Here is a 55,003-nt window from a genome sequence, read left to right as displayed (position 1 = left end):
GTACTCGAAGCTGAAGTCGCACATTGCCGAGATCCTCCAGGCCGAGGGCTACATCTCCGGCTGGAGCGTCGAGGACGCGACGGTGGGCAAGAACCTCACCATCCAGCTCAAGTTCGGCCCGAACCGTGAGCGCAGCCTCGCCGGCGTGCGCCGCGTGTCGAAGCCCGGCCTGCGCAAGTACGTCAAGTCCACCGAGCTGCCGAAGGTTCTCGGCGGCCTGGGCGTGGCGATCCTGTCCACGTCCTCCGGTCTGCTCACCGACAAGCAGGCCGCCACGAAGGGCGTGGGCGGCGAAGTCCTCGCCTACGTCTGGTAACCCGGAAAGGAGATACGCCATGTCTCGAATCGGCAAGATCCCCGTTCCGGTTCCCGCCGGAGTGGACGTCACCATCAGCGGCGCGCTCGTGACCGTGAAGGGCCCCAAGGGCTCGCTCGAGCACCACGTGCCCGCCCCCATCCAGGTCGCTCAGGAGGACGGCACCCTCGTGGTGTCGCGCCCGAACGACGAGCGCGAGTCCCGCGCGCTGCACGGCCTGACCCGCACCCTCCTGGCGAACCTCGTCCAGGGCGTGACGCAGGGCTACGAGAAGAAGCTCGAGATCGTCGGCACCGGTTACCGCGTGACGGCCAAGGGCTCGGACCTCGAGTTCGCCCTCGGCTTCAGCCACCCGGTCGTCGTGACCCCGCCCGCGGGCATCACGTTCGCGGTCGAGAGCCCGACGAAGTTCTCGGTCTCCGGCATCGACAAGCAGCAGGTCGGCGAGATCGCAGCGAACATCCGCAAGATCCGCAAGCCCGAGCCGTACAAGGGCAAGGGTGTGCGTTACGCCGGCGAGGTCGTCCGCCGCAAGGCTGGAAAGGCTGGTAAGTAACGATGGCTCTGAAGGTTCTCGGCAAGGGCAAGGCCGTCGCGCGTCAGCGCCGGCACCTGCGCCTGCGCAAGAAGATCAAGGGGACCGCCGGTCGTCCGCGCCTCGTGGTGACGCGTTCCACGCGTCACATCACGGCTCAGGTCGTGGACGACACGATCGGTCAGACGCTCGCGTCGGCCTCGTCGCTCGAGGCGGACCTGCGTGCGCTCGACGGCGACAAGAGCGCCAAGGCCCGCAAGGTCGGCGAGCTCGTCGCCGAGCGTGCGAAGGCCAAGGGCGTCGACTCCGTCGTCTTCGACCGTGGTGGCAACAAGTACCACGGTCGGGTCGCTGCGGTCGCCGACGGCGCTCGCGAGGGCGGTCTGTCCCTGTGACGACGCCGACCATCCCCACACGGAAGCAAAGGATTCTCTGATGGCTGCAGGGCAGCGCAGCAACACCGGCGCCCCCACGGGTGCCGCCAACGAGTCGAGCGACCAGAACGCGCGCGGGGGGCGCCGCGACGACCGTCGCGGTGACCGTCGCGACGGTCGCCGTGGCGACGCAGCCGAGAAGAACGCCTTCGTCGAGCGCGTCGTCACCATCAACCGCGTCTCCAAGGTCGTCAAGGGCGGCCGCCGCTTCAGCTTCACCGCGCTCGTCGTGGTGGGCGACGGCGACGGCACCGTCGGCGTCGGCTACGGCAAGGCGAAGGAGGTGCCCGCGGCGATCGCCAAGGGTGTCGAGGAGGCCAAGAAGAACTTCTTCAAGGTCCCGCGCATCCAGGGCACCATCCCGCACCCCATCCAGGGTGAGGCCGCCGCCGGCGTCGTGTTCCTCCGTCCGGCCGCTCCGGGTACCGGTGTGATCGCCGGTGGTCCGGTGCGCGCCGTGCTGGAGTGCGCGGGCATCCACGACGTGCTGAGCAAGTCGCTCGGCTCGTCCAACGCGATCAACATCGTGCACGCGACCGTCGAGGCCCTGCGCAACCTGGAGCAGCCTGAGGCTGTCGCCGCGCGCCGTGGTCTCCCGCTCGAGGACGTGGCCCCGGCCGCGCTCCTGCGTGCCCGTGCTGCGGGGGTGAACGCCTGATGGCCAGGCTCAAGGTGACCCAGACGAAGTCCGCCATCGGCGGCAAGCAGAACCAGCGCGACACGCTGCGCACTCTGGGCCTCAAGCGGATCGGCGACACCGCCGTGAAGGAGGACCGCCCGGAGATCCGCGGCATGGTCGCGACGGTGGCGCACCTCGTCACCGTTGAGGAGGTCGAGTGACCATGGCTGAGAAGGCCACCAAGGAGACCGCCGAGGCTCCGAAGAAGAAGACCGCTGCGAAGGCGTCGGCTCCGGCGAAGGCCGAGCAGACCCCCGCGCAGACCGAGGGTGCCGGCGGCACGCTCAAGGTCCACCACCTGCGTCCGGCTCCCGGCGCCAAGAAGGCCAAGACCCGCGTGGGTCGTGGTGAGGCGTCGAAGGGTAAGACGGCGGGCCGCGGTACCAAGGGTACGAAGGCTCGTTACCAGGTTCCCGAGCGCTTCGAGGGTGGGCAGATGCCTCTGCACATGCGCCTCCCGAAGCTGCGCGGCTTCAAGAACCCGTTCCGCACCGAGTACCAGGTCGTGAACCTGGACAAGCTCGCGGCGCTGTACCCCGAGGGTGGCCAGGTCACCGTCGAGGACCTCGTCGCGAAGGGCGCGGTCCGCAAGGGCCAGCTCGTGAAGGTGCTCGGCACGGGTGAGATCACCGTCAAGCTCGAGGTCGCGGTCGACGCCCTCTCGGGCGCGGCTCGCGAGAAGATCCTCGCGGCCGGCGGTTCGGTCTCGGAGGACTGACACCCCTGGACAGGGCCGGTGGCGCGTACGCGCCGTCGGCCCTGTCCGCGTCTGAGGGTGCCTCCCTGCACGACCCGTGGTCCGTCCGGCAGCGCACCACGGTCTAGACTCTCCGACGGCTGTCTCCCCGCACCCCGGGGGTGACCGCCGTCACTCCCAGGTCCACGGCCGGCCCGTCCGGTGATCGGGACCGACTTGCCGTTCGACGCGGCGCTACGGCTAGGGTGCCTCTTGGCGCCCGTGCCGTGCGTCACACCTCGCCGGGCCTCCCGGCGACACGACATCCCGCCTCGGCGGGCCAGGAGGATAGGTGCTCAGCGCATTCGCCCGGGCTTTCCGGACGCCCGACCTGCGGCGCAAGCTGCTGTTCACGATCGCGATCATGGCGATCTTCCGGGTGGGGTCGTTCATCCCCACGCCCGGCGTGGACTACCCCAACGTGCAGCAGTGCATCGCGGAGACCGCCGACGGCAACGACCTGCTCAGCCTGGTCAACCTCTTCAGCGGCGGCGCGCTGCTCCAGCTGTCGATCTTCGCGCTCGGCATCATGCCGTACATCACCGCGAGCATCATCGTCCAGCTGCTGCGCGTCGTGATCCCTCGCTTCGAGGCGCTCCACAAGGAGGGCCAGTCGGGCCAGGCGAAGCTCACGCAGTACACGCGCTACCTGACGATCGCGCTCGCCATCCTCCAGTCGACGACCGTCATCACGACGGCGCGCAACGGCCTGCTCTTCCAGGGCTGCTCCGTCGACGTCATCCCGGACGCCAGCTTCGTCACGATGGCCCTCATGGTCATCACGATGACCGCGGGCACCGGCCTCATCATGTGGCTCGGCGAGCTCATCACGGAGCGCGGCGTCGGCAACGGCATGTCGCTGCTCATCTTCACGTCCATCGCCGCGAGCTTCCCGACCGCCCTGTGGTCGATCGCCGGCGGCGCGAACGGCGCGACGAACTTCATCATCATGATCGCGGTCATCGTGCTCGTCATCGGGCTGGTCGTGTTCGTCGAGCAGTCGCAGCGCCGCGTGCCGGTGCAGTACGCCAAGCGCATGGTCGGTCGCCGCATGTACGGCGGCTCGAGCACCTACATCCCGATCAAGATCAACATGGCGGGCGTCATCCCGGTGATCTTCGCGGCCTCGCTGCTCGCGGTCCCGGGCCTCATCGCGCAGTTCGGCGACCAGAGCGCCGACTGGGTGATCTGGATCAGCACCAACCTGGCCGACCCGTCCGCGCCGCTGCACATCCTGCTGTACGTGCTGATGATCCTGTTCTTCTGCTTCTTCTACACGTCGATCACGTTCAACCCGGACGAGGTCGCAGACAACATGAAGAAGTACGGCGGCTTCATCCCGGGCATCCGTGCCGGCCGGCCCACCGCCGAGTACCTCGACTACGTCATCACCCGCATCACCTCCGCGGGTGCCATCTACCTCGCGCTCGTCGCACTGCTGCCGACGCTGGTCCTCATCGGGCTCGGCGTGAGCACGAACATCCCGTTCGGTGGCTCCTCGATCATCATCGTCGTCGGCGTCGGCCTGGAGACGGTCAAGCAGATCAACTCCCAGCTGCAGCAGCGCCACTACGAAGGGTTCCTCCGTTGAGCAACGCCACCGACGGCCAGTCCGCCGCGCGCCCCGCGCGCCTCGTCATCATGGGCCCGCAGGGCGCGGGCAAGGGGACGCAGGCCGCCCGGCTCGCCGAGCAGCTGTCCATCCCGGCGATCTCGACCGGCGACATCTTCCGGGCGAACATCAAGGGCGGCACGGAGCTCGGCCGCCTCGCGCAGGAGTACACCGCGAAGGGCGACCTCGTCCCCGACTCGGTGACGAACGCGATGGTCCGCGACCGTCTCGCGCAGGACGACGCCGCGCAGGGGTTCATCCTCGACGGCTACCCGCGCAACGCGGCCCAGGTCGTCGAGCTCGACGCGATCCTCGCCGACCTGGGCGTCGCGCTGGACGGCGTCGTGGAGCTCACCGCCGACCGCGACGAGCTGCTCGCGCGCCTCGCGAAGCGCGCGGAGATCGAGGGCCGCGAGGACGACACGGAGGAGGCCATCGCGCGCCGCCTCGACATCTACGCGGAGCAGACGGCGCCGCTCACCTCCGCCTACGCGGACCGCGGCCTGCTGGTGCGCGTCGACGGGATCGGCGACATCGACGAGGTCACCGGCCGCATCGTGTCGGCGCTGACCGCGCTCGTCGGCTGAGCGCCCGCACGTCTTTCCGTCGGTTCTGAGGAGCAGCAGGGTGTTCGGTCGCGAGCGCATCGAGTACAAGACGCACGACCAGGTCCGGTCCATGCGCAGCGCCGGCCTCGTCGTGGCGCGCGCGCTCGGGACGGTGCGCGACGCCGTCCGACCGGGCATGACGACCGCCGACCTCGACGCGCTCGCCGCCGCGGTCATCGCCGACGCCGGGGCGACGCCGTCGTTCCTCGGGTACGAGGGCTACCCGGCGTCGCTCTGCGTGTCGGTGAACGACGAGGTCGTCCACGGCATCCCCGGGCCGCGCGAGCTGCGCCCGGGCGACGTCGTCTCCGTCGACTGCGGGGCCGTCGTCGACGGCTGGCACGGCGACTCGGCGGTCTCGTTCGTGCTCGGCGAGGGCGACCCGCAGGACGAGGCGCTCGTCGAGGCGACGCGCCGCGCCATGTGGGCCGGGATCGCCGCCCTCGCGACGAGCGAGCGGCTGTGCGACGTCGGGGCCGCCATCGAGGACTCGGTGCGTGTCTCGGGGGAGTCGGACGGCGTGACCTACGGCATCGTCGAGGACTACGTCGGCCACGGGATCGGGTCCGCGATGCACCAGCCCCCGGACGTCCCGAACTACCGCACGCGTGAGAAGGGCCCGCGGCTGCGCCCGGGCATGTGCCTCGCGATCGAGCCGATGCTCACGCGGGGCGAGCGGTTCACCGAGGTGTGCGAGGACGACTGGACGGTCGTGACCGACGACGGCACCCGTGCCGCGCACTGGGAGCACAGCGTCGCGATCCTCGACGAGGGCATCTGGGTCCTCACCGCGCCCGACGGCGGCGCCGCGGAGCTCGCGGAGCTCGGCGTGCGCGTCGCACCGCTCGCGGCCTGACCGCGCACCGGCCTGTCGCGGGCCGCCTCGCTCCCGTCCGGCAGCGCCCGACGGCACCCCGCACGACGGGGGAGTGACGCGTCGCACCGCGCGCACGACCCGCCACGGTTTCCCGTCCCTTGCCGGATGCCGTAGGATGGTCCGTCGGGTGTAGTCCGTGCACGTCGTTCATCCGGCCCCCGTCCCTCGGGACCCGGGCGACCGACCACCGCACGCGGCTCCACGCACCTCCCACGATCGGACGACCCTCGGGTCGGGCGTGCGCGGGAGTCCTAGCAGTTCAGACGAGAGTTAGCGGAGGACATGGCAAAGAAGGACGGTGTCATCGAGATCGAGGGCAGCGTGGTCGAGGCCCTGCCGAACGCGATGTTCCGCGTGGAGCTGGCCAACGGGCACAAGGTTCTCGCGCACATCTCGGGCAAGATGCGCCAGCACTACATCCGGATCCTCCCCGAGGACCGGGTCGTGGTCGAGCTGAGCCCGTACGACCTGTCCCGCGGCCGGATCGTCTACCGCTACAAGTAGTCGTCACGCGTCCACCCACTCACCCGCCTCGCACCCGGGACCACCGGGGCCGCTCGTCGGTCGCGCCCGGAGCGGGGCACCACTGAGGGAACGAAGATGAAGGTCAAGCCCAGCGTCAAGAAGATCTGCGACAAGTGCAAGGTGATCCGCCGGCACGGTCGCGTCATGGTGATCTGCGAGAACCTGCGGCACAAGCAGCGCCAGGGCTGAGCCCTCACCTGCGCCACGGGTGACGGTCCTCCGGGACCGCGGTCACCAGGCCGCCCGTCACGACGACGGCCGGCCACCAGCGCACCACCACGAACCTGCTCGGCACCCCGGACGCGAGTCCGGGAGGAGAACGCCACAGGCAGGGGAACCCCCGGCTCGGAGGCCGGGGCCCACGGAGCTCCCCGTGGGAGGGCGGTGCGACAGACCTCCGACGAAGCACGAGGAGCCGAAAGGCACATGGCACGTCTCATCGGCGTCGACCTCCCCCGCGACAAGCGGCTCGAGGTCGCGCTCACCTACATCTACGGCGTCGGCCGTACCCGCGCCCAGCAGACGCTGGCCGCCACCGGCATCAGCCCGGACGCCCGCGTGAAGGACCTCGGCGACGCCGAGCTCGTCGCGCTCCGCGACTACCTCGAGGGCAACTACAAGCTCGAGGGTGACCTTCGTCGTGAGGTGGCCGCCGACATCCGCCGCAAGGTCGAGATCGGCACCTACCAGGGCCTGCGTCACCGCCGCGGCCTGCCCGTGCGCGGCCAGCGCACGAAGACCAACGCGCGTACGCGCAAGGGACCGAAGCGCACCGTGGCCGGCAAGAAGAAGGCCCGCTGAGCCAGTCCGCAGGGCGGGCCCTGCTCGCGCACTGACGCGGACCTCACGGTCCGTCCCGTGCCGGGTGGAGATCCCCGCGGTCAGACCACCTCAGACCAGGAGAGAAGAAGGACATGCCTCCCAAGACTCGCGCCGCCGCTGGGCGCAAGCCTCGTCGCAAGGACAAGAAGAACGTCCCCGCCGGCCAGGCGCACATCAAGAGCACGTTCAACAACACGATCGTGTCGATCACGGACCCGTCGGGCGCCGTGATCGCGTGGGCCTCCGGCGGCGACGTCGGCTTCAAGGGCTCCCGCAAGTCGACCCCCTTCGCCGCCGGCCTCGCGGCCGAGGCCGCTGCCCGCAAGGCGCAGGAGCACGGCATGAAGAAGGTCGACGTCTTCGTCAAGGGCCCGGGCTCGGGTCGCGAGACTGCGATCCGCTCGCTGCAGTCGGCCGGCCTCGAGGTCGGCTCGATCCAGGACGTGACGCCGCAGGCGCACAACGGGTGCCGGCCGCCCAAGCGTCGTCGCGTCTGACCCTCGTCGTCGGCGTGCCGTCGCCGGGCCGCCCGGTCACCGACCGGCCGAGCCCGTCGACGGCGCCCGTCACGGGGCAGCCGCCTCCTGACGGGGTCGACGCACCCTTCCCGGCCGGGTGGACAGAGTCCCGGCCGGGGCCGCGTGCCGCAGGCACGCACCTCGCCTTGAACCGTGCAGCGTCATATGGCGGACGCTCACCGAAAGGAAACCACCAGTGCTGATCGCACAGCGCCCCACCTTGACCGAAGAGGTCATCTCGGAGAACCGTTCGCGCTTCTCCATCGAGCCGCTGGAGCCCGGCTTCGGCTACACGCTCGGCAACTCGCTGCGTCGCACGCTGCTGTCGTCCATCCCGGGCGCGGCGGTCACCTCCATCCGCATCGACGGTGTGCTCCACGAGTTCACCACCGTGCCGGGTGTGAAGGAGGACGTGACCGAGGTCATCCTCAACATCAAGAACCTCGTCGTCTCCTCGGAGAACGACGAGCCAGTCGTGATGTACCTGCGCAAGCAGGGTGCTGGTGCGGTCACCGCGGCGGACATCGTCCCGCCCGCGGGTGTGGAGGTCCACAACCCCGAGCTGCACATCGCCACGCTCAACGACAAGGGCAAGCTCGAGATCGAGCTGACCGTCGAGCGCGGCCGTGGCTACGTCTCGGCCTCGCAGAACAAGTCGTTCGACGCCGAGATCGGCCGGATCCCGGTCGACTCGATCTACTCGCCGGTCCTCAAGGTGACCTACAAGGTCGAGGCGACGCGTGTCGAGCAGCGCACGGACTTCGACAAGCTGGTCGTGGACGTCGAGACGAAGCCGGCGATCTCGCCGCGCGACGCGCTCGCGTCGGCCGGCAAGACGCTGGTGGAGCTCTTCGGCCTCGCCCGCGAGCTCAACGTCGAGGCCGAGGGCATCGAGATCGGTCCGTCGCCGACGGACGCGGCCCTGGCCGCGGACCTGGCGCTGCCGATCGAGGAGCTCAACCTCACGATCCGCTCGTACAACTGCCTCAAGCGCGAGGGCATCCACCAGGTGGGCGAGCTCGTCGCACGCAGCGAGGCGGACCTGCTGGACATCCGCAACTTCGGTGCGAAGTCCATCAACGAGGTGAAGGAGAAGCTCGCCGAGCTCGGCCTGTCCCTCAAGGACTCGCCGCTCGACTTCGACCCGTCGGCCGCCGCGTACTACGACGGCGACGACGACGAGGCGACGTTCTCGGACACCGAGCAGCAGTACTGAGCCTGCGGCTCTAGACACCTCAGCGCGTCCGGGTCCGCACCTGCGGCGCGATCACTTCCCAAGGAGCACATCCCATGCCTACCCCCGCCAAGGGCCCCCGGCTCGGCAGCGGACCGGCTCACGAGCGCCTGATGCTCGCGAACCTGTCCACCCAGCTCTTCGAGCACGGCCGCATCACGACCACCGAGACCAAGGCGAAGCGCCTGCGCCCGGTGGCCGAGCGCCTCATCACGTTCGCCAAGCGCGGCGACCTGCACGCGCGCCGTCGCGTCCTGCGCGTCGTCCGCGACAAGTCCGTGGTGCACACGCTGTTCACCGAGATCGCCCCGCAGATGGCGGAGCGTGAGGGTGGCTACACGCGCATCACGAAGGTCGGCACGCGCAAGGGCGACAACGCGCCCCTCGCGGTGATCGAGCTCGTGACCGAGCCCGTCAGCCCGAAGCAGGCCGTCGTCCGCGAGGCGGAGAAGGCTGCCGAGAAGGCGAGCAAGAAGAAGGCCGACAAGCCGTCCAAGAAGGCCGACAAGGTCGAGGACGCTCCCGTCGAGGACGCCGCCGTCGAGGACGCTCCCGCCGAGGACGTCCAGGACGCGCCCGTCGAGGACGCCACGGAGGAGAAGAAGGAGGCCTGAGCCTCCTCTTCCCGCCTGAGCCCTCCGGGGCTCGTCGCGCAGGGCCCGGGACCGTACGGTCCCGGGCCCTGCGGCGTCCCCGGCCTGGCGAGTCTCCGGCCCTGTCCCGTTCCCCCGGTCGATCTCGCGTGGAGCAGGGCCTACGGTCGAGACGTGACCTCCACCGACGCGTCGCCCGGGACCGGGAGCGGGACGTGGCCGCCCGTCGTCCTCGTGCACGGGTCGCGCACGTCGCGGTCGATGTGGCGCGACCAGCTCGCGGCGCTGGGCCGCGCCGGAGTGCGGGCCGTCGCGGTCGACCTGCCGGGCCACGGGGTGCGGCGCGGCGAGGCGTTCACGCTCGACGGCGCGGTCGGGGCGGTCGCGGCAGGGATCGACGCGGTCGGCGGCCGCGCGCTCGTCGTCGGGCTGTCGCTCGGGGGCTACGTCGCGATCGAGACGCGCGCGCGGCACCCCGAGCGCGTCGTGGGGCTCGTCGCCGCCGCGTGCTCGACGCCGCCGTCGACGCGCCTGCGCGGCGGCTGGCTCGTCCTCGCGCGCGGCATCGAGCGGCTCCCGGACGGGGGAGCCGGGCTGAACCAGGCGCTCGTCGACCGGGCGATGACGGCCCAGGCCGCCGCCGACCTCGCGGCCGGCGGGTTCGCCCTCGACGTCATGAGCGCGATCCTGCGCGAGGTGGGGTCGGTCGACCCGGTCCAGGCCCTCGCGGCGGCGGACTCGCCGGTCTGGCTCGTCAACGGGCGCTGGGACCACTTCCGGCTCGGGGAGCGCGGGTTCCTCGCCGCGGCGCGCGCGGGCGGGGCCCCGGCCCGGCTCGTCGTCGTCCCGGGCGCGCGGCACCTGGTGAGCCTGGACGCGCCCGTGGCGTTCAACCGCGTCCTGCTCGACGCGCACGGCGCGCTCGCCGCGGGCGTGCCTCCGGGAGGCGGGGACGAGGGCGCGCTGCCGGGCCTCCTCGAGCCCGCCGCGGCCGCGCCCAGGCAGCGCACCGCGGACGGGGAGCCGGACCGCGGCGCGGCCGGTCGCTGAGGCGTCAGGCCGGCGGGAGGTCCCACGCGCGGGCGCCCCCGACGAGGGCCGCCGAGTTCGGCACCACGACGACGTCGTCGCCGAGCCGGTCGAGGACGTTCGGGGTGATCCGGCGCGAGTTGCCGCCGCCCAGGTAGAGGCGGTCCCACCAGAACACGGGCCGCAGCCCCTCGACGACCGCGAGGACGCGGCGCGACCAGAGCCCGTCGCCGAGGCGGCGGCGCTCGGGCTCGCCGACGTACTCGTCGTACGTGGTGCCGCGCCGCACCGGGGCGCGCGACCACTCGAGGTGCGGCGCGAGCCGGCCCCCGTGGAACAGCGCGGAGCCGAGCCCCGTCCCCAGCGTCAGCACCAGCTCGAGGCCGGACGCCGCGACGACGCCGGCGCCGTGCACCTCGGCGTCGTTGAGCACGAGCGCCGGGACGCCGAGCCGGCGCTCGACGGCCGCGCGGACGTCGAAGCTCGTCCAGGCCTCGACGAGCGCGGGGTCCACGCGCGACCGGGGCCCGCTGCGCGTCACGTAGTGGGGCGTGTGCACGACGACGCCGCGCCGGATCATCCCGGGCATGCCCACCGTGACGCGGTCGGCGGGAGGCAGCGTGGCCGCGATGCCCGCGACCGTCTCGACGAGGAGGTCGGGCGGGAGGGGGTAGGGCGTGGGGACGCGCACGGCCGCGGCGTGCGCGGTGCCCGACGCGTCGAGCACGTTCGCCTTGATGCCGCCCCCGCCGCAGTCGACGGCGAGGGTGCGGACGTCGTGCGGGTCGCCGGTCATGGGCGGCAGCGTAGGCACGGCGGCGCGCGCGGCGCACGGGCGGGCGACTACGGTGAACTCCCGTGACAGCCGTCCCGCTCCCCGCCCTCCCGGACCCCGACGCCCCGCGACCCGAGGTGCTGGACGACGTCGTGCGCGTGCGCCTGGACCTCGCCTACCAGGGGACGGCGTTCGCCGGCTGGGCCCGGCAGCCGACGCTGCGCACGGTGCAGGGCACGCTCGAGGACGGGCTCGCGACGATCCTGCGGGGCGCGGCGCCGCGGCTCACGGTGGCGGGGCGCACGGACGCGGGCGTGCACGCGCGGGGGCAGGTCGCGCACGTCGACCTCGCGCGGGCGCAGTGGGAGGCGCTGCCCGGCCGGTCCGACCGCGCGCCGGGGGACGCGCTCGTCGCGCGGCTGGGCGGCGTGCTGCCGGGGGACGTCGTCGTGCACCGTGCGGCGCAGGCGCCGGCCGGGTTCGACGCCCGCTTCTCCGCGCTGCACCGCGCGTACACCTACCGCGTCGCGGACGACCCGGCGCAGCGCGACCCGCTGCGCCGGGAGTGGGTGCTGTGGAACCGGCGGCCGCTCGACGTCGCGGCGATGGACGCCGCCGTGCGGCCCCTGCTCGGGGTGCGGGACTTCGCGGCGTTCTGCAAGCCGCGACCCGGCGCCACGACGATCCGGGAGCTGCAGCACCTGTCGTGGTCGCGCCCGACGGACGGGCCCGACGCGGGGCTCGTGGTCGCGCACGTCCGCGCGGACGCGTTCTGCCACAACATGGTGCGCGCGCTCGTCGGCGCGTCGCTCGCCGTGGGGGAGGGGCGCCGCGACGTCGGGTGGCCCGCGGGGCTCCTCGCGAGCCGGCGCCGGGACGCGGGGGCGGGCGTCGTGCCGGCGCACGGGCTCGTGCTCGAGGAGGTCACCTACCCGCCCGACGCGGAGCTCGCGGCGCGTGCCGACCGCATCCGCGCCGTGCGGAACGAGGAGGACGTCTGGGAGGACGCGCCGCCCCGCGAGCCGGCCTGAGCCGGCCGCGGGCGGGCGCTCGTCCTCAGGGCTTCCTCAGGGCTTCTCAGGGCTCCTCGACGACGTGGACGGCGGCCTCCTCGGCGCCCGCGGCGCCCCCGGAGATCCCCTCGTCGTCGGCGTACGTGTCGTTCTGGCGCCCGTCGAGGGCGTCGGGGTCCGCGACGAGGCGGCCCGCGCGGGTCTCGTCGGGCCGCTCGGCCGGGTCGCGCTCCCACTCCTCCGGCTCCTCCTCGGCCAGGCGCTGGTCGAGCGTCTCGCCGTGCACCTCTTCCCACGGCGTCTCGCCGAAGTGGTTCGAGCGGGGGCGCTCGGGCGGGGAGTAGCCCTCGTCGAGCACGTCGTCCACGCCGCGGTCGAGGAGCGTCTCCTCGGGCTGGAGCTGGTCGGTGTCGCCCTCGGCGCCCGTCTCCGGGTCGGGGCTCGTGGCGGTGGTGTCTTCGCTCATGCGTCCCACCCTGGCACCTCGCAGGGCCGGACGCAGCCCCGGACGCGAGTGCCTGCGAGGACGCCCGGCCGGGACTACGGTGGGGCCGCACCGCGCCCCGGTGCGCACCCGCTGGAGCACCCCTGAACCGGAGGACGACCCCATGGCCGGCATCGACGACATCCTGTCCACCGTCCCGCTCGACCAGCTCGCCGGTCGGCTCGGCGTCGATGAGGCGACGGCGCAGCGCGCGGTGGGCGCGGCGCTGCCCGCGCTGCTGGGCGGGCTGCGCGCCAACGCGCAGGACCCGGCGGGCGCGGCGTCGCTCGGCGAGGCCCTCGCGCAGCACGACCCGGCGCTCGTGGAGGGCGGCGTCGACCTCGACGACGTCGACACCGACGACGGCCGCAAGATCGTCGGGCACGTGTTCGGGCAGAACGAGCAGGCGGTCGTCGCGCAGCTCGCCCAGTCGACGGGCACCGGCAAGGACCTGCTCGCGAAGGTGCTGCCCGCGCTCGCGCCGATCGCGCTGGCCTTCCTCGCGAAGCAGCTCGGCGGCGCCGGGTCGTCGGGCGGCGCCACGACCGGCACCTCGGGCGGCACGGCGGGCGGCACTTCGGGCGGCACCGCGGCGGGGAAGGGCGCGGGCGAGCGGCCGGGCACCTCGCAGACCGGCGGGGGCGGCCTGGGCGACGTCCTCGGCGGGCTCCTGGGCGGCGGGTCGGGCTCCGGCGGCGGTCTCGGCGACCTCCTGGGCGGGCTGGGCGGCCTCCTCGGCGGCGGCCGGCGCTGAGTCGTCCCGCCGTCCCGCCATCCCGCCGTCCCGCCACCCGCCATCCGCCATCCCGCCACCCGGCGGGTGGCGCCGGCCCGGCCGAGGTGCCGGACGCCGGGGTCCGGAAAGCGCGTGACCGCGCGGCCGACGTCGGGGACCATGACGGGGTGGGACACCTCGACCTCAGCGACGTCACGTATCACCTGCCCGACGGGCGCACCCTGCTCGACGGCGTCGACCTGCGGGTCGCGGACGGCGCGCGCGTCGCGCTCGTGGGGCCCAACGGCGTCGGGAAGTCGACGCTGCTGCGCATCGTCACCGGCGAGGTCGCGCCGCACGGGGGCGCCGTCGTGCGCAGCGGCGGGCTCGGGGTCATGCGCCAGGACGTCGGCCGCATCGACGACGACCGCACGGTGCGCGACCTGCTCGTCGGGCTCGCGCCGACCGCCGTCCGGGAGGCGGCGCTCGAGCTCGCGGCCGCCGAGCACGACATCATGACGGTCGACGACGAGCCCGCCCAGCTCCGCTACGCCCAGGCCCTCGTGGACTGGGCCGACGTGGGCGGCTACGACGCCGAGGCCGGGTGGGACGAGGTGACCGACGAGGTGCTGTCGGTCCCGTTCGAGAAGGCGCAGTGGCGCGACGTGCGGTCGCTGTCCGGGGGCGAGCAGAAGCGGCTCGCGCTCACGGCGCTGCTGCGCGGGCCGGAGGAGGTCCTGCTGCTCGACGAGCCGGACAACCACCTCGACGTGCCGACGAAGCGCTGGCTCGAGGAGCGGCTCGTCGCGTCGTCCAAGACGGTCCTCTTCGTGTCCCACGACCGCGAGCTGCTGTCGCGCACCGCGACCCAGGTGGCGACGCTCGAGCCGACGCCGGGCGGCGGCACGGTGTGGGTGCACGGCGGCGGCTTCGCGACGTACGCCCAGGCCCGCGCGGACCGCCGCGAGCGGCTCGCCGAGCTCGCGCGCCGCTGGGACGAGGAGCACGCCAAGCTCCAGGAGCTCGTGCGGACGCTCAAGACGAAGGCCGCGTTCAACGACGGCCTCGCGAGCCGGTACCAGGCCGCGCGCACGCGCCTGCGCAAGTTCGAGGAGGCGGGGCGCCCCGAGGTGGTCGCTCGCGACCAGAACGTGACCGTGCGGCTCACGGGCGGGCGGACGGCCAAGCGCGCGGTGACGTGCGAGCGGCTCGAGCTCACGGGGCTCATGAAGCCGTTCGACGTCGAGGTGTTCTTCGGCGAGCGCGTCGCGGTGCTCGGCTCGAACGGCTCCGGGAAGTCGCACTTCCTGCGCCTCCTCGCCGCGGGCGGGAGCGACCCCGAGCCGGGCACCGTGCCCGACGACGTGGCCGGCGGCCCGGCGGCACCCGCTCCCGTGGCGCACACGGGCCGGGCCGTGCTCGGGTCGCGGGTGCGGCCGGGCTGGTTCGCGCAGAACCACGACCACCCGGAGCTGCGCGGGCGCACGCTGCTGGAGATCCTCCACCGCGGCGAGGGGCACCGGGCGGGCATGGGGCGCGAGGGCGCGAGCCGGGCGCTCGACCGGTACGAGCTCGTGGGCCAGGCCGAGCAGCGCTTCGAGACGCTCTCCGGTGGCCAGCAGGCGCGCTTCCAGATCCTGCTCCTCGAGCTCGACGGCGCGACGCTCCTCCTGCTCGACGAGCCGACGGACAACCTCGACCTGCACTCGGCGGAGGCGCTCGAGGCGGGGCTCGCGGCCTTCCAGGGCACCGTGCTCGCGGTGACGCACGACCGGTGGTTCGCGCGCGGATTCGACCGGTTCCTCGTGTTCCGCGAGGACGGCGAGGTCGTCGAGGCGCCGGAGCCGGTCTGGGACGTCGAGCGCGTCCGTCGGGCGCGCTAGCCCTCCCTATCCTGGTGGGCATGGCCGTCCACAAGATCGTGCTCTTCTACGCCTTCACGCCGCTGCCGGACCCGCGTGCCGTGCAGCTCTGGCAGCAGGCGCTGGGGGAGCGGTGGCACCTCACGGGTCGCGTGATCGTGTCGGAGCACGGGATCAACGCGACCCTCGGCGGGACGGTCGAGGACCTCAAGCAGTACGTGAAGACCACCCGCCGGTACCCGGGCTTCGAGGGCGTCGACGTCAAGTGGTCCGACGGCACGGGCCGCGACTTCCCGCGCCTGTCCGTCAAGGTGCGCCCCGAGCTCGTCGCGTTCGGCGTGCCGGACGAGGTCCGGGTCGACGAGCGCGGCGTCGTCGGCGGCGGGGAGCGGCTGAGCCCGCAGGCCCTGCACGACCTCGTCGAGGAGCGCGGCGACGACGTCGTGATGCTCGACGGCCGCAACGCGTTCGAGGCGGCGATCGGCCGCTTCCGCGGGGCCGTCGTGCCCGACGTCGCGACCACGAGGGACTTCGTCGCCGAGATCGACTCGGGCCGCTACGACGACCTCAAGGGCCGACCCGTCGTCACGTACTGCACGGGGGGCGTGCGGTGCGAGGTGCTGTCGGCGCTGCTGCGCGCCCGCGGGTTCGAGGAGGTCTACCAGCTCGACGGCGGCGTCGTGCGCTACGGCGAGGTGTTCGGCTCGCAGGGGCTGTGGGAGGGGTCGCTCTACGTGTTCGACGAGCGCATGCACGTCGAGCTCGGCCCGGGCTCGACGCCGCTCGGCGCGTGCACGGCGTGCGGGGCGCCGACGGCGAAGTACGAGAACTGCGCCGACCCGAGCTGCCGGACCCTGCGCCTGTGCTGCCCCGGCTGCGTCCACGAGGCCCGCTCGACGCGCTGCGAGACGTGCGTCCGGGAGCGCCCGGCCGCTTTGACCGGCGGCCTGCCTCGCGGGTAGTCTGGTGAGTCGTTGTGCTCATCTCACGACACCCGTGTCGCTAGCGCGCCCACTCGCTGCCGGCCAAGGAGCGGGTGTCGACCGAGCCCGCCGCGCAACGACCTGCCCTCTCGGCCGCACGCTTCAGCGGTCGAAGAAGACATCCTGAGACAGAAACGAAGGCTACGACCGTGCGTACGTACACCCCGAAGCCCGGCGACGTCCAGCGCGACTGGTACGTCATCGACGCGACCGACGTCGTCCTGGGCCGCCTGGCCACCCACGTGGCCACCCTGCTGCGCGGCAAGCACAAGCCGACCTTCGCTCCGCACGTCGACGGCGGTGACTTCGTCATCGTCATCAACGCCGGCAAGGTCGCCCTGAGCGGCAACAAGCGCGAGCAGAAGATGGCCTACAACCACTCCGGTTACCCGGGTGGTCTGCGTGCCGTCGCCTACGGCGACCTGCTCGACAAGCACCCCGAGCGTGCCGTCGAGAAGGCCGTCCGGGGCATGCTCCCCAAGACGACCCTCGGTCGCGCCCAGTTCGGCAAGCTGAAGGTCTACGCGGGTGCCGAGCACCCGCACGCCGCTCAGCAGCCGAAGCCGTTCGAGATCACCCAGGTCGCGCAGTAATCGCCGCCCAGGCGTAGCGCACAGAGAGACGCGAGGACACCACCCGTGGCCGAGACCACCGTCGACACCGACACCCTGGGCGACGAGACGCCCAGCACCTACACCTCCGAGTCCGCCGCCCCCACGGGCCGCGGCCAGAGCATCACCGCCCCCGGCCAGGCCCTGGGCCGCCGCAAGGAGGCCGTGGCGCGCGTGCGCCTCGTCCCCGGCACCGGCACCTGGAAGGTCAACGGGCGCACGCTCGAGGACTACTTCCCGAACAAGGTCCACCAGCAGCTCGTCAACTCCCCGCTGAAGCTGGTCGACGTCGAGGGTCGCTTCGACGTCGTCGCCCGCATCACGGGCGGCGGCTCCTCGGGCCAGGCCGGCGCGCTGCGCCTGGCGATCGCGCGCGCGCTCAACGCGATCGACGCCGAGCACAACCGCCCCGCGCTGAAGAAGGCCGGCTTCCTCACTCGCGACGCCCGCGTCGTCGAGCGCAAGAAGGCCGGTCTCAAGAAGGCCCGCAAGGCACCGCAGTACTCCAAGCGCTGATCCTGCGCTGTGCGCTCGTCGGCCCCGGTGGACCTGGTCCACCGGGGCCGACGGCGTTTGTGAGGAGCGGTGACCAAGACCCGTCGACGGCGGGCAGCGGCTGACGGTCGTACGGTCGGCGTACGGCCGGTACGAGGGGAAGGACTTCCATGGGACGGCTTTTCGGCACCGACGGGGTGCGCGGTCTCGCGAACGGCAACGTGACGGCGGAGCTCGCGCTGGACCTCGGCGTCGCCGCGGCCCGTGTGCTCGCGAGCGGTCAGGAGGAGGGGCACCGCCCGCGCGCGGTCGTCGGGCGCGACACGCGCGTGTCCGGGGAGTTCCTCGGCGCGGCGCTCATCGCGGGGCTCGCGAGCGCGGGCGTCGACGTGAAGGACGTCGGGGTCCTGCCGACCCCGGCCGTCGCCTACCTGACGAGCACCATGGACGTCGACTTCGGCGTCGTCATCTCGGCGTCGCACAACCCGATGCAGGACAACGGGATCAAGTTCCTCGCGCGCGGCGGCGTGAAGCTCGACGACGCGGTCGAGGACCGCATCGAGAGCCTGCTGGGCCAGGAGTGGGAGCGCCCGACGCACGGCGTCGTCGGCCGCATCTCCCCGGACTCGGGTCGCGCGGGCGGCGCGTACGTCGAGCACCTCATGTCGAGCATCGGCGCCGACGAGGATCACAAGCCGCTGGCCGGCCTGCGGATCGCGGTCGACTGCGCGAACGGCGCGGCGAGCGACGTCGGGCCCGCGGCGCTGCGTGCGGCCGGGGCGGACGTCGTCGTCATCAACGCGAGCCCCGACGGCCGCAACATCAACGCGGCGTGCGGCTCGAACCACCCGGAGCAGCTTCAGGCCGTCGTCGTCGCGTCCGAGGCCGACTTCGGCGTCGCGTTCGACGGCGACGCGGACCGCTGCATCGCGGTCGACCACGGGGGCACCGTCGTCGACGGCGACCAGATCATGGGCGTCCTCGCACTCGCGCTCAAGGACGAGGGCGCGCTCCCGCACGACACGCTCGTCGTGACGGTCATGAGCAACCTCGGGCTGCTGCTCGCGATGCGCGCGGCGGGGATCAGCACCGTCCAGACGGCGGTCGGCGACCGGTACGTGCTCGAGGAGATGCGCGCCCACGGCTACGGCCTGGGCGGCGAGCAGTCGGGCCACATCGTCATGTCGCGCTACGCGACGACGGGCGACGGCGTGCTCACGGCCCTCCAGCTCGCGGCGCGCGTCCGCGCGACGGGCCAGAAGCTCGCGGACCTCGCGGGCGTCGTGCAGCGGCTCCCGCAGACCCTCCTCAACGTCCCCGGCGTGGACAAGGCGCGCGCGTCGACCGACGAGGCGCTGCTGGCCGCGGTCGCCGGTGCGGAGCGCTCGCTGGGCGAGACGGGGCGGGTGCTCCTGCGGCCGTCGGGCACCGAGCCGCTCGTCCGGGTCATGGTCGAGGCGGCGACGCAGCAGCAGGCCGACGCGGTCGCCGGGCAGCTCGCCGGCGTCGTGCGCGAGCGGCTCGCCCTGTGAGCGCGTCCGGACGGCCGACGGGACGCGAGGCGGGCACGAGCGTGCGGCAGGGGGTCGACGAGGCGCTGCGCGAGCACGTGCTCGCGCTCCTTGCCGCGTACCCGGACGGCGTCCTGCCGATCGTGCAGGCCGGCCACCCCGTGCTGCGCACGCCGGCCGTGCCGTACGCGGGCCAGCTCGGCGACGCGCTGCCGCGCTTCCTCGACGCGATGCGCACGACCATGCGCGCGGCGCCCGGCGTGGGGCTCGCCGCGCCGCAGGTCGGCATCGGCCTCGCGGTGGCCGTGGTCGAGGACCCGGGTGCACCGGACGTCGGCGACGACCGGGAGCGGAGTTCCCTGGAGTACCGGGTGCTCGTGAACCCGCGCTACGAGGTCGTCGGCGAGGAGACCCGCACGTTCTTCGAGGGCTGCCTCTCCGTGCACGGCTGGCAGGCCGAGCGGACGCGCGCCCACGCCGTCCGGCTCACGGGCCAGGACGAGGCCGGCGAGCCGTTCGACGACGTGCTGACCGGGTGGCCCGCGCGCATCGTCCAGCACGAGACGGACCACCTGCGGGGCGAGCTCTACCTCGACGCCGCCGACCTGCGCACGCTGTCCTCGACCCTCGGGGTCGCGCGGCTCCCGGGCGCCGGGAGCTAGCCCACCGGGCGTCCGCGGGCCCCTGGTCCTCACGACGTACGGGCCCGCCGCGGGAAGTCGTCCGCCGGGATGACGAACTGCCGCGGCGGGCACGGCAGAATCGTCACGGGCGCGGCGCCGTCGCGCCCGGGGTCCTCAGGGGTGAACCGGGGGTCTCCCTGATGGTCGTCGTCCTCGCGCTCCGTAGGCTTGTCCTGGTGCAGGACGACCGACCTGCCGCCACCGCCCGCCTGGCCTCCCCGCCAGCAGACGAACGAGGACGCCGTTGCCCGACGCCGTGTCGATCTTCCTGGAGAATCTCGAGCACTGGATTCTCGCCCTCGCGGCGTCCGCGTGGATCTATCCCGCCCTGTTCGGCTTCGCGACGATCGACGGGTTCTTCCCGCCGGTCCCCAGCGAGTCGGTCGTCATCACGCTCGCGGTCTCCGCGCACGCGACCGGCGAGCCCAACCTCGTCCTCGTGCTCCTCGTCGCGGCCCTGGGCGCCTGGACCGGGGACCAGATCGCGTTCGCCATCGGTCGTGCCGTCGGCACGGAGCGCCTGCGCATCCTGCGCACGCCCCGCGGGCGGCGCGCCGTGGGGTGGGCCGAGCGCGCCCTCGCGCACCGCGGCGCGTCGTTCATCCTCGCGGCGCGCTACATCCCCGTGGGCCGCGTCGCGGTGAACATGACGGCCGGCGCCGTCGGGTACCCGCGGCGCCGCTTCATGGCGTTCTCCGCCGTCGCGGCGGTGACGTGGGCCGTCTACTCGGTGCTCATCGGGCTCGTCGCCGCCCGGTGGCTGGGCCACGAGCCGCTGCTCGCGATGGTCGTGGGCATCGTGCTGGGCGTCGGGAGCGGGTTCGTCATCGACCGCGTGCTCATGATGCGGGCGCGCCAGCGCGGCGAGCTGCCGCCGACGCCGCAGGCGCCGGCCGCGGAGGGTGCGACCGACCCGGCCGAGACCGCGCCGACGACCGGCGGGACGCCGGGCGCGACCTCGCCCGGCGGGGGCGCGACGGCCGACGGGCGCACGGTGACCGGCCCGGTGACCGGCGATCCCGTGCCCGGTCCGCGCGCGGCGGACGCCTCCGGGACGGTGCCGCCCGGGTCGTCGGGGGCGACGTCGTCGGGCACGCCGCCCCGCGCGACCTGACCTTCCGCCCGTGGGCCGAGCGGGCCGCCTCAGAGCTTGCGCAGGCGGACGCGCTGGACCGAGTGGTCCGAGCCCTTCGTGAGGACGAGGGTCGCGCGGCCGCGCGTCGGCAGGATGTTCTGCTCGAGGTTCGGCGCGTTGATCGCGTCCCAGATCGACTTCGCCCGCTCCACCGCCTGCTCGTCCGTGAGGTCGGCGTAGCGGCGGAAGTACGACTCGGGGCGCGCGAACGCGGTGCGGCGCAGCGCGAGGAACCGGTCGACGTACCACTGGCGGATGTTGCGCGTGCGGGCGTCCACGTAGATCGAGAAGTCGAAGAAGTCCGACACGGCGACGGTCGACTCGTCGTGCGCGCTCGGGCGCGCCGGCTGGAGCACGTTGAGGCCCTCGACGACGAGGACGTCGGGCTTGCGGACGACGGCCTCGGCCCCCGGCACGATGTCGTACGTGAGGTGGTCGTAGACGGGGGCCCGCACCTCGGCGTGGCCGGCCTTGACCTTGGACAGGAACCGGATGAGCGCGCGACGGTCGTAGGACTCGGGGAAGCCCTTGCGGTCCATGAGGCCCCGGCGCGCGAGCTCCGCGTTGGGGTAGAGGAAGCCGTCGGTCGTGATGAGCTCGACGCGCGGCGTCTCCGGCCAGCGGGCCAGCATCTCGCGCAGCACGCGCGCCGTCGTCGACTTCCCGACGGCCACCGAGCCGGCCACGCCGATGACGTACGGCGTGTTGCCGGTCTCCTCGCGCAGGAACGTCGACGTCGCCTCGTGCAGGCCGGACGTCGCGGTGACGTAGAGGTTGAGCAGGCGCGAGAGCGGCCGGTAGACGGCGTCGACCTCGGCGAGGTCGATCGGGTCACCGAGGCCGCGCAGGCGCGCGACGTCGTCGTCGGTCAGCGGCAGCGGCGTCGACTCCGACAGCCGGCTCCACACGGCCCGGTCGAGATCGACGTACGGCGAGGACGACGGCGCGGCCAGGTGGGCCCGCAGGAGGTCGGACGGGTCGTCGGCGGGGGAGGACACCCGCCCGATTCTGCCGGATGCGCGCCCGTGCCGGTGCACGGGGCGGCTTCGCGTCCCGACGAGGGCACCGCGAGGCCGCCCTCCGCGGGTCGTCTCAGCGGGCGTCGTCCGCCCCGCGCGCGGCCCGACGACGGCGCGGCGCCGGCTCGACGGCGGGCCCCGGGCCGGGGAGCGCGAGGTCGGGCAGGCGGGCCATGAGGGCGAGCGCGTCGGCCGGGGCGTGGGCGTCCACGTCGTTGTCGAAGTAGACCTCGACGTCGTGGCCCGCGGCGTGCCAGGCGCGCACGCGCTCGGCCCACGCGTCGAGCACGTGCGGCCGGTAGCCGCTGCGGTAGAGCTCCTGGTCCCCGTGCAGGCGCACGTACACGAGCGGGCTCGTGACCGCTTCGACGAGCGGCCACCGGCCCGCGCCGTCCGACACGGCGAACGCCACCCCGTGCCGGCGCAGGAGGTCGAGCGCCTCCGGCGTGGCGAACGACGCGTGCCGCGGCTCGAGCGCGTGCACGATCGGGCGGTCCGCGTCGGTCTCCGTCCAGGCGGGCGCGCGCAGGCGGTCGTCGTGCTCGTGCGCGAGCCTCGCCGCCTCGCCGGTGGTGCGCGGCAGGAGCGTGAGGAACGCGTCGAGCAGGTCGTGGTCGAAGGTGGTGCGCGCGGGGAGCTGCCACAGGACGGGCCCGAGCCTGCTGCCGAGCGCGAGGACGCCGCTCGCGAGGAAGTTGGCGACCGGCGTCCGCACGTCCCGCAGCCGCTTCATGTGGGTGACGAAGCGCGGTCCCTTGACCGCGAACGTGAAGCCCTCGGGAGTCTGGTCGCGCCACGCGACGAACGACGACGGCCGCTGCAACGAGTAGAACGACCCGTTGAGCTCGACGGCGGGGAAGAGCGAGGCGACGTGCTCGAGCTCGCGGCGCTGGGGGAGCCCCGCGGGGTAGAACGGTCCGCGCCAGTCGGCGTACCGCCACCCCGAGAGACCGATCCGGACGGTGGGCACGAGCACCAGCCTCGCGGTGCCGCGCGTCCCACGCCCGGCGAACGCGCCACGGACCGGGACACGACGAGGCCGCGGGCGCGAGGACGGCTCGCGCGCCGCGGGGGCCCCGATTAGGCAGCGGACCTCACGAAGAACCGCGGGATCGCGCGGCCCCGAAGCGCCGCGGGTCCGTGGCTAGACTCGATCACCATGTGCGGAATCGTGGGCTACGTAGGCCCTGGAACCATGGTCGGAGAGGCCTCGGGGCGACCCCTCGACGTCGCTCTCGAAGGACTCGGACGGCTCGAGTACCGCGGCTACGACTCGGCCGGGGTCGCGCTCGTCGCGCCCGGCGTCGACGCCGTCGCGTTCGCGAAGAAGTCCGGCAAGCTCGCGAACCTCGTGCAGGAGATCGAGACGCACCCGCTGCCCGCGGCGACCGCGTCGATCGGGCACACGCGGTGGGCGACGCACGGCGGCCCGACGGACACCAACGCGCACCCCCACCTCGCGGACGACGACCGCCTCGCCGTGATCCACAACGGCATCGTCGAGAACTTCGCGACCCTCAAGGCCGAGCTCCTCGCCGAGGGCGTGACGTTCCGGTCCGAGACCGACACCGAGGTCGCGGCGCAGCTCCTCGCGCGGGCGTACCGCGACACGAAGGACCTCACGCTCGCGATGGGGCAGGTGGCGCGGCGGCTCGAGGGCACCTTCACGCTCCTCGCCGTGCACGCCGACGCCCCCGACACGGTCGTGGGTGCGCGGCACGACTCGCCGCTCGTCGTCGGGCTGGGCGAGGGCGAGAACTTCCTGGGCTCCGACGTCGCGGCGTTCATCTCCCACACCAAGGAGGCGCTCGAGCTCGGGCAGGACCAGATCGTCACGATCACCCCGACGTCGGTCGAGGTGACCGACTTCGACGGCAACCCGGCCGAGGCGAAGCGCTACACGGTCGACTGGGACGCGGCCGCCGCGGAGAAGGGCGGCTTCTCGTCCTTCATGGACAAGGAGATCCACGACCAGCCGCACGCCGTCGCCGACACCCTGCTCGGCCGCACCGACCCGTCGGGCAAGCTCGTGCTCGACGACCTGCGCATCGACGAGGCCGTGCTGCGCTCGGTCGACAAGATCATCGTCGTCGCGTGCGGCACGGCGGCCTACTCGGGCCACGTCGCGAAGTACGCGATCGAGCACTGGTGCCGCATCCCGGTCGAGGTCGAGCTCGCGCACGAGTTCCGCTACCGCGACCCGATCGTCGACGAGAAGACGCTCGTCGTCGCCGTGACCCAGTCCGGCGAGACCATGGACACGCTCATGGCCGTGCGCCACGCGCGCGAGCAGGGCGCGAAGGTCATCTCGATCGTCAACACGCACGGGTCGACGATCCCGCGCGAGTCCGACGCCGTGCTCTACACGCACGCCGGCCCGGAGATCGCCGTCGCCTCGACGAAGGCCTTCCTGTCGCAGATCACCGCCGCGTACCTCCTGGGCCTCTACCTCGCGCAGCTGCGCGGGAACAAGTTCCCCGACGAGATCGCGGCGATCCTCGAGGACCTGCGCGAGATGCCGCGCAAGATCCAGACCGTCATCGAGCGCGGCGAGTACGTGCGCGCGACCGCCCGGTCGATGAAGGACGCCTCGTCCGTGCTGTTCCTCGGGCGCCACGTCGGGTTCCCCGTCGCGCTCGAGGGCGCGCTCAAGCTCAAGGAGCTGGCGTACATCCACGCGGAGGGCTTCGCGGCCGGCGAGCTCAAGCACGGCCCGATCGCGCTGATCGACGAGGGCCAGCCGGTGTTCGTCGTCGTGCCGTCGCCCAAGGGCCGTGAGGGCCTGCACTCCAAGGTCATCTCGAACATCCAGGAGATCCGGGCGCGCGGCGCACGCACGCTCGTCATCGCCGAGGACGGGGACGACGCCGTGCGTCCCTACGCGGACGAGATCTTCTGGATCCCCGAGTCCCCGACGCTGCTCTCGCCGCTGCTGGCCGTCGTGCCGCTGCAGATCTTCGCGATGGCGCTCGCGACGGCGAAGGGACTCGACGTCGACCAGCCCCGCAACCTCGCGAAGTCGGTCACGGTCGAGTAGCCCTCCCGGCCCCGGCCCCGCCCACGCGCCGACCAGGTGGTCCTGGTTCGTCCGGTCTCCCGGACGAACAGGACCACCTGCTCGTGGAGGCGGGGAGGCCTGGTCGCCACCGTAGGGTGGACGCATGATCAAGGGCGTGGGGATCGACGTCGTGGACGTCGCGCGGTTCATGGAGACCCTGGAGCGCACGCCCCGGCTCCGCGAGAAGCTGTTCACCGAGGCCGAGCGGGACCTGCCGCCCGCGTCGCTCGCCGCGCGGTTCGCGGCGAAGGAAGCCATCGCCAAGGCGCTGGGCGCCCCCGCGGGCATGCGCTGGCACGACGCGACGGTGCACCGCGTCGTCGGTGGCCCGCCGGAGGTCGAGATCACCGGCACGGTCGCGGCACGCGCGGACGCGCTCGGCATCACGGCCTGGCACCTGAGCATCTCCCACGACGCCGGCATCGCCTCGGCGATGGTCGTCGCAGAGGGCTGACCCCCGCCCCCGCCCGCCCCGCCCCCACCCGCTGCCGCCGAGCAGGTGGTGCTGGCTCGTCCTACGACGTGGACGCGCCAGGACCACCTGTTCGGCCGACGGGGATCGCCTGCTCGACTCGCGAGAAGTGCTGCGCGAGGTTGTGGTCGACCGTGGCGTGCCGCCGTCGGGCGGTGAGGTGCCCGTCAGGCGGCGAGGTGCCGGCGCACGGTTGCGGCGACCCGGCCGAGGTCGCGTGACGTGAAGCGCAGGAGGTCCACGGTGCCCGAGCCGGTGAGGACGTTCTGGCGACGACGGTCCGCGAAGACCGCGACGGGGGTGTCGTGGTGCTCCCGGCCGTCGAGCTCGGCGACGAGCCAGCGACCGCCGCGACGCCGCCATCCCATGTCACCTCGAGCGACCACGGCGCCCGTCTCGTCGCGCACGGGGAGCTGCAGGGTGTCCGGCGGCACCTCCTCCTCGATGCACTCCAGACGGGCGAACGACTCCAGCGGGGACTCCGCTCGGCCGTCCGACAGCTCCCAGAGGTCGTGCCGGGTGGCGATGTCTCGCCGTCCGCGAGCGAGGTCGTGCGCGCGGGCGAGCTCGTCGGGCGCCAGGAGCCGGAGGCGCTGGACCGCGTCGAGGACGGCGAGCCCGTGAGGGCGGGGAAGCTCCGGGACGGCCTGGGCGAGAGCCCAGTCGAGCGTCGCGACCCGGAACCCGTCGATCGTCGTCGTGCGCATCCCGTCGTCGAACTGGCGCAGGCGGACGCCGTCGCGATGCCGCCGGCGCGACGCCTCGTCGAGGGCGACCTGAGGGGTGAGCCGGTGCGGTAGACCCTCCACGCCGTGCAGCACCAGGGCGCAGGCGCCCACGGCGACCGCGTCCGCGCCGTAGGCGAGCAGTCCGAGGAGCGCTGCGCGACGTCGTCGGTCGTCGAGGCTCGTCACGGCAGACGACCGGACCTCGTAGACGTTCATCGCGGCGCGGCGCCACTCTCGCCGGTCGACGAGCCCGCGGACCGCGCCTCGCGACAGTCCTGCCGCACCGGCCTGCGCGGTCGTGACCAGCTCTGCCTGCCGGGACGCGATCCGGAGGAGCTCGGCGGGGACGGCGGTTCGTGCGTGCATGACGCGATCTCAGCGGGTCGCGTGCCGCCACCGCAGCCTCGTCGTCGCGGCCTGTGGACGACACCCCACGCCGCCCACCCTGTGGTCGGCGTCGACCAGGCGATCCACGACGGACGAGCAGGCGGTCCTGGTTCGTCCCGTCGACGGGACGAACCAAGACCACCTGCTCGCGCGGGGAGGGGGGCGGAAGGGTGGAGGGGGAGGGGGGTCAGGATTGCAGGGCCGGGATGACCTGGCGCTGGAAGAGCTCGAGCTGGTCGCGGTCGGTCGCGGCGAAGGGGAAGTAGCCGATCGCGTAGCCGAGGCCCTGGGCGCGCAGCGCCGTGAGGGTCTCGACGATCTGCTCCGGTGTTCCCACGAGGGGGCCGTTCCGCCACGACGCGATGCTGTCGTCCGCCTTCTCGGGGAAGTACCGGCGCGCGTGCTCCTCGACCCGGGCAAGGCGGTCCGCGACGTCCCGCTCGGTCTCGCCGATGACGACGTTGTAGTTGGCCGACCGCGTGATCTCCCCGAAGTCGCGGCCCAGGTCGCGGCAGTGCTGCTCGAGCACGGCGGACTTGTGGGCGAAGCCCTCCGGCGAGCCGTCGAAGTTCGTGTACTGGGCGTGCTGCGCCGCGATGCGCAGCGTCTTCTTCTCGCCGCCGCCCGCGATCCACAGGGGGATGCTCGGCACGGCACCCTCGCCGTCGACCGCCACGCACTGCAGCGGCTGCGGGTAGCACAGCGCGCCGTCCACCTGGTAGCGCCGGCCCTCGAACGTGCCCGACGACCCCGTGCGCCACATGCGGGCCATGATCTGCACGCCCTCGTCGAGCGCGCGCAGGCGCTCGACCGCGCTGGGGAAGCCGTACCCGTAGGCGCGCCACTCGTGCTCGTACCAGCCCGCGCCGATGCCCATCTCGAGACGGCCGCCCGAGACGTGGTCGACCGTCGCGGCGACCTTCGCGAGGTAGGTCGGCTCGCGGTACGCCATGCACGTGCACATCTGGCCCAGGCGCACGCGCTGCGACGCCGCGGCGAACGCCGCCATGAGCGTCCACGCCTCGTGGGTCGCCTCGGTGCTCGGGGTCGGGGTCGTGTGGAAGTGGTCGTAGACCCAGACGCCGTCCCACGCGAACTCGCCGCCGGGCAGGGGCTCGCCCGCCGCCGCGTTGTCGGCGTAGTGGAGCAGGGAGAGCATGGTCTTCCAGTGGTCCTCGGGCGCGACGTCGACGAGGTCGTAGCGCCAGCCCTGCGGGATGAAGAGTCCGAATCGCATGCTCGTCACCCTATGCGGGTACGCGCGGCCCGCAGCGCGCCCGCGGGGACCGTCTCAGCCCTCGGCCGTCCGGCGGTCGTCGCCCCGGCCGGCCCGGCGCGGGCGCCGCGCAGGCGGCCCCGGCGCCCGGTGGGCAGGATGAGGTCATGATCGAAGCCTGGTCCGTCGCCGACGTCCGCGCCGCCGAGAAGCCCCTGCTCACCGCGGGCGTCCCGCTCATGGAGCGGGCGTCGTTCGCGCTCGCCACCGTCGTCGCGCGCGACCTCGCCCGGCGCCGGTCGATCGCCCTGCCCGACGGCGGCCGTCGCGACGGGCGCGTCACCGGCGCCCGGGCGGTCCTGCTCGTCGGCTCGGGCAACAACGGCGGGGACACGCTGCACGCGGGCGCGTACCTCGCGCGCCGCGGCGTCGAGGTGCTGGCTGTGCTCACGGGCGAGCACGCGCACGCCGGCGGTCTCGCGGCGCTCCGGGACGCGGGCGGGCGCGTCGAGGTGCTCGTCGGCAGCCCCGACGGCGCGGCGCACGGCGACGGTCACGACGACCGCCACCACGACCACCTCGACCCGCACGTCGCCGACCGCGTCGCCGCCCAGGCGGCGCGCGCCGACGTCGTGCTCGACGGTCTCGTCGGGATCGGCGCCCGCGGGGCGCTGCGCGGGGTCGCGGCGGACCTCGTGGAGCGGCTGACCGCGGTGCTCGACTGCGGCCCCGCGCACGGTCCCGAAGGCCTCGGTCGGCCGTGGGTCGTCGCGGTGGACGCGCCGAGCGGCATCGGTGTCGACGACGGCACGGTGCCGGGCCCGGTGCTGCGCGCCGACCGCACGGTGACGTTCGGTGCCGCCAAGCCGGGGCTGCTCCTGCCGCCCGCGACGCACCTCGCGGGGCACGGCGCGGTCGTCGACATCGGGCTGCGCCTGGGCGCACCCGGCCCCCATGCACCCGGCGCTGACGCAGCCGGCCCTGGCGCGCCCGGCCTTGGCGCACCCGGCCTTGGCGCACCCGGCCTTGGCGCACCGGCCCCGGGTGCGCCCGCCCCCGGCGTACCCGGCCCCGACGCGCCCGCCCCGGACCGGGGGACCATGACGCCGGTCGTGCGTCGGCTCGAGCCGGCGGACGTCGCGGCCCTCTGGTCCGTGCCCGGCGCGACCGACCACAAGTACACGCGCGGCGTCGTCGGCGTCGTGGCGGGCACGCCGACCTTCCCGGGCGCGGCGGTGCTCGTCACGACCGCGGCCGTCCGCACGGGTCCGGGCATGGTGCGCTACGGCGGGCCCGACGACGCCACGCGCGCCGTCCTCGCGGCCCGCCCCGAGGTGGTGCCCGCCGCGGGCCGCGTCCAGTCCTGGGTGCTGGGCCCGGGCGTCCCGGCGGTCCCCGGCCCGGGCGACGACCCGGTCGATGACGGCGGGCAGCACGAGCGCGCGCGGGCGGCGCTCGCCGCCGCGACGGCGACCGACGCGACGACCACCGACGCGACGCCGGAGCGCGTGCCCGCGGTCGTCGACGCGGGCGCTCTGTCCCTGCTGCCCGACCGCTGCCCGCCGTCGGTCGTGCTCACCCCGCACGCCGGGGAGCTCGCGACCCTCCTGCGGGCGCACGGCGACGACGTGACGCGGACCGACGTCGAGGCCGAGCCGCTGCGCTGGGCGCGCCGCGCGCACGAGGCCACCGGCGCGACGGTGCTGCTCAAGGGGGCGGCGACGGTCGTCGTCGGGCCGGAGGGCGCGTGGTCGCAGGCGGACGCGCCCGCGTGGCTCGCGACCGCCGGGGCGGGCGACGTCCTCGCCGGCATCCTCGGCACGCTGCTCGCGGCGCACGCGGAGCGCGTCGTGCGCGAGCCGGGCCTCGCCGCGCGGCTGGCCGCGGCGGCCGCCGTCGTGCACGGTCTCGCCGCCGAGCGCGCGAACCCGGGCGGTCCCGTCGCGGCGCTCGACGTCGCGGACGCGGTCCCGGGCGTCGTCGCGGAGCTGCTCGCCGCGCGCTGACCGCGCCCACGGCGCACCCCACCGCGCGTCGACCACGCCGGGTTGCGCCCGCGCGCCGGTTGCGCCCGCGTGCCGACTGCGCCGCCGCGCACCCCACCGCACCCACGCGCGACCCGCACCGACCGCGGGCACCCCGCCGGTACCGTGGAGGGCGTGGTCCCCCTCCCCGTGCGCGACGGCCTCAACCCGACGCGCCTCGTGCTGCCGCACGACGCCGAGAGCGTCGCGCGGTACCCGCGCACCCTCGACTACGTGCGCCACCGCTTCCCCGACGACGCCGCGCGCCTCGCGGAGAAGGTCGCGGCGGGCGAGGTCGTCGACGGCCGCGGGCGCCCGGTGGACGCGCGCACTCCGTACGAGCCGCGCGGGTTCGTGTTCCTCTACCGCGACCCGCCCGTCGAGCCGGACGTGCCGTTCGAGGTCCGCGTGCTGCACCGCGACCGGGATCTGCTGGTCGTCGACAAGCCGCACTTCCTCGCGACCATCCCGCGCGGGGCGTACGTCGCGCGGTCGGTGCTGGTGCGGCTGCGCCGCGACCTCGACCTGCCCGAGCTCAGCCCGGCGCACCGCCTCGACCGGGTGACCGCGGGCGTCCTGCTGCTCACGCTGCGCCCGCAGGTGCGCGGGGCGTACCAGGAGCTCTTCGCGCGCCGCGAGGTGCGCAAGACCTACGAGGCGGTCGCGCCGTGGGACCCGTCGCTCGACCTCCCCGCGACCGTGCGCAGCCGCATCGTCAAGCGCCGCGGCGTCATGCGGGCCGAGGAGGTGGACGGCGAGCCCAACGCGGAGAGCCGCGTCGACGTCGTCGAGACCGACCCGGCGCGCGGGCTCGCGCGGTACCGGCTCGAGCCGCACAGCGGCCGGACGCACCAGCTCCGCCTGCACATGGCGCGGCTCGGCGTGCCGATCGTGCACGACAACTTCTACCCCGAGCCGTACGACGTCTCGCCCGAGGACTACTCGCGCCCGCTCCAGCTCGTGTCGCGGTCGCTCGCGTTCACCGACCCGTTCACGGGCCGCGAGCGCCGCTTCGCGACGGACCGCGCGCTCTCCGCGTGGTGACGCGCGGGTGAGAGAATCGACGACCGTGAGCGACACCCAGCGCACGACCTCTCCCGGCACACATCCCGGCACACCCGCCGGCGCCCCCGGCACCGTCCCGACCGGCGCCCGGGCGGGCTCCCTCGCGGGCCCCGCCCCGACGTCCCGCGCGAGCGGCTCCGACGGCCCGGACCCCCGCGCCTACCCGGCCCGCGCCGTCGTCGACCTGGCGGCGGTGCGCGACAACGTGCGCGCGCTCGCGGACCTCGCGCCGTCGTCCCAGGTGATGGCCGTGGTCAAGGCGGACGCGTACGGGCACGGGCTCGTCGCGAGCGCGCTCGGGGCGCTCGCGGGCGGTGCGACGTGGCTCGGGACGGCGCAGCCGGGCGAGGCGCTCGCGCTGCGGGCGGCGGGAGTCGGCCCGGACCGCGCGCGCGTGCTCACGTGGCTCTACCCGCCGGGCGCGCCGCTGCGCGACCTCGTGGAGGCGGACGTCGACGTGTCGCTCGCGGCGCGCTGGGCCGTGGACGAGGTCGTCGCCGCGGCGCGGGCCGCGGGCCGGACCGCCCGGGTGCACCTCGCGGTCGACACGGGCCTGGGCCGCAACGGGATCATGCCCGCGGACCTGCCCGACGTGCTCGACGCCGTGGCGCGCGCCGAGGCGGAGGGTGCCGTGCGCGTCGTCGGCATGTGGTCGCACCTGGCGTTCGCGGACGAGCCCGGCCACCCGACCGTCGTCTCGCAGGCCGACGTCTTCGACGAGGCCGTGCGCGAGGCCGCGCGGGCGGGCGTCGTGCCGGAGTTGCGCCACCTCGCGAACTCCGCCGCGACGCTCACGGCCCCCCGCACCCACTACGACCTCGTGCGCCCGGGCTTGGCCGCGTACGGGATGACGCCCGTGCCGCAGCTCGGGCCGCCGTCGCGGTTCGGACTGCGCCCCGCGATGACGCTCGAGGCGCGCCTCGCGACGGTCAAGCGCGTGCCCGGCGGTCACGGCGTCTCCTACTCGCACCACTACACGACGCCGCAGGACACGACGCTCGGCGTCGTGCCGCTCGGCTACGGCGACGGGATCCCGCGCCACGCGTCGGGCGGCGGGCCCGCGGGCGCGCCGGGCGGGCCGGTACTCGTCGGCGCCCGCCCGGGAGAGCCCGGCGGGCGCGTCGTGCGCGTCGCGGGCCGGGTCTGCATGGACCAGCTCGTGCTCGACCTCGGCCCGGACGCGACCGAGCGCGCGGGCGACGTCGTCACGCTGTTCGGCGCGGGCGACGGCGTGGCGCGCGCCGGGTTCCCCACGGCCGAGGACTGGGCGCAGGCCGCGGGCACCATCAGCTACGAGATCACGACGCGCCTCGGTGCGCGCGTGCCGCGCGAGCACGTGGGGACGCACGTGCTCGACGACGGCGCGCGGGCGCTCCTGGCGCGCGACCCGAGCCCGCACGACAGCACGGAAAGGACGGTCCGCGCGTGAGCGACGACCCGAACCACTCGACCCCGGCGCCCGCCGCCGGGGGGACCGCGGCCGACGACGCCCCGGGCGGCGTCGTCGTGCTGCCCGACGCCGAGGCGACCCGCGCGTTCGGCCGCGCCCTCGCCGCGGTGCTGCGCGCGGGGGACCTGGTGATCCTCACGGGCGACCTCGGGGCGGGGAAGACGACGCTCACGCAGGGGATCGGGGCGGGGCTCGGCGTGCGCGGCCAGGTCGCGTCCCCGACGTTCATCGTCGCGCGCGAGCACCCGTCCGTCGTCGGGGGCCCGGCCCTCGTGCACGTGGACGCGTACCGCCTGGGGTCGCTCGACGAGGTCGACGCGCTCGACCTCGACTCGAGCCTGGACGAGTCGGTGACGGTCGTCGAGTGGGGCAGCGGCCTCGTCGAGGCGCTCGCGGGCGACCGCCTGGAGATCGTGCTCGAGCGCCCGCGCGGCGGGGTCGGCGCGGAGCAGGGCCCGGACGACGACGCCCCCGAGGCGGGGGAGCGGCGCGTGACCGTGCGCGGCGTGGGGGCGCGCTGGGCCGGCCTCGACGTCGCCGCGCTCACCCGGTAGCGCCCGGCGACGAGGACGGCCCCGCTCCCGGCCGTAGGCTGGAGCCGTGGCTGTTCTCGCGCTCGACACCTCCGCCTCCGTCACCGTCGCCGTCGTCTCCGACGACGGCGCTCGTCTCGCCCGCCGCGACGCGCCCGAGCGTCGCCGGCACGCCGAGGCGCTCGCCCCGCTCGTCGAGGCGGCGCTCGCCGAGGCCGGCGTCGACCGCCGCGACCTCACGGCCGTCGCCGTCGGGACGGGCCCGGCGCCGTTCACCGGCCTGCGGGTCGGGCTCGTCACCGCCCGGGCCCTGGGCTTCGCGCTCGGCGTCCCCGTGCTGGGCGTCCCGAGCCTCGACGCCGTCGCCGCGCAGGCCGTGAGCGACCTCGGCCTCGTGCCCGACGACGAGCTCCTCGTCGCGACCGACGCCCGCCGTCGCGAGGTCTACTGGGCGCGGTACCGCGTCGTCGCGCACGAGGGGCCGCACGCGGTCCCCGTGCTCGAGACCGTCGCGGGGCCCGACGTCGGCCCCGCCGCCGACGTCGCGACGCACGCGGCGGGCGCCGTCGTGGTCGGGGAGGGCGCCGAGCTCTACCCCGACGCGCTCGACGTCGCGCAGGACGCGCCGCAGGTCCCCGACGCCGCCGTGCTCGCGCGCCTGGCGATCGCGCGCCGGGCGGCCGGGCTCGAGCAGCCGACCGAGCCGCTGTACCTGCGCCGCCCCGACGTCCAGGAGGCCGCGGCGCGCAAGCGCGTGAGCGACGCGTCGCCGGAGCGGTCGCGATGAGCACGCGGTCGTACGAGATCCGGCTGCGGCCCCTCAAGGCCGCGGACCTCGACCGGGTCGTCGAGCTCGAGCGTGAGCTGTTCGGGCGCGGCGCGTGGACCTACGGGATGCTCGCCGACGAGCTCGCCGGGTTCGGGCGGTGGTACGTCGCCGCCGAGCCCGTGCGGCTCTACGCCGCGGGGCCCCAGCCGCTCGTCGGGTACGCGGGCCTGTGGTTCGACGGCGACGTCACCCAGGTCATGACCATCGGCGTCGACCCGGCGTTCCAGCACCAGGGCGTGGGCTCGGTGCTCCTGGAGGCGCTGGTCGAGCGGTCGCGCGAGCTCGGGGCGAGCGCCGTGCTGCTCGAGGTGCGCGTCGACAACGACGCGGCGCTCGGGCTCTACGCGAAGCACGGGTTCGAGCAGCTGGGGATCCGCAAGCGGTACTACCAGCCCGAGGACGTGGACGCGTACACGATGCGGCTCGAGCTGGGCGCCCCGCCGCCGCGCGACGAGCCGGACTACGGGACGGCGTCCGCCGACGTGGTCGCGTGACGGGCGACCTCGCGCGGCGCGACCGCGTGCTCGTCGACGCGCGCGGCCTCGCCGCGGCGCTCGCGGGCGACCGCCCGCCCGTCGTGCTCGACGTGCGGTGGGCGCTGGGCGTCACCGACGGGCGCGAGCAGCACCGCGCCGCGCACGTGCCGGGCGCGGTGTACGTGGACCTGGAGGCCGAGCTCGCGGCGCCGCCGTCGCCCGCCGCGGGCCGCCACCCGCTGCCGGAGCCGGGCGACCTCCAGGCGGCGGCCCGGCGCTGGGGCGTCCGCGCCGACCGGGGCGTCGTGGTCTACGACGCCGTGGGCGGCACGTCGGCCGCGCGCGCCTGGTGGCTGCTGCGCTGGGCGGGCCACGACGACGTCCGCCTCCTCGACGGCGGCCTGCCCGCGTGGCGCGCGGCGAGGTATCCCACCGAGGAGGGCGACGTGCGGCCCGAGCCGGGCGACGTCGTCGTCTCCCCGGGCGGGATGCCGGTGCTCGACGCGGACGGCGCGGCCGGGCTCGCGGCGTCGGGCGTGCTGCTCGACGCGCGCGCGGGCGAGCGGTACCGCGGGGAGGTCGAGCCCGTCGACCCGCGGGCCGGCCACGTCCCGGGCGCGGTGAGCGCCCCGACGACGGACAACCTCGCCGCCGACGGGACGTTCCTCGACCCGGACGCGCTCCGCGCGCGCTTCGTCGCGCTCGGGGTGGCCGCGGGGACCGGGAGCACGACCGAGGGCGCCGCCGGGGAGGACGCGGCGTCCCGTCCCGTCGGGGTGTACTGCGGCTCGGGCGTCACCGCCGCGCACGAGGTCGCCGCGCTCGCGACGCTCGGCGTCGACGCAGCGCTCTACGCGGGGTCGTGGTCGCAGTGGTCGAACGACCCCGACCGCCCCGTCGCGACCTGACGCACGCCGCGCCTCCCGGACCGAGGAGCGCGCGCAGCCCCCGGACGCGACGAGGCGGCACCCCGGTGGGGTGCCGCCTCGGCTCGGAGGTGCGGGACGGGCTCAGAGGACCTCGGCGACCTGGTGGAAGTCGAGGCGCGCCTGGCGCGGGAAGTGCGCGCCCTCGTCGGCCGGGTAGCCCACGTTGATCGCGACGAGCGTGCGCCAGCCGGACTCGCCGAAGAACTCGGCGTCGATCCCAGCGGCGTCGAAGCCCGTCATGGGGCCCACGGACAGGCCGGCGGCGCGCAGCCCGACGATGAGGTAGCCGATCTGGATGAGGGCGTTGGTGCGGGCCATGCCCTCGCGCAGGTCGGCCTGCGGGTCGAGCTGCTCGGCGATGCCCTCGCGGAACGGCGCGAGCGTGCCGAGGTGCTGGTGGAACGACGGGTCGGCGGCGGCGACGATCGTCACCGGCGCGGCGAGCGTCTTGTCGCGGTTGAAGTCCGCCATGTGCGCGCCGAGGCGCTGCTTCGCCTCGGGCGTGCGGACGACGAGCAGCCGCAGCGGGAGGGTGTTCATCGCGGTGGGCGCCCAGCGGACGAGGTCCCAGGCGGCCTGGATCTGCGCGTCGGTGACGGGCTCGTCCGAGAACGCGTGCGTGGTGTGCGCCGCGCGGAACAGGCGGTCCGCGGCCTGCGCGTCGATCGCGAGCTGGTCGGCCTGCTCGCTCGGCGCGGCAGAGGACTCGATGAGGGTGTCGGTGCTCATGACTGGGACAAACAGTTGAACCCTTGATCATCTTCCGAACAGACGGTGTGACGTGCGCGACACGGACGGTCCGGCCCCCGCGCGCGACTACCCTGGACGCCATGGTCCCCACTGCTCCCGCGAGCTCCGGCGAGCCCCTGGTGCTCGGCATCGAGACGTCCTGCGACGAGACGGGCGTGGCGCTCGTCCGCGGTCGCGAGCTGCTCGTCGACACGGTCGCGAGCTCCATGGACGAGCACGCGCGCTACGGCGGGATCATCCCCGAGGTCGCCTCGCGCGCCCACCTCGAGGCGATGATCCCCACGCTCGAGCGCACGCTCGGCACGGCCGACGTCGACCTCTCCGAGGTGGACGCGATCGCCGTGACCGCCGGGCCGGGGCTCGTCGGCCCGCTGACCATCGGCGCCTCGGCGGCGAAGGCCCTCGCGCTGGCGCTCGGCAAGCCGCTCTACGGCGTGAACCACGTGATCGGCCACGCCGCCGTCGACGAGCTCGTGCACGGCGCGTTCCCCGAGCGCGTCATGGCGCTCGTCGTGTCCGGCGGGCACAGCTCGCTCCTGCTCGTGGACGACGTCGCGACGGCCGTCACCGAGCTCGGCTCGACGCTCGACGACGCCGCGGGCGAGGCGTTCGACAAGGTCGGGCGCCTGCTCGGCCTGCCGTACCCCGGCGGCCCGCACATCGACCGCCTCGCGCGCGAGGGCGACCCCACGGCGATCCGGTTCCCGCGGGGCCTCACCGCGCGCAAGGACCAGGAGAAGCACGCGTACGACTTCTCGTTCTCGGGCCTCAAGACGGCCGTCGCGCGCTGGGTCGAGGCCCGCCAGGACGCGGGGGAGGAGATCCCCGTGCACGACGTCGCCGCCTCCTTCGCGGAGTCCGTCGCCGACGTGCTCACCGCGAAGACCATCGCCGCGTGCGAGCGGCACGGCGTCTCGACGCTCGTCGTCGGCGGCGGGTTCAGCGCGAACTCCCAGCTGCGCGACATGGCCGCGGAGCGCTGCGCGGAGGCGGGCATCGAGCTGCGCATCCCGCCGATCCGCTACTGCACCGACAACGGGGCGATGATCGCCGCGCTCGGCTCGGCCGTCGTGCGGGCGGGCGTCGCGCCGTCGAGCCTGGACATCGGCGTCGACTCGTCGATGCCGCTCACCGTCACGCACGTGTGACGGCCCGGCCGGGTCACAGGGGCCGGCCGGCCCGCATCTCGGCGACGAGCGAGCGCACGACGGCGTCCAGCTCACCCCCGTGGCGGCGCGCCACCGCGCGCTGCCGCTGGTAGGACGCACCGCGCCGCACGATGGTGCGCACGCCGTCGAGCTCGTCGAGGCAGCCGAGGCGCGCCGCGACGGGCTCGAGCTCGACGAGCAGCCGCCCCACGGCGTCGGTCACGAGCTCCTCGTTGCCCTCGCGGTCGAGGATGATGATCGCGTCCATGCCGTAGCGCGCCGAGCGCCACTTGTTCTCCTGCGCGTACCACGGCGGGATGCTCGGCAGCTCGCGCCCCTCGTCGAGCATCGTCGAGAAGTGCTCGACGAGGCAGTGCGTGAGCGCGGCCAGCGCCAGGAGCTCGGAGATGTTCGTGACGCCGTCGCAGATGCGCGTCTCGAGCGTGCCGAACTGCGGCGCGGGCCGCAGGTCCCACCGGACCTCGTCGAACGCGTCGATGACGCCGGTGTGCAGCATGTCGGCGACGTAGCCCTCGAGCTCCTCCCACGTCCCGAACTGGAACGGCAGGCCCGCGGTCGGCAGCTGCTGGAACATCAACGCGCGGTTCGACGCGTAGCCGGTGTCCTTGCCGCCCCAGAACGGCGAGCTCGCCGAGAGCGACTGGAGGTGGGCGAACGTCGTGAGCATCGCGCGCTGGATCGGCAGCACCTTGGCGCGGTCCTCGATGCCGACGTGCACGTGCACGCCGTAGATGAGCATCTGCCGCCCCCACCACTGGGTGCGGTCGATGAGCGTGGTGTAGCGCTGCTTGTCGGTGACCTTCTGCTGCGCCCAGCGCGCGAACGGGTGCGTGCCCGCGCTCATGAGCTCGACGCGCAGCGGGTCCGTCACGGCGCGCAGCTCCTCGACCGAGCGCTGCAGGTCGCGGCCGGCCTCGCCCACCGTGCGGCACACGCCGCTCACGACCTCGACCGTGTTGAGCAGGAGCTCCTGCTTGATCGACGGGTGCGGGCCGCCGTCGGCCGGGCGCACGGCGTCGAGCACGGTCTGCGCGACCTGCCGCAGGTCGCCGGAGTCGGCGTCGACGAGCGCGAGCTCCCACTCGAGCCCGACGGTCGAGCGCTCCGAGCGCGCGAAGGGGATCGCCGTGCGGCGCGGCAGGGCGCTCACCGGGGCCCGTCCTGCCCGGCGCCGGCCGGGGGAGCGGAGAGCGGCTCGACGACGAGCACCTGCTGGGAGCCGCCGACGCGCGTGAGGACGATCGTCGCCGTCGCGTCGCCCGTGAGGGCGAGCTGCCGGCGGAGCTGCTCCGGCGTGACGGCCGTGCCCCGCTTCTTGATCGTCAGACGACCCACGCCGCGCTCGCGCAGGTAGGAGCGCAGCCGCTTGAGGCCGAACGGCATGGTGTCGAGCACGCGGTAGCCGCGCGCGAGCCCGTCCGCGAGCCCCGTCGCGTCGAGCGGCGCGGGGGAGTCGGTGGTCACGTACGCGATGGTCCGGTCGAGCAGGCGGCCGCCCAGCCCGCGCGCCGCGTGGGCGACGAGCCCCGCCCGGATCACGGCGCCGTCGGGCTCGTAGAGGTACTGCCCGACGGCGCCCACCTCGGGCACCACGTCCGCGTCGCCCGGGCGGTGGGCGATCCGTCGGGTCGTGGTGCGCGCGGTCCCGTCGGGCCCGGTCCACGACGACAGGACGAGCGCCGACCGGCCCGGTCCCTCGGGCGCGAGCGGGCCGAACCAGAGCCCGGCCTCCACGACGTCCCCGTCGACCGACACCCACTCGGTCTCGGCGTCCTCGGGCAGGCCGGCGTGCGGGATGCCCGGGCCGACCTTGATCCCGACCGCGGGCACACGCTCGCGCAGCGCCCACACCGCGTCGAGCGGTGGGGCGTAGGCCTTCGGGTCGAACACGCGCGTGCCGGCGCGGGTGCGGCGCGCCGGGTCGGCGTACACGCCCTCGATCCGCTCGCCCTCCAGGTCGAGCGCGAGCCCGTCGCCGTGGCGCACCTCGGCCTCGGGGAAGTGGCGCAGGTTGACGGTCGCGATCGCCGCGGTGAGCTCGTCGACGTCGGTCGCGAGCACCTCGAGCTCCGCGGCGGCGAACGCGAGCGCGTCGACGCCGATCCCGCTCGTGAGGTCCGCGACGCGCCGGATCCCCGCCTCCTGGTACCGCCGGGCGTGCAGGCCCGCGACGACGAGCCGGCTCGCCTGCTCCAGCCCCGCCTGCGTGAAGAGCATGCCGTCGGCGAACGCGCCGAGCTTGCCGTGCGCCGCGGCGCGCAGGCGGGACTGGGTGAGGGCCGCGGCGGCCAGGTCCGGGTCGACGCCCTTCGCGCGCAGCCCTGCCGCGAGCACGAGCGCCTGCTGCTCGTCGTACGGCGGGAGCGCGCCGAGCAGGGCCCAGCCCTCGGGGCTGAGCAGCTTGGTGAGCGTGGCGGCGTCCATGGCGTCGATCCTTCCACGGGGGCCGGGGACCACGCGCAGCCGGGGCCCGGTCGTCCGCAGGACGGACGTTGGCACTCGCCTTGACCGAGTGCTAACCGGGACCTAGATTTGAGACGTGCCGCCACCGCTCGCGGAGGCGGCACCACGTGCGACCAGGCTGTCCGGCACCCGCGACGACGGCCAGCCGGTGCGCTCGACCCATCCGTTGCAGTTCTCACCGCGAAAGGGGAGGTCCGACGTGTCGGTCCCCATCAAGCCGCTCGAGGACCGGATCGTCGTGAAGGCCCTCGAGGCCGAGACCACGACCGCATCCGGCCTGGTCATCCCGGACACCGCCAAGGAGAAGCCCCAGGAGGGCGAGGTCCTGGCCGTCGGTCCGGGCCGTGTCGACGACAACGGCAACCGCGTCCCGCTCGACGTGACCGTCGGCGACAAGGTCATCTACAGCAAGTACGGCGGCACCGAGGTCAAGTACGGCGGCGAGGACTACCTCGTCCTGTCCGCGCGCGACATTCTCGCCGTGGTGGTCGGCTGACGCCGACCCGGTTCAGCAGCAGGGCCCCGCGACCGTCGGTCGCGGGGCCCTGCTGCGTTCCGTGGCCGGTCGCCCCACCGGTGGTCCCACGGGTCGTGCGCACGTGCGCCCGGTACGACGTCGGACCGGGGCCGTGCAGGTCTGCTGGTGGCGCGGAGGCACCGAGGTGGTGCCCGGGGAGAGGGTGCGTCAGCCGGTGCGGCGGGCGCCGCCCGCGAGGATGGCGGCGCGCTCGTCCTCGCTCAGGCCGCCCCACACCCCGTACGGCTCGCGCACGCGGAGCGACTGCTCGCGGCACTGCATCATCACGGGGCACGAGTGGCAGATCGCCTTCGCGGCCTCCGCTCGCCGTCGTCGCGTCGAGCCGCGTTCACCCTCGGGGTGGAAGAACAACGTGTCGTCCGCGTCGCGGCACGAACCCTGGTACTGCCATTCCCACAGCTCCATGACGGGCCCGGGGAGCCTCGAGATCTCTGCCATGCCGAACAACCTACAAGCGTTGCAAGACTTGTTCAAGTCCCCTGTGAGGAAAAAGTGAACGGGCAGGTTGAACCGCTCGTGGAGCGGTGCGAGGGGGGTCAACCGCGTCGGCCGCTCCCGGCGCGCTGACGCGATCGGCTGCGCCTGGCGCGTTTGCGCGTGCAGCGAACAAATACGGCGCGGGTGTGGCGCGAAGGGTGCACGACTGTGACCTCTACGAGGTGGCGAGACGGGTGCCCGCTCGGCAGAATCGATCCATGACCTCAGTCCGGTCCGCCCCCGACCCCGAGGGAGCCCGACCGAGCATGACCTCGTCTCCCGGCCTCGCCGTCGCCGCCGTCGCGCGCCGGCTCGGCGTCGCGCCCGCGACCCTGCGCACCTGGGACCGTCGCTACGGCCTCGGCCCCTCGCAGCACCGGGCCGGCTCCCACCGGCGCTACACGGACGACGACGTCGCTCGCCTCGTCGTGATGCGCCGCCTCACGCTCGACGGCGTCGCGCCCGCCGACGCGGCCCGCGCCGCGCTCGCCGCCGACGAGGAGGAGCTCGCCGCGAACCGCGGCGCGATCTCCTTCGACGACCGCGGCGCCGACGGCGCGGGCGACCTCGACGCCGACGAGCCCGAGGCCGACGACGAGGCGCCCGAGCCGCCGCCGTCGCGCCCGTTCCTGCGCGCCGTCCCCGGGGGCGAGCCCGCACGCACCGCGGGGCCCCGTCCGGTCGGCGTCCGCGAGGGGCCGCGGCCCACGCGCGTCTCCGACGTCGTCGACGCCGCGATCGCCTACGACCAGCGTGCGTGCGACCGGCTGCTGCGCATCCCGACGGGCGGCGACCCGGCCGCGTGGTGGTCCGACCTCGTCGAGCCCGCGCTCGAGCGCCTGGCCGAGCGCACCGTGCTCGCCGGCCCCGGCGAGGTGCCCGAGGTCGTGCTCGCGAACGCGACGCTCGTCGCGCTGCGCGAGTACACGCAGGCGAGCGAGGACGCGATCGTGGCCGCCGGAGGGCCGCCCCGGAACCACCCGAGCCGCATGCGGCGGATCGTGCTCGTGTTCGCGGCGCCCGACGAGCCGCTCCCGCTGGCCGCGCACGCGCTCGCCGCGTCGCTCGCCTCGCACGGCGCGATGGCGCGCATCGTCACCGGGCCCGCGAACGTGCACCGCACGCTCGAGATCGTGACGATGGTGCGGCCGTCCGCCGTGGCGATGGTGACCACGCAGGCGCGTCCCGACCTGGGCATCGTGCACGCCGCGCACGACGCGAACCCGAGCCTGCCGTTCTTCGTGGGTCTCCCGAGCGACCAGGCCGCGGAGGAGCTCCCGCTCGCCGCGACCGTCCACCGGGTGCGCAGCTTCACGGGCCTCCTGCACGAGCTCCTCGCCGTCGTGCGCTGAGCCGTCCGCGGGACCGCCCGGCCGGGCGGGGCGCGCGCCCACGCGTCCACGTACCTCCCGCCCGTCCGTGCCTCCCGGGCCCGGGCGGGCAGGGACCGAGCGGGAATACGGCGAGGGCCCCCGGCGTAGAATCGTGGTGTGACCGCCTCGCCCGTCCCCGCCGCCGTCCCCGACCGTGACCCCTTCGGATTCCTGGGTCTCACCTACGACGACGTCCTGCTGCAGCCCGGCTACTCGGACCTGGCGCCGTCGGACATCGACACCACGACGCGCCTGACGCGCGAGATCTCGATCCGCGTGCCGCTCGTCTCGGCGGCCATGGACACCGTCACCGAGTCGCGCATGGCCATCGCGATGGCGCGCCAGGGCGGCATCGGCGTGCTGCACCGCAACCTCTCGATCGAGGACCAGGCGCTCCAGGTGGACCTGGTGAAGCGCACGCAGACGGGCATCATCGACAACCCGGTGACCATCGGCCCGGACGCGACGCTCGAGGAGCTCGACAAGACCGCGGGCGAGTACCGGATCTCCGGCTTCCCGGTCCTCGACGCCGAGCGCCGCCTCATCGGCATGGTGACCAACCGCGACCTGCGCTTCACGCCCGTCGCCGAGTGGGCGACGACGAAGGTCGACGAGGTCATGACGCCCCAGCCGCTCATCACGGGCCCGGCGGGCATCTCCCGCGAGGAGGCGACCGCGCTCCTGCGCAAGCACAAGCTCGAGCGCCTGCCGCTCGTCGACGCGGACGGCCGCCTCACCGGGCTCATCACGGTCAAGGACTTCGTCAAGTCCGAGCAGTTCCCCAACGCGTCGAAGGACGGCCAGGGCCGCCTGCTCGTCGGCGCCGCGATCGGCTACTTCGGCGACGCGTGGCAGCGCGCCACGACGCTCATCGACGCGGGCGTCGACGTGCTGGTCGCGGACACGGCGCACGGCAACGTCCGGATGCTCATCGAGATGGTCGCGCGCCTCAAGTCCGACCCGGCGACGCGCGACGTCCAGGTGATCGGCGGCAACGTCGCGACGCGCGAGGGCGCGCAGGCGTTCGTCGACGCGGGCGCGGACGCGGTCAAGGTCGGCGTCGGACCGGGCTCGATCTGCACCACGCGCATCGTCACGGGCGTCGGCGTCCCGCAGGTGACCGCCGTCTACGAGGCGTCGCTCGCCGCGCGCCCGGCCGGGGTCCCAGTCATCGCCGACGGCGGCATGCGCCACTCGGGCGAGATCGGGAAGGCGATAGTCGCGGGCGCGGAGACGGTGATGCTCGGCTCGATGCTCGCGGGCACCGAGGAGTCCCCGGGCGAGACGATCCTCGTCAAGGGCAAGCAGTACAAGGCGTACCGAGGGATGGGTTCCATGGGCGCCATGTCCTCGCGCGGCAAGAAGTCGTACTCGAAGGACCGCTACTTCCAGGCCGAGGTCACGAGCGACGACATGATCGTCCCCGAGGGCGTCGAGGGCCAGGTGCCCTACAAGGGGTCGCTCGGCACCGTGGCGCACCAGCTCGTCGGCGGCCTGCACCAGACGATGTTCTACGTCGGCGCCCGCACCGTGCCCGAGCTCCAGGAGAAGGGGCGCTTCATCCGCATCACGTCGGCGTCGCTCAAGGAGAGCCACCCGCACGACGTGCAGATGACGGTCGAGGCCCCCAACTACACGGGCTTCTGAGCGTGCAGCACCACGACCGACGGCCCGGCACCGCCCTCGCGGGTGGCGCCGGGCCGTCGTCGTCCCGTCAGCGCTGCGTGCGGTGGGCGGTCACGACGCCATGACTCGCGCGTGCAGCGCCTGGACGGCGTAGCGCGCGGCCCAGAACGCCCCGTGCTGCCAGGCCGAGATCTCGGACATCCAGTCGCCCGCGAAGTACACGTTCCCGGCGCCCTGCTGCAGGAGCTTGAACCGGGACGACTGCGTGTTCGGGTACGCCCACGCGCCCTCGATGTAGGGCACCTTGTGCCACGCGATGGAGAACGAGCTCTCGAGCTCCGTCCGGTACTTCTCGCCGTGGATCTTCACGCCCTGCTCGACGGCGCGCATCTCCCGCTGCCGCGGCGTCATGTCCGCGTAGGCGCGCGCGTTCGCGCCGGTGTTGTAGTAGCCCACGACGAGCCCGCGGCGCTCCCCGTACCCGTAGGACGGGTACCAGACGTGGGCGAGGTCCATGTCGGTCTCGGTGATGCCGCCGTAGATCCGGTGGTCGTCCTCCCAGAACCGCGACCGGTACTGGAGCCCGATCTTGCCCGCGGGCGAGCCGACGGCGAACTCGCCGAGCGCGGCGTCGACGTCGGGCCCCCAGTTCGTGTCCCAGCGGCGCATGAGCCCCGCGGGCGCCGAGACGACGGCGAAGTCGGCGTCGATCTGCCGCGCCTTGCCGTTGTGGGCGGTGTACGTGACCGAGACGCCGCGCGGCGTGTTCTTCACCGCGGTGACGGGCGAGCTGAGCTGGACGTTCTGCTTGCCGATCGCCCTGACGAAGTAGTCGTAGGTCGTGTCCATCCCGCCCTTGGGCTGGAACATGAGCATCGACTGCTCCCAGTTGATCTCGAACGGGAAGTACTGCCCGACCTTCGAGGCGAGCACCTCCGAGACCGAGCCCGGGCCGGGCAGGGGCGTGCCGTGCTCGTTCCACGCGGACGGGTAGACCGCGTACCCGCGGTTGCTGCCGCCCTTGTAGCTCCCGTCGGCCTGGAGCGAGCCCCACGACCGGAGGAACGCGCGCAGGTTCTCCTTGTCCGCGGCGGTGAGCTTCTGGTCCAGCGCGCCCTGGTCGGTCGCGTAGCCGAGCAGCTCGGACGTGTAGCCGAACACGTCGGCCTTCGCGGTGCGGTACCGGACCGGGTTGCCGGGGGTCGCGCCGGAGCGCTCGTTGTAGAGGTAGGCGTCCGCGTTGGCGTTGGTGAACACCTCGTAGGGGACGCCGAGCTCGCGCAGGTAGTCCATGGTGACCATCCACTGGGCGATGCGCCCCGCGCCCGCGTTCATGTAGACGCCGTCGGCGAACCGCGCCTTCTGCGTGACGCCGTTGACGTCCGTCTCCGCGTCGCCGCCGCGTATCGTCAGCGTCCGGCCGCCGACGCGGTGCCGCGCCTCGAGCACCGTGACGCGGTAGCCGGCCTTCTGCAGCTCGTACGCCGTGGCGAGGCCCGCCGGCCCGGCGCCGACGACGACGACCTTCTTCGCGGAGCGGCCCGTGAGGCTGAAGTCGCTGCCCCGCGGCGGTGTCCACGACTCGTTCCGCGGCTGGGCGGCGGCCGTCGGGGCGAGGCCCACCGCGCCCATCGTCGCGAACATCACGCCGGCGCTGGAGCCGACCCCGACGGCCTGGAGGAAGTTGCGGCGCGAGACGCCGGTCGTCTTCTCGTCAGTGACCATGTGGCTGGAGCCCTCTCGTCCACGGCCTGACGGGCGGGGAGCCCGGCCCACGATGCCGGGTGCCGCCGTCAGCACCGGGGCCGACGCTAGGGACGCGTCGTCGCGAGCGCGGGTCCGGCGCGTTTCGCGTCGGTCAACGGATCGCGGCTCTCGTAAACGTCTCGTGTCGCGCCCTTCGGCGGCGCCCGCGGGGCGGCGCGCCGCGACGTCCGGGCGCGCGCTGGTACCGGCGACGACCCGACACGTCGCCGTCACGGCGCGGAAACGGAGGCTGGCTAGCGTCGCGGCCCCGGCGGTCCTCGCGACCGGCCGGAGCCCGGGCGCCAGGGTGGCGCCCGTCGTCCCCCTGGGAGGCCTGCATGAAGAACCGCACCAAGGTCGTCGTCGCCGTCGCCCTCACCGCCGCCGTCGCCGTCCCGGGCACCGCCGTCGCCGCCGGGAGGCTCTTCGAGCCGAGGCCGACCGAGGCCCACTCCTTCGTCACCGGCGACACCCCGTCCATCGCCGACGGCGTCGCGATCGGGAAGAACGTCGCCTGGTACAAGTCGTCCGGGCTCGGGCCTGCCGCGATGAACACGACGCCCGGCGCGACGGCCGAGCAGCGCTACGTCCCGACCGACGTCTTCCCCGGCGGCGTCCTGCCGGCCGGCGTGACGATCACGGAGGCGCAGGGCATCAACGTCCTCCTGCGGATCGGGGAGAACCTCGAGCGGGCCGGGCTCTCCTACGACGACGTCGTCTCCATGCGGGTGTTCCTCCAGAACCCCGCCGGCCAGGAGAAGATGGACTTCGCCGGCTGGAACCGCGCCTACCGCCAGTTCTTCGCGAACACGAACCTCGCGACCGGCGCGACGCTCGAGGTCCAGCTCGGCTCGGCCCGGACGGCGCCCATGGTGGTCAACGCGGCCCGGCCGTCGCGCTTCGCGCTCGAGATCGAGAATCTGCCGGTCGACGGCTGGCTCGTCGAGGTGGAGGTCGACGCCGTCTACCCGAAGTGACGGCGACGGGCCGCCCTCCCGCAGGAGGGCGGCCCGTCGTGGTCGTGCCGCGCGGTCCAGAGGGAGCTGACGGCGCCGAGGGCGGCGAGGGGTCAGTCCCGGAACGTCTCGATGTTCGCGCCGAGCTCGCGCAGGCGCTCGGTGAGGCCCTCGTAGCCGCGCGCGATGATGTCGACGCCGCGCAGGACGGAGGTGCCCTTCGCGGCGAGCATCGCGAGCAGGATGACGACGGCGGGGCGCAGGGCGGGCGGGCAGCTCACCTCGGCGCCCGACCAGCGCGTCGGGCCCGTCACCTGGAGCCGGTGGGCGTCCAGGAGCCGCACGTCGGCGCCGAGCCGCGTGAGGTCGGTGAGGTGGATGGCGCGGCCCTCGTAGACCCAGTCGTGGATGAGCGTCGTGCCCTGCGCGTTCGCGGCGATGACCGCGAAGAACGGCAGGTTGTCGATATTGAGGCCGGGGAACGGCATGGGGTGGATCTTGTCGATCGGCGCGTGCAGCTCGCTGGGGTGCACCGTGACGTCGACCAGGCGCGAACGGCCGTTGCGCGCCACGTACTCGGCGCTCAGCGTGTACCGCAGGCCCATCTCGGCGAGCGTCGCGAGCTCGATCTCCATGAACTCGATCGGGACGCGGGCCACGGTGATCTCCGAGCCCGTGACGATGCCCGCGGTGAGCAGGCTCATCGCCTCGACCGGGTCCTCCGAGACGGCGTACTCCACGTCCACGTCGATGTCGGTGCGGCCGTGCACGCGCAGGGTCGTCGTGCCGATGCCCTCGACCTGCACGCCGAGCAGCTCGAGGTAGAAGCACAGGTCCTGCACCATGTAGTTGGAGCTGGCGTTGCGGATCGTCGTCACGCCGTCGCGGCGGGCCGCGGCCATGAGCGCGTTCTCGGTGACGGTGTCGCCGCGCTCGGTGAGGACGACCGACAGGTCCGTGCCCGACGCCGGGGCGACGGTCGCGTGGTAGTTCCCGCCCGTCGCGGTGACGGCCAGGCCGAAGGGCCGCAGGGCGATCATGTGGGGCTCGACGGTGCGGGTCCCGAGGTCGCAGCCGCCCGCGTACGGGAGCTCGAAGGTGTCCCGCAGCCCGAGCAGCGGCCCGAGGAACATGATGATCGAGCGCGTGCGGCGTGCGGCGTCCACGTCGATCGCGGCCAGGTCGAGGCGCTCCGGCACGACGATCTCGAGATCCCTGCCGCCCGTCGTCCACGTGGCCCGCACGCCGATGGAGCGCAGCACGTCGACGATGCGGTCGACCTCGACGATGCGGGCCACGCCGCGCAGGGTGGTGCGGCCGCGGTTGAGGAGCGAGGCGCACAGCAGCGCGACCGCGCCGTTCTTGGAGGAGTTCACCTCGATGCGGCCGGAGAGGGTGTGGCCGCCCTGGACGCGCAGGTGCGCGTGCTTGGGGCCGCCGAGGCTGATGATCTCGGAGTCGAGCGCGAGCCCGATGCGGTTGAGCATCTCCAGGCTGAGGTTCTGCGAGCCCTGCTCGATGCGGTGCACGGCGCTCTGGCTCGTCCCGAGCCGCTCCGCGAGCTGGGTCTGGGTGAGACCCCGGTTCTGGCGGGCGCCGCGGATGAGCGCGCCGACCTGCGTGAGAGGTGCGTCGTCGATCGCTGTCATGAGAGCGACGATAACTCATCGATGAGATATCGACGCGGCGAGCGGCCTGCTTCAAGTGCTCGCCATGCCACCATCACACGACCTTCACCCGGATCATGAGATATGCGCCGAGGTGTCTCGCGGGGGTCGTAACCCGCGTCAGCCCGGCCAGCGGCCGTCCGCCCCGGCGCCGACGTAGGGCCGGTCGCGCTCCGGGTCGAGGGCGTCGACCCACCGCCGGTGCGCGACGACCTGCAGGTCGTGCAGCGCGGCCGGTCCGAGGCCCGCCAGGTCGGGGTACGCCCGCGCGAGCGCGTCGAGCAGGTCGAGCGTCGCGAGCACGTCCCCGTCCGCGGTGTGCAGGGGCCCGACGTCGAGCACCTCGTAGCGCGCGCACAGGTCGACGAGCCGGCGCTTGCCCTCGCGGGACGGGTCCCACGCCCGGTCGAGCACGAGCGGGTCGAGCACCGGCCGGACCGGCCGCCCCAGGCGCGCGGAGAGCGTCGGCAGGCCGTGGCGCACGAGCTCGGTGTCGAGGATCGCGAGGTCGAACGCCGCGTTGTAGGCGACCAGGGGGACACCGTCGCGCTGGGCGTCGACCACGAGCGTCGCGATCTCGTCGAGCGCGACGGCGGGCAGAGTCCCGTGCGCCGCGGCGTGCGCGGTCGTGATGCCGTGGATCCCCGTGGCCTCCGCCGGGATCTCGACGCCCGGGTCGAGGAGCCACGTGCGCACGTGCGTGGCGCCCGGCTCGCGGAGCACGAGCGCGGCGGTGACGACGCGGTCGACGTCGACGTCGAGGCCCGTGGTCTCGGTGTCGAGACCGAGCAGCGGTCCCGCCGTCCAGGGCGTCGTCGTCATGGTCCACCTCTGCCGTCCGGTCGGGGCCCGGGGCGCCCGGCGCTCCCGTCGTCGCCGGACGTCCCGGCGACGAGCGTCACCCTGCCAGCGCCCACCCACACGGTGGTCGGTGCAGGTGACGGGCACGGCCCGCCGGTAGGCTGACCCGGTGAGCAACGAGATCGAGATCGGACGTGGCAAGCGCGGTCGGCGCGCGTTCTCCTTCGACGACGTCGCCGTCGTGCCCTCGCGGCGCACGCGGGACCCGGAGGAGGTGTCGGTCGGCTGGCAGATCGACGCCTACCACTTCGACCTGCCGATCCTCGCGGCACCCATGGACTCGGTCATGAGCCCGGCGACCGCCGTCGCGCTCGGCAACCACGGCGGCCTCGGCGTCCTCGACCTCGAGGGCCTGTGGACGCGCTACGACGACCCGACCGCGCTCCTCGAGGAGATCGCCGGGCTCGAGCCGCTCGAGGCGACGCGCCGCATGCAGGAGATCTACGCCGAGCCCATCAAGGCCGACCTCATCACCCAGCGCCTCAAGGAGATCCGCGCGGCGGGGGTCACCGTCGCCGCGGCCCTGTCGCCGCAGCGCACCCAGGAGCACTACCAGACGGTGGTCGACGCCGGCGTCGACCTGTTCGTCATCCGCGGCACGACGGTCTCCGCCGAGCACGTGTCCGGCGTCGCGGAGCCGCTCAACCTCAAGCGCTTCATCTACGAGCTCGACGTCCCGGTCGTCGTGGGCGGCGCGTCCACGTACACCGCGGCGCTGCACCTCATGCGCACGGGCGCCGCGGGCGTCCTCGTCGGCTTCGGCGGCGGCGCCGCCCACACCACGCGGGTCTCGCTCGGCATCCACGCGCCCATGGCGACAGCGGTCGCGGACGTCGCGGCGGCCCGCCGCGACTACCTCGACGAGTCGGGCGGCCGCTACGTGCACGTCATCGCGGACGGCGGCGTCGGCCGCTCGGGCGACCTCGTCAAGGCGGTCGCGTGCGGCGCCGACGCGGTGATGCTCGGCGCGGCGCTCGCGCGGGCCGAGGAGGCGCCGGGCAAGGGCTGGCACTGGGGCTCGGAGGCCCACCACGCCCAGCTCCCGCGCGGCGAGCGCGTGCGCGTCGGCACGGCCGGCACGCTCGAGGAAATCCTCTTCGGGCCGGGCCGCCAGGCGGACGGCACGCTCAACCTCGTCGGGGCGCTCCGCCGGGCCATGGCGACGACCGGCTACTCGGACCTCAAGGAGTTCCAGCGCGTCGAGGTCGTCGTCTCCCCGTACCAGCCCCGCTGAGCCCGCCGTGGCCGGACGCATCGCCGACGGTCCGCGCATGACGCACGCCGGCGACGGCGCGCCGGGCGGCAACGGCTCCGTGCCCGCCGCGGGCGCGGGCCGCCCGGAGACGGACGTCGCGGACGCGGTCTCGACGGAGGCCTCCACCGACCTCGTCTTCACCGAGGTCGAGGACGCCGACGTCGAGGCGGTCGTCGCGCTGTGGCGGGAGTGCGGGCTCACCCGGCCCTGGAACGACCCGTACCGCGACCTCGCCGACGCCCGCCTGGGCGAGACCTCGACGGTGCTCGTGGGCCGTGCGACGCGCGACCTGCCCACGGTGGCCCCGGACGGTGCTTCCGAGGCGCCCGGGGTCGCGGCCGGGGAGCTCGTCGCGACGGCGATGGCCGGCGTCGACGGGCACCGTGGCTGGCTCTACTACGTGGCGGTCGACCCACGCGTCCAGGGGCGCGGCGCGGGTCGTGCGACGGTCGTCGCGGCGGAGGCGTGGCTCGCCGCGCAGGGCGCGCGGGCCGTGCGCCTCATGGTGCGCGCCACGAACGACGCGGTGCGCGGCTTCTACGAGCGCCTGGGGTACGCGGACCAGGAGTGCGTCGTGCTCGGCCGCCCGCTCGGCGCCCCGGACGCGCGCGACGCCGGACGATGACCCCCGCCGCGTGGCGGCCGGACGACGACGAGCTCGCCGCTCTCGAGGCCGAGCACGGCGCGCGCGTCGCCGCGCTCGACCCGCTCGTGGCGGTCCCCGCTCTCGGCGCCACCGCGGGCGACGAGCGTCTCCTCGCCGTGCGGCTCCCGGACGGCTCCCGGGCCGCGGGGCTCCTCGGCGTCGGGGACGTCGGACCCGGCTCCGCGGCGGCAGGGTTCCGCGCGCTGCGCGAGCACCGGCTGCGGGCGCGCGCGGCGGGACCGGACGTGGGCGGCGCGGTCCGCGCGCTCGTCGCGGCCTGGACGGCGCGCGTCGCGCGCGACCCGGGCAGCGCACCGGCGGGCGACGGGCTGCCCGAGCGGGGCCCCGCACCCCGCGACCACGGCCTGGCGCTCCTGTGGCCGAGCCGCGACGTCGAGGCCGTGGGCGCCCTCGCGGCGAGCGGCCTGCGCCCGACCGTGCACCTCGCTGCCCGTCGCGGCGCCCCGCCGGCCCGGCCCCGCACCGACCTCCCCGGGGTCGTGCTGACCGACGCCGGCCCGGACGACGTGGCCGCCGTCGTCGAGCACCAGCGCGCCGAGCTCGCGTACGACGAGCTCGTGGGCGCGGCCCGCGTCCGGCCGCTCGCGGCCGAGCACCTCGCCGCCCAGGTCGCCGCCGCCGTCGAGCACCCGCGCACCACGGTCCTCGTGGCGCGCCGCCAGGGGCCGGGGGAGCGGACGGGCGAGGTCGTGGGCGTCGTCGCGGTCGAGCCGCCGGAGCGCTCCGGGGCCGTGGCCGGGACCGTCACGACGGGGCCGGTCGCCTACCTCGTCCTGCTGCACGTGACGGGCAGCGCGCGCGGTACCGGGGTCGGCGGGGCGCTCGTCGACGCGGCGCTCGCGCGCGTGCACGAGCAGGCCGGGCCGGGCGCCGTCGTCGTGCTGCACCACGGCGTGCTCAACCCGCTGTCCGCGCCCTTCTGGGCGCGGCAGGGGTTCCGTCCCGCGCTCACCACGTGGGAGCAGCCCGTCGACGCGCTGTCAGCGCCACGACGTAGCCTGTCCCCATGACGAGCTCATCCGGCACACCCGGCTCCGGGCGCGGCGACGGCGCCGCGCTGGACGGCCTGATCGACCCCGAGAACCCGGCCGCGACCTACGTCCTCGAGCCGGAGGTCGTGGCCCCCCTCGCGCAGCGCGTCGTCACGAGCAACGAGGCGGGCATGCACCGCTCCGTCCTGCCGTCCACGGGAGCCCCGCTCGCCGCGGTCCCCGTCTCGTCCGTCGAGGACGTCGCCCGTGCCGTGGCACGCGCGCGGGCCGCGCAGCCGGCCTGGGCCGCCCGCTCCGTGCGCGAGCGCGCGGCGGTGCTGCGGCGCTTCGGCGAGCTCGTGCTCGCGCGCCAGTCCGACGGCCTCGACCTCATCCAGATGGAGTCCGGCAAGTCGCGGCGCAGCGCGTTCGAGGAGGTCGCGGACGTCGCGATCCTCACGCGCCACTACGCCCAGCGCGGCCCGCGCTACCTCGCCGACCGGCGGGCGCCGGGGATGCTGCCCGTGCTCACCGGCACGCGCGTGCACCGCCGTCCCGTGGGCGTCGTCGGCGTCATCGCGCCGTGGAACTACCCGCTGACGCTCGCGTTCGCCGAGGCCGTGCCCGCGCTCGTGGCGGGGAACGCCGTCGTGCTCAAGCCGGACCCGCAGACGACGCTCACCGCGCTGTGGGGCGCGGAGCTGCTCGAGGAGGCGGGGCTGCCCGCCGACCTGTTCCTCGTCGTCGCGGGCGGGGGAGACGTCGGCGCTGCGGTGACCGACCACGTGGACCACATCGCGTTCACGGGCTCGACGGCCACCGGCCGCAAGGTCGCGGCGCGAGCGGGGGAGCGCCTCATTGGCGCGACGCTCGAGCTGGGCGGCAAGAACCCGCTCTACGTCGCGGCCGACGCCGACGTGCGCGCCGCCGCGCGTGGCGCCGTGCGCGCGTGCTTCTCCAACTCCGGCCAGCTCTGCGTGTCGATCGAGCGGCTCGTGCTGCACGAGGACGTGGCGGACGCGTTCCTCGACGAGTTCGTGCCCCTCGTGCGTGAGATGCGTCTCGGCGCCGGGCTCGACTACTCGGCGGACATGGGCTCGCTCACGTCGCAGGCGCAGCTCGACCGCGTGGTCGCCCACGTCGAGGACGCCATCGCGCGCGGCGCGCGCGTCCTCGCGGGCGGCGTGCACCGGGCGGACATCGGGCCGTGGTTCTACGCGCCCACCGTCCTCGACGACGTGCCCGACGACGCGGCGTGCGCGCGCGAGGAGACGTTCGGCCCGGTCGTCTCCGTGCGCCGGGTCGCGAGCGACGACGAGGCCGTCGAGGTCATGAACGACACCGAGTACGGGCTCAACGCGAGCGTGTGGACGCGCGACGCCGCCCGGGGCCGCCGGATCGCGGCCCGCGTCGAGGCCGGGACGGTCAACGTCAACGACGGCTACTCCGCGACGTGGGGCTCCGTCGGGGCGCCGATGGGCGGGTTCAAGGCGTCGGGCCTCGGGCGCCGCCACGGGCGCGAGGGGATCGAGGCCCTCACCGAGGCGCAGACGATCTCCGTGCAGCGCGGCGCGAACCAGGGCCTCACGCTCGACACGCTCTACCAGCTCGGCGGGGAGCTGCCGAGCAAGGTCCTCACGTCGGCGCTCGACGTCATGCGCCGCCTGCGGCTGCCCTGACGGAGCCCGCTCAGCGGAGCACGGCGTCGAGCACGGCCTTCGTCGCCGCGGGAACCTCGCGGGCGCGGTAGAGCACGGCCTTCCACGGCTCCACGCTCGCCGCGCTGACGCCGACCCCCACGGCGTCGAGACCTGCGACGCGGCACGAGAACAGCGTGCGCGGCAGGTGGTACCCCTGCGTGACGACCACCGCCGTGCCGACGCCGAACTCCGACGCCGCGCGCGTGCACGTCGCGTGGGTGTCGAAGCCCTCGCGGTCGAGCAGGATCGCGTCGTCGGGCACGCCGCGGCCCAGCAGCCACGCGCGCATCGAGCCGGGCTCGTCGTAGTCGTCGTGCGCGTCGCCGCTCACGAGGACGACGGGCGCGACGCCCCGGTCGTAGAGCTCGGCCGCCGCGTCGAGCCGACGGCGCAGGTACGTGGACGGCGTCCCGTCCGGCCGCAGCCCCGCCCCCGGGACGACGATCGCGTCGCTCGGCGGCACGTGCGCGGGGTCGGCGACGTGCGAGCGCCCCACCGCCTGCACGACGACGAACGGCGCCAGCACGAGCACCACGAGCCCGGCGGCCGTCCCCAGGGTCAGGCGCCGCCGTCGGGACCGGCGCGGACGCCCCGACGAGGACCTGTCGGACGACGGTGCTGTTGGGCCTGCTGCTGACGCCGTGGTGGCGGGCGGCGACGCCGGATCGTCGGTCACGCCCCGACCCTAACCTCGCCGCCGCGTCGACCAGGCGCTCCTGGCTGGCCGAGCAGGTGGTCCTGGTCCGTCCGCCGTCCGGGACGGACCAAGACCGCCTGTTCGGCGGGTTGGGGTGGAGAGGAAGGGAAGAGGGTCAGGTGGGGGAGGTGAGGGTCGTGAGCTCGGCGGTGAGGTTGGCGCGGGCGCGGTCCTCCCAGAGCGCGGCGGCCTGCGGGGTGCGGAACAGCGTGCCGCCTCCGAGCAGCGCGCGCAGGACGGCGGCCCGCCCGGTGCGGAAGGCGTCGTCGGGCACGTGGGCGTACTCGGCGCGCACCTGGCGGGCGTAGCGGGCGTACCGGTCCGGCGCGGACCCGAGGACGGCGAGGTCGGCGTCCGAGACGAGCGCTCCGGGCCCGTCGCCCGGCGCCGGGGCGTGGTCGGTCGTCACGAGCACGAGCCGCACGACCTCCTCGACCTCGTGGGCGCCGAGGTGGCCCGCCAGCCGGGCGTCTGCGAGCTCGGCCGACCGCTCCTCGTCGCGGCCCGCCTCGCCGTCGTGCACGGCGTCGTGGAACCACAGCGCGAGCTGCGTCACCGCCGGCATCACGCCCGTGACCGACGCCGCGCCGCTCGGTGCGCCGCCCAACAGCGCGCCGCTCGGCGCGCCGCCCGACACCGCGCCGCCCGACACCGCGCCGCCGGACGTTCCGCCCGACGCCGTGCTGCCCGACGCGGCGGCGGTACCTGCGCGGGCGGGTGGCCCGGCGGCGTCGGGCACGCCGGGCGGGCGTCCTTCGAGGAGCGCGAGCGAGTCGAGCGCGTGCACGAGGTGCTCGGGCCCGTGGTAGACGCGGTGCGGCTCGTGCCAGCGCTCGACGAGCTCGACGCCGACGTCACGCGCGCCCGGGAGGAGCACGTCCCAGCGCGCGAGGAGCGCGTCGGCCTTCGCCGCGCGCCGCGCCCGGCCGGGGACGCGCAGACCGGAGGCGCCGAGGCGCCGCGCGAGCTCGCGACCCCCGACGGGCACCGCGCCCGCGGCGACCGCGACGTCGTACCGCTCGGCGGCGACGTCGTAGTGGTCGAGGTCGAACGCCCGCGGGCTCACGCCGATCGACGCCGCGAACGCGTGCAGCTCCGCGAGCGACGCGTCGGACA

General features: G+C 74.5%; 58 protein-coding genes (2 of these 58 running past the window's edge). 43 read left to right on the top strand and 15 right to left on the bottom strand.

The genetic code is table 11. From position 1 onward, the window contains the following. The 16 genes from rpsH to B8281_RS17565 all read left to right on the top strand — a co-directional run. Nucleotides 1–316 carry the 3' portion of a 30S ribosomal protein S8 gene (gene rpsH, locus B8281_RS17640; RefSeq protein WP_021480435.1) on the top strand. The gene continues 83 nt to the left of window position 1, outside the view, so 316 of the gene's 399 nt are visible here — the last part of the coding sequence; its start codon lies beyond the left edge, outside the window; it ends in the stop codon at nt 314–316. Between the two features lie 19 nt (nt 317–335). Next, the gene (gene rplF / locus B8281_RS17635) at nt 336–872 is read left to right on the top strand and encodes a 50S ribosomal protein L6 (RefSeq protein WP_021480436.1); all 537 of its coding nucleotides are present in this window, start codon (nt 336–338) and stop codon (nt 870–872) included. A 2-nt stretch (nt 873–874) separates the two neighbouring features. Next, nucleotides 875–1,246 carry a 50S ribosomal protein L18 gene (gene rplR / locus B8281_RS17630; protein WP_021480437.1) on the top strand — a complete coding sequence of 124 codons (372 nt, stop codon included), beginning with the start codon at nt 875–877 and terminating at the stop codon, nt 1,244–1,246. A 40-nt stretch (nt 1,247–1,286) separates the two neighbouring features. After that, on the top strand, nt 1,287–1,943 hold the full coding sequence (gene rpsE, locus B8281_RS17625) for a 30S ribosomal protein S5 (RefSeq protein WP_021480438.1): 657 nt from the start codon (nt 1,287–1,289) through the stop codon (nt 1,941–1,943). Continuing rightward, on the top strand, nt 1,943–2,125 hold the full coding sequence (gene rpmD, locus B8281_RS17620; RefSeq protein ID WP_021480439.1) for a 50S ribosomal protein L30: 183 nt from the start codon (nt 1,943–1,945) through the stop codon (nt 2,123–2,125). The genes rpsE and rpmD overlap by 1 nt, the downstream gene beginning before the upstream one ends. 2 nt (nt 2,126–2,127) lie before the next feature. Beyond that, nucleotides 2,128–2,682, top strand: coding sequence for a 50S ribosomal protein L15 (gene rplO, locus B8281_RS17615; RefSeq protein ID WP_074808895.1), 555 nt, complete (start codon nt 2,128–2,130; stop codon nt 2,680–2,682). Nucleotides 2,683–2,992: 310 nt separating this feature from the next. Then, nucleotides 2,993–4,291, top strand: coding sequence for a preprotein translocase subunit SecY (gene secY, locus B8281_RS17610; protein ID WP_021480441.1), 1,299 nt, complete (start codon nt 2,993–2,995; stop codon nt 4,289–4,291). 50 nt (nt 4,292–4,341) lie between these two features. Continuing rightward, entirely contained in the window at nt 4,342–4,899 is a 558-nt protein-coding gene (locus B8281_RS17605) for an adenylate kinase (RefSeq protein ID WP_031315308.1), read from the top strand. A gap of 40 nt (nt 4,900–4,939) precedes the next feature. Beyond that, nucleotides 4,940–5,776, top strand: a complete 837-nt coding sequence (gene map, locus B8281_RS17600) for a type I methionyl aminopeptidase (protein WP_043651996.1) — start codon at nt 4,940–4,942, stop codon at nt 5,774–5,776. Nucleotides 5,777–6,079: 303 nt separating this feature from the next. Continuing rightward, nucleotides 6,080–6,301 carry a translation initiation factor IF-1 gene (infA, locus tag B8281_RS17595; protein WP_012867920.1) on the top strand — a complete coding sequence of 74 codons (222 nt, stop codon included), beginning with the start codon at nt 6,080–6,082 and terminating at the stop codon, nt 6,299–6,301. A gap of 96 nt (nt 6,302–6,397) precedes the next feature. Then, nucleotides 6,398–6,511, top strand: a complete 114-nt coding sequence (gene rpmJ / locus B8281_RS17590; protein ID WP_009740505.1) for a 50S ribosomal protein L36 — start codon at nt 6,398–6,400, stop codon at nt 6,509–6,511. 237 nt (nt 6,512–6,748) lie between these two features. Then, nucleotides 6,749–7,123 (top strand): 30S ribosomal protein S13, encoded by a 375-nt coding sequence (gene rpsM, locus B8281_RS17585; protein WP_021479758.1) that lies wholly within the window; start codon nt 6,749–6,751, stop codon nt 7,121–7,123. Between the two features lie 113 nt (nt 7,124–7,236). Continuing rightward, the gene (rpsK, locus tag B8281_RS17580) at nt 7,237–7,641 is read left to right on the top strand and encodes a 30S ribosomal protein S11 (RefSeq protein ID WP_021479759.1); all 405 of its coding nucleotides are present in this window, start codon (nt 7,237–7,239) and stop codon (nt 7,639–7,641) included. A gap of 217 nt (nt 7,642–7,858) precedes the next feature. Further along, complete coding sequence (locus B8281_RS17575) at nt 7,859–8,878, top strand: DNA-directed RNA polymerase subunit alpha (protein ID WP_021479760.1); 1,020 nt, start codon at nt 7,859–7,861, stop codon at nt 8,876–8,878. Between the two features lie 74 nt (nt 8,879–8,952). Then, complete coding sequence (gene rplQ / locus B8281_RS17570) at nt 8,953–9,510, top strand: 50S ribosomal protein L17 (protein ID WP_021479761.1); 558 nt, start codon at nt 8,953–8,955, stop codon at nt 9,508–9,510. A 153-nt stretch (nt 9,511–9,663) separates the two neighbouring features. Then, a complete protein-coding gene (locus tag B8281_RS17565; protein WP_232322610.1) occupies nt 9,664–10,539 on the top strand; it encodes an alpha/beta fold hydrolase in 876 nt (291 codons plus the stop codon). A gap of 4 nt (nt 10,540–10,543) precedes the next feature. Here the strand turns inward: B8281_RS17565 and B8281_RS17560 are convergent, their stop codons facing one another. Further along, a complete protein-coding gene (locus tag B8281_RS17560; protein WP_085388396.1) occupies nt 10,544–11,314 on the bottom strand; it encodes an ROK family protein in 771 nt (256 codons plus the stop codon). A 119-nt stretch (nt 11,315–11,433) separates the two neighbouring features. On the opposite strand from B8281_RS17560, the gene truA reads away from it, so the two are divergent. Continuing rightward, the gene (gene truA, locus B8281_RS17555; RefSeq protein WP_085388839.1) at nt 11,434–12,324 is read left to right on the top strand and encodes a tRNA pseudouridine(38-40) synthase TruA; all 891 of its coding nucleotides are present in this window, start codon (nt 11,434–11,436) and stop codon (nt 12,322–12,324) included. A gap of 46 nt (nt 12,325–12,370) precedes the next feature. Here the strand turns inward: truA and B8281_RS17550 are convergent, their stop codons facing one another. After that, nucleotides 12,371–12,772 carry a DUF5709 domain-containing protein gene (locus B8281_RS17550; protein WP_043652004.1) on the bottom strand — a complete coding sequence of 134 codons (402 nt, stop codon included), beginning with the start codon at nt 12,770–12,772 and terminating at the stop codon, nt 12,371–12,373. Nucleotides 12,773–12,914: 142 nt separating this feature from the next. Between B8281_RS17550 and B8281_RS17545 the strand changes: the two genes are divergently transcribed. The 8 genes from B8281_RS17545 to B8281_RS17510 all read left to right on the top strand — a co-directional run bounded on the left by B8281_RS17545 (nt 12,915) and on the right by B8281_RS17510 (nt 20,764). Next, entirely contained in the window at nt 12,915–13,544 is a 630-nt protein-coding gene (locus tag B8281_RS17545; RefSeq protein ID WP_034654903.1) for a DUF937 domain-containing protein, read from the top strand. Nucleotides 13,545–13,693: 149 nt separating this feature from the next. Further along, on the top strand, nt 13,694–15,388 hold the full coding sequence (locus B8281_RS17540) for an ABC-F family ATP-binding cassette domain-containing protein (protein WP_043658747.1): 1,695 nt from the start codon (nt 13,694–13,696) through the stop codon (nt 15,386–15,388). Between the two features lie 20 nt (nt 15,389–15,408). Further along, nucleotides 15,409–16,329 (top strand): rhodanese-related sulfurtransferase, encoded by a 921-nt coding sequence (locus B8281_RS17535; protein WP_085388395.1) that lies wholly within the window; start codon nt 15,409–15,411, stop codon nt 16,327–16,329. Between the two features lie 170 nt (nt 16,330–16,499). Beyond that, a complete protein-coding gene (gene rplM / locus B8281_RS17530) occupies nt 16,500–16,943 on the top strand; it encodes a 50S ribosomal protein L13 (protein WP_021479847.1) in 444 nt (147 codons plus the stop codon). A gap of 45 nt (nt 16,944–16,988) precedes the next feature. Beyond that, entirely contained in the window at nt 16,989–17,477 is a 489-nt protein-coding gene (gene rpsI, locus B8281_RS17525) for a 30S ribosomal protein S9 (RefSeq protein WP_021479846.1), read from the top strand. Nucleotides 17,478–17,626: 149 nt separating this feature from the next. Next, nucleotides 17,627–18,988, top strand: coding sequence for a phosphoglucosamine mutase (glmM, locus tag B8281_RS17520; RefSeq protein WP_043658749.1), 1,362 nt, complete (start codon nt 17,627–17,629; stop codon nt 18,986–18,988). After that, nucleotides 18,985–19,629, top strand: coding sequence for a peptide deformylase (locus B8281_RS17515; RefSeq protein ID WP_369824909.1), 645 nt, complete (start codon nt 18,985–18,987; stop codon nt 19,627–19,629). Before glmM ends, B8281_RS17515 begins: the two co-directional genes overlap by 4 nt. Nucleotides 19,630–19,894: 265 nt before the next feature. Further along, nucleotides 19,895–20,764, top strand: a complete 870-nt coding sequence (locus B8281_RS17510; RefSeq protein WP_085388394.1) for a DedA family protein — start codon at nt 19,895–19,897, stop codon at nt 20,762–20,764. Between the two features lie 29 nt (nt 20,765–20,793). Here B8281_RS17510 and coaA read toward each other — a convergent pair whose 3' ends face one another. Both coaA and B8281_RS17500 read right to left on the bottom strand, forming a co-directional pair. Continuing rightward, complete coding sequence (gene coaA / locus B8281_RS17505) at nt 20,794–21,783, bottom strand: type I pantothenate kinase (RefSeq protein WP_044144243.1); 990 nt, start codon at nt 21,781–21,783, stop codon at nt 20,794–20,796. A gap of 94 nt (nt 21,784–21,877) precedes the next feature. After that, entirely contained in the window at nt 21,878–22,774 is an 897-nt protein-coding gene (locus tag B8281_RS17500; RefSeq protein ID WP_085388838.1) for a DUF72 domain-containing protein, read from the bottom strand. A 189-nt stretch (nt 22,775–22,963) separates the two neighbouring features. Here B8281_RS17500 and glmS point away from each other — a divergent pair, with 189 nt between their 5' ends. Together glmS and B8281_RS17490 are read left to right on the top strand one after the other, a co-directional pair. After that, nucleotides 22,964–24,841 carry a glutamine--fructose-6-phosphate transaminase (isomerizing) gene (gene glmS / locus B8281_RS17495; protein ID WP_061268657.1) on the top strand — a complete coding sequence of 626 codons (1,878 nt, stop codon included), beginning with the start codon at nt 22,964–22,966 and terminating at the stop codon, nt 24,839–24,841. Between the two features lie 124 nt (nt 24,842–24,965). Beyond that, nucleotides 24,966–25,316: a holo-ACP synthase gene (locus B8281_RS17490; RefSeq protein ID WP_021482029.1), complete on the top strand. Its 351-nt coding sequence runs from the start codon at nt 24,966–24,968 to the stop codon at nt 25,314–25,316. Nucleotides 25,317–25,501: 185 nt separating this feature from the next. On the opposite strand, the gene B8281_RS17485 is transcribed toward B8281_RS17490, so the two are convergent. Together B8281_RS17485 and B8281_RS17480 are read right to left on the bottom strand one after the other, a co-directional pair. Continuing rightward, the gene (locus B8281_RS17485) at nt 25,502–26,428 is read right to left on the bottom strand and encodes a type IV toxin-antitoxin system AbiEi family antitoxin domain-containing protein (protein WP_085388393.1); all 927 of its coding nucleotides are present in this window, start codon (nt 26,426–26,428) and stop codon (nt 25,502–25,504) included. Between the two features lie 208 nt (nt 26,429–26,636). After that, nucleotides 26,637–27,686: a TIGR03560 family F420-dependent LLM class oxidoreductase gene (locus B8281_RS17480; protein WP_085388392.1), complete on the bottom strand. Its 1,050-nt coding sequence runs from the start codon at nt 27,684–27,686 to the stop codon at nt 26,637–26,639. Nucleotides 27,687–27,832: 146 nt separating this feature from the next. On the opposite strand from B8281_RS17480, the gene B8281_RS17475 reads away from it, so the two are divergent. From B8281_RS17475 to B8281_RS17445, 7 genes are all read left to right on the top strand, one after another. Then, nucleotides 27,833–29,671, top strand: coding sequence for a bifunctional ADP-dependent NAD(P)H-hydrate dehydratase/NAD(P)H-hydrate epimerase (locus tag B8281_RS17475; protein WP_085388391.1), 1,839 nt, complete (start codon nt 27,833–27,835; stop codon nt 29,669–29,671). 153 nt (nt 29,672–29,824) lie between these two features. Further along, nucleotides 29,825–30,733 carry a pseudouridine synthase gene (locus tag B8281_RS17470; protein WP_043660468.1) on the top strand — a complete coding sequence of 303 codons (909 nt, stop codon included), beginning with the start codon at nt 29,825–29,827 and terminating at the stop codon, nt 30,731–30,733. Nucleotides 30,734–30,938: 205 nt separating this feature from the next. Further along, nucleotides 30,939–32,183: an alanine racemase gene (gene alr / locus B8281_RS17465; protein ID WP_198163247.1), complete on the top strand. Its 1,245-nt coding sequence runs from the start codon at nt 30,939–30,941 to the stop codon at nt 32,181–32,183. A gap of 77 nt (nt 32,184–32,260) precedes the next feature. After that, entirely contained in the window at nt 32,261–32,758 is a 498-nt protein-coding gene (tsaE, locus tag B8281_RS17460) for a tRNA (adenosine(37)-N6)-threonylcarbamoyltransferase complex ATPase subunit type 1 TsaE (RefSeq protein WP_061268667.1), read from the top strand. A gap of 46 nt (nt 32,759–32,804) precedes the next feature. Beyond that, nucleotides 32,805–33,524, top strand: coding sequence for a tRNA (adenosine(37)-N6)-threonylcarbamoyltransferase complex dimerization subunit type 1 TsaB (gene tsaB, locus B8281_RS17455; protein WP_085388388.1), 720 nt, complete (start codon nt 32,805–32,807; stop codon nt 33,522–33,524). Next, complete coding sequence (gene rimI, locus B8281_RS17450) at nt 33,521–34,060, top strand: ribosomal protein S18-alanine N-acetyltransferase (RefSeq protein ID WP_051028740.1); 540 nt, start codon at nt 33,521–33,523, stop codon at nt 34,058–34,060. The genes tsaB and rimI overlap by 4 nt, the downstream gene beginning before the upstream one ends. Then, a complete protein-coding gene (locus B8281_RS17445; protein ID WP_085388387.1) occupies nt 34,057–34,950 on the top strand; it encodes a sulfurtransferase in 894 nt (297 codons plus the stop codon). The genes rimI and B8281_RS17445 overlap by 4 nt, the downstream gene beginning before the upstream one ends. A gap of 102 nt (nt 34,951–35,052) precedes the next feature. Here B8281_RS17445 and B8281_RS17440 read toward each other — a convergent pair whose 3' ends face one another. After that, nucleotides 35,053–35,700 carry a malonic semialdehyde reductase gene (locus B8281_RS17440; protein WP_021482305.1) on the bottom strand — a complete coding sequence of 216 codons (648 nt, stop codon included), beginning with the start codon at nt 35,698–35,700 and terminating at the stop codon, nt 35,053–35,055. Between the two features lie 101 nt (nt 35,701–35,801). On the opposite strand from B8281_RS17440, the gene tsaD reads away from it, so the two are divergent. Then, nucleotides 35,802–36,869 carry a tRNA (adenosine(37)-N6)-threonylcarbamoyltransferase complex transferase subunit TsaD gene (tsaD, locus tag B8281_RS17435; RefSeq protein WP_076405092.1) on the top strand — a complete coding sequence of 356 codons (1,068 nt, stop codon included), beginning with the start codon at nt 35,802–35,804 and terminating at the stop codon, nt 36,867–36,869. 13 nt (nt 36,870–36,882) lie between these two features. Here the strand turns inward: tsaD and B8281_RS17430 are convergent, their stop codons facing one another. After that, entirely contained in the window at nt 36,883–38,040 is a 1,158-nt protein-coding gene (locus B8281_RS17430) for a glutamate--cysteine ligase (RefSeq protein ID WP_021482303.1), read from the bottom strand. Then, on the bottom strand, nt 38,037–39,314 hold the full coding sequence (locus B8281_RS17425) for an SAM-dependent methyltransferase (RefSeq protein ID WP_076405093.1): 1,278 nt from the start codon (nt 39,312–39,314) through the stop codon (nt 38,037–38,039). The genes B8281_RS17430 and B8281_RS17425 overlap by 4 nt, the downstream gene beginning before the upstream one ends. Before the next feature lie 238 nt (nt 39,315–39,552). Here B8281_RS17425 and groES point away from each other — a divergent pair, with 238 nt between their 5' ends. Beyond that, complete coding sequence (gene groES, locus B8281_RS17420) at nt 39,553–39,849, top strand: co-chaperone GroES (RefSeq protein WP_021482870.1); 297 nt, start codon at nt 39,553–39,555, stop codon at nt 39,847–39,849. Between the two features lie 189 nt (nt 39,850–40,038). Here the strand turns inward: groES and B8281_RS17415 are convergent, their stop codons facing one another. Continuing rightward, nucleotides 40,039–40,329 carry a WhiB family transcriptional regulator gene (locus tag B8281_RS17415; RefSeq protein WP_031316449.1) on the bottom strand — a complete coding sequence of 97 codons (291 nt, stop codon included), beginning with the start codon at nt 40,327–40,329 and terminating at the stop codon, nt 40,039–40,041. Between the two features lie 257 nt (nt 40,330–40,586). Between B8281_RS17415 and B8281_RS17410 the strand changes: the two genes are divergently transcribed. Both B8281_RS17410 and guaB read left to right on the top strand, forming a co-directional pair. Then, nucleotides 40,587–41,720, top strand: coding sequence for a MerR family transcriptional regulator (locus B8281_RS17410; protein WP_043655808.1), 1,134 nt, complete (start codon nt 40,587–40,589; stop codon nt 41,718–41,720). A gap of 138 nt (nt 41,721–41,858) precedes the next feature. Further along, nucleotides 41,859–43,388: an IMP dehydrogenase gene (gene guaB, locus B8281_RS17405; protein ID WP_021479849.1), complete on the top strand. Its 1,530-nt coding sequence runs from the start codon at nt 41,859–41,861 to the stop codon at nt 43,386–43,388. 90 nt (nt 43,389–43,478) lie between these two features. On the opposite strand, the gene B8281_RS17400 is transcribed toward guaB, so the two are convergent. Continuing rightward, on the bottom strand, nt 43,479–45,092 hold the full coding sequence (locus B8281_RS17400; protein WP_085388386.1) for an FAD-dependent oxidoreductase: 1,614 nt from the start codon (nt 45,090–45,092) through the stop codon (nt 43,479–43,481). 359 nt (nt 45,093–45,451) lie between these two features. Between B8281_RS17400 and B8281_RS17395 the strand changes: the two genes are divergently transcribed. Beyond that, nucleotides 45,452–46,090: a Rid family hydrolase gene (locus B8281_RS17395; protein ID WP_085388385.1), complete on the top strand. Its 639-nt coding sequence runs from the start codon at nt 45,452–45,454 to the stop codon at nt 46,088–46,090. Between the two features lie 92 nt (nt 46,091–46,182). On the opposite strand, the gene B8281_RS17390 is transcribed toward B8281_RS17395, so the two are convergent. Both B8281_RS17390 and B8281_RS17385 read right to left on the bottom strand, forming a co-directional pair. After that, a complete protein-coding gene (locus tag B8281_RS17390; RefSeq protein ID WP_198163091.1) occupies nt 46,183–47,718 on the bottom strand; it encodes a UDP-N-acetylglucosamine 1-carboxyvinyltransferase in 1,536 nt (511 codons plus the stop codon). A 138-nt stretch (nt 47,719–47,856) separates the two neighbouring features. After that, nucleotides 47,857–48,558, bottom strand: coding sequence for an exonuclease domain-containing protein (locus B8281_RS17385; protein WP_085388384.1), 702 nt, complete (start codon nt 48,556–48,558; stop codon nt 47,857–47,859). Between the two features lie 148 nt (nt 48,559–48,706). Between B8281_RS17385 and B8281_RS17380 the strand changes: the two genes are divergently transcribed. The 4 genes from B8281_RS17380 to B8281_RS17365 are packed head-to-tail and all read left to right on the top strand — an operon-like array spanning nt 48,707 to nt 53,169. Further along, entirely contained in the window at nt 48,707–49,831 is a 1,125-nt protein-coding gene (locus B8281_RS17380; protein ID WP_034653983.1) for a GuaB3 family IMP dehydrogenase-related protein, read from the top strand. Between the two features lie 37 nt (nt 49,832–49,868). Next, a complete protein-coding gene (locus B8281_RS17375) occupies nt 49,869–50,477 on the top strand; it encodes a GNAT family N-acetyltransferase (RefSeq protein ID WP_085388837.1) in 609 nt (202 codons plus the stop codon). Further along, a complete protein-coding gene (locus B8281_RS17370; protein ID WP_085388383.1) occupies nt 50,474–51,529 on the top strand; it encodes a GNAT family N-acetyltransferase in 1,056 nt (351 codons plus the stop codon). Before B8281_RS17375 ends, B8281_RS17370 begins: the two co-directional genes overlap by 4 nt. Next, a complete protein-coding gene (locus B8281_RS17365) occupies nt 51,526–53,169 on the top strand; it encodes a succinic semialdehyde dehydrogenase (RefSeq protein WP_082774668.1) in 1,644 nt (547 codons plus the stop codon). Before B8281_RS17370 ends, B8281_RS17365 begins: the two co-directional genes overlap by 4 nt. A gap of 10 nt (nt 53,170–53,179) precedes the next feature. Here the strand turns inward: B8281_RS17365 and B8281_RS17360 are convergent, their stop codons facing one another. Both B8281_RS17360 and B8281_RS17355 read right to left on the bottom strand, forming a co-directional pair. Continuing rightward, nucleotides 53,180–53,725: a vancomycin high temperature exclusion protein gene (locus tag B8281_RS17360; protein ID WP_076405098.1), complete on the bottom strand. Its 546-nt coding sequence runs from the start codon at nt 53,723–53,725 to the stop codon at nt 53,180–53,182. Nucleotides 53,726–54,002: 277 nt separating this feature from the next. Further along, on the bottom strand, nt 54,003–55,003 hold the 3' portion of the coding sequence (locus B8281_RS17355) for a DUF4031 domain-containing protein (RefSeq protein ID WP_085388836.1). 61 nt of this gene lie beyond the right edge of the window; the window shows 1,001 of its 1,062 coding nt (coding positions 62–1,062); the start codon falls outside the window, past its right edge; it ends in the stop codon at nt 54,003–54,005.

The sequence above is a fragment of the Cellulosimicrobium sp. TH-20 genome (genome assembly GCF_002105775.1).
GTDB lineage: Bacteria > Actinomycetota > Actinomycetes > Actinomycetales > Cellulomonadaceae > Cellulosimicrobium > Cellulosimicrobium funkei.
The sequence above is the reverse complement of the archived record's forward strand: the minus strand, read 5'-3'. Positions and strand labels throughout refer to the sequence as shown.

Excerpts from the sequence above, each read along its gene's own strand:
- rplF (WP_021480436.1), top strand. The coding sequence starts at position 336 with ATGTCTCGAATCGGCAAGATCCCCGTTCCGGTTCCCGCCGGAGTGGAC.
- rplR (WP_021480437.1), top strand. The coding sequence starts at position 875 with ATGGCTCTGAAGGTTCTCGGCAAGGGCAAGGCCGTCGCGCGTCAGCGC.
- rpsE (WP_021480438.1), top strand. The coding sequence starts at position 1,287 with ATGGCTGCAGGGCAGCGCAGCAACACCGGCGCCCCCACGGGTGCCGCC.
- rpmD (WP_021480439.1), top strand. The coding sequence starts at position 1,943 with ATGGCCAGGCTCAAGGTGACCCAGACGAAGTCCGCCATCGGCGGCAAG.
- rplO (WP_074808895.1), top strand. The coding sequence starts at position 2,128 with ATGGCTGAGAAGGCCACCAAGGAGACCGCCGAGGCTCCGAAGAAGAAG.
- B8281_RS17605 (WP_031315308.1), top strand. The coding sequence starts at position 4,342 with ATGGGCCCGCAGGGCGCGGGCAAGGGGACGCAGGCCGCCCGGCTCGCC.
- infA (WP_012867920.1), top strand. The coding sequence starts at position 6,080 with ATGGCAAAGAAGGACGGTGTCATCGAGATCGAGGGCAGCGTGGTCGAG.
- rpmJ (WP_009740505.1), top strand. The coding sequence starts at position 6,398 with ATGAAGGTCAAGCCCAGCGTCAAGAAGATCTGCGACAAGTGCAAGGTG.
- rpsM (WP_021479758.1), top strand. The coding sequence starts at position 6,749 with ATGGCACGTCTCATCGGCGTCGACCTCCCCCGCGACAAGCGGCTCGAG.
- rpsK (WP_021479759.1), top strand. The coding sequence starts at position 7,237 with ATGCCTCCCAAGACTCGCGCCGCCGCTGGGCGCAAGCCTCGTCGCAAG.
- rplQ (WP_021479761.1), top strand. The coding sequence starts at position 8,953 with ATGCCTACCCCCGCCAAGGGCCCCCGGCTCGGCAGCGGACCGGCTCAC.
- B8281_RS17560 (WP_085388396.1), bottom strand. The coding sequence starts at position 11,314 with ATGACCGGCGACCCGCACGACGTCCGCACCCTCGCCGTCGACTGCGGC.
- B8281_RS17550 (WP_043652004.1), bottom strand. The coding sequence starts at position 12,772 with ATGAGCGAAGACACCACCGCCACGAGCCCCGACCCGGAGACGGGCGCC.
- B8281_RS17545 (WP_034654903.1), top strand. The coding sequence starts at position 12,915 with ATGGCCGGCATCGACGACATCCTGTCCACCGTCCCGCTCGACCAGCTC.
- B8281_RS17535 (WP_085388395.1), top strand. The coding sequence starts at position 15,409 with ATGGCCGTCCACAAGATCGTGCTCTTCTACGCCTTCACGCCGCTGCCG.
- glmM (WP_043658749.1), top strand. The coding sequence starts at position 17,627 with ATGGGACGGCTTTTCGGCACCGACGGGGTGCGCGGTCTCGCGAACGGC.
- glmS (WP_061268657.1), top strand. The coding sequence starts at position 22,964 with ATGTGCGGAATCGTGGGCTACGTAGGCCCTGGAACCATGGTCGGAGAG.
- B8281_RS17490 (WP_021482029.1), top strand. The coding sequence starts at position 24,966 with ATGATCAAGGGCGTGGGGATCGACGTCGTGGACGTCGCGCGGTTCATG.
- B8281_RS17485 (WP_085388393.1), bottom strand. The coding sequence starts at position 26,428 with ATGCACGCACGAACCGCCGTCCCCGCCGAGCTCCTCCGGATCGCGTCC.
- B8281_RS17480 (WP_085388392.1), bottom strand. The coding sequence starts at position 27,686 with ATGCGATTCGGACTCTTCATCCCGCAGGGCTGGCGCTACGACCTCGTC.
- B8281_RS17475 (WP_085388391.1), top strand. The coding sequence starts at position 27,833 with ATGATCGAAGCCTGGTCCGTCGCCGACGTCCGCGCCGCCGAGAAGCCC.
- rimI (WP_051028740.1), top strand. The coding sequence starts at position 33,521 with ATGAGCACGCGGTCGTACGAGATCCGGCTGCGGCCCCTCAAGGCCGCG.
- B8281_RS17440 (WP_021482305.1), bottom strand. The coding sequence starts at position 35,700 with ATGAGCACCGACACCCTCATCGAGTCCTCTGCCGCGCCGAGCGAGCAG.
- tsaD (WP_076405092.1), top strand. The coding sequence starts at position 35,802 with ATGGTCCCCACTGCTCCCGCGAGCTCCGGCGAGCCCCTGGTGCTCGGC.
- B8281_RS17425 (WP_076405093.1), bottom strand. The coding sequence starts at position 39,314 with ATGGACGCCGCCACGCTCACCAAGCTGCTCAGCCCCGAGGGCTGGGCC.
- B8281_RS17415 (WP_031316449.1), bottom strand. The coding sequence starts at position 40,329 with ATGGCAGAGATCTCGAGGCTCCCCGGGCCCGTCATGGAGCTGTGGGAA.
- B8281_RS17410 (WP_043655808.1), top strand. The coding sequence starts at position 40,587 with ATGACCTCAGTCCGGTCCGCCCCCGACCCCGAGGGAGCCCGACCGAGC.
- B8281_RS17400 (WP_085388386.1), bottom strand. The coding sequence starts at position 45,092 with ATGGTCACTGACGAGAAGACGACCGGCGTCTCGCGCCGCAACTTCCTC.
- B8281_RS17395 (WP_085388385.1), top strand. The coding sequence starts at position 45,452 with ATGAAGAACCGCACCAAGGTCGTCGTCGCCGTCGCCCTCACCGCCGCC.
- B8281_RS17390 (WP_198163091.1), bottom strand. The coding sequence starts at position 47,718 with ATGACAGCGATCGACGACGCACCTCTCACGCAGGTCGGCGCGCTCATC.
- B8281_RS17385 (WP_085388384.1), bottom strand. The coding sequence starts at position 48,558 with ATGACGACGACGCCCTGGACGGCGGGACCGCTGCTCGGTCTCGACACC.
- B8281_RS17375 (WP_085388837.1), top strand. The coding sequence starts at position 49,869 with ATGACGCACGCCGGCGACGGCGCGCCGGGCGGCAACGGCTCCGTGCCC.
- B8281_RS17370 (WP_085388383.1), top strand. The coding sequence starts at position 50,474 with ATGACCCCCGCCGCGTGGCGGCCGGACGACGACGAGCTCGCCGCTCTC.
- B8281_RS17365 (WP_082774668.1), top strand. The coding sequence starts at position 51,526 with ATGACGAGCTCATCCGGCACACCCGGCTCCGGGCGCGGCGACGGCGCC.